This is a genomic window from Natrinema soli (assembly GCF_028618695.1).
This window is the reverse complement of sequence record NZ_JAQIVI010000318.1, coordinates 1-57,671: the sequence shown is the minus strand read 5'-3', so window position 1 is coordinate 57,671 and position 57,671 is coordinate 1. Positions and strand designations below refer to the sequence as shown.

Here is a 57,671-nt window from a genome sequence, read left to right as displayed (position 1 = left end):
ATCGCTACGAGATGTCGTGGGAGGACTACGAGGAGATCCACGACGCCCACAACCACGAGATGGACGTCGACGTCGAGGAGTTCACGACGCCCACCGAGGAGTTCGTCTTCGACGGCTGGGGCCGCATGGGCGAGCGGAAGTACCGATACGTGGAGTAGCGCATTGAACGCACGGCGGTACGCAAGCATCCGCTCGCGACGCGAGCGGTTTTCCGCCGGAGCGGGGTGAAACCCCGCGACGGCGGCCTACTGGCATCAACGGGTTTTGCCGGGGTTCGACCGAGTGAGCGAAGCGAACGAGAGAGGACCCCGGTAAAAGAGGTTGCTAAGCTGCGCATTCGTTAGGAGGCGTGAGGAGGGTCTGTGAGTTGTTCCAGACTTCTTGGAAATCAAATGGTTAGCAAATCGTATCAGTGGACTAATTTATAGGGATATTGCATCTCCAGACATGCCAGACAGTCCCGATCCACCGGACTGGATCGTCGAGCAGCCCGGATTGACCGTGTTCGCACTGCTGAGCGGTCTTCTCGCACTGTTCGTCCTCCTCCCGTATCTCCAGTACGTCCTGTTCGGCGTCGTTCTCGCGTACATTCTGCTGCCCGTCCAGCGACGGCTCGAGCAGTACATCAGACCGACGTTCGCGGCGATCACGGTGGTAATCGCCACGTTGCTTATCGTGTTGATCCCGCTCGTCTACGTTATCTCGGTCGCGGTTCGACAGTCGCTCCGGCTGGTTCGCTCGATCAGGCAGGGCGAAATCAACGTCGAGACGGTCGAGGGAGTGCTCGAGACGAACGGGTACGCCGTCGATCTCGTGGACCTGTACGAATCGAATCAGGGACGCATCGCGACCGCCATCCAGGAAGTCACGTCGGGGGCGATCAATCTCGTCGGTAGTTTGCCGAGTATGTTCATCGGCCTGACCGTCACGCTGTTCGTCCTCTTCGCGCTGTTGCGGGACGGGGAGCGACTCGTCGCGTGGTTCCAGTGGGTGTTGCCGATCGACGACGAGATTCTGGACGAACTCAGCACGGGGCTGGATCGGCTGATGTGGGCCTCGGTCGTCGGGAACGTCGCCGTTGCGGCCATTCAGGCGGTGATGCTCGGGGTCGGGCTGGCGATCGCCGGCGTCCCCGCCGTCGTCTTTCTCACCGTCGCGACGTTCGTCCTGACGCTGCTCCCGCTCGTCGGCGCGTTCGGGATCTGGATCCCGGCGGCGGCCTACTTGGTCGCGATGGGGCGGCCGACCGCCGGCGCGGTAATGGCCATCTACGGACTGCTCGTCACCTTCTCGGATTCGTACCTGCGTCCCGCGCTGATCGGCCGGACCAGCGCCTTCAACTCCGCTATCGTCGTCGTGGGGATCTTCGGCGGCCTCATCGCCTTCGGTGCCGTCGGGCTGTTCATCGGCCCGGTCGTCCTCGGCGGCGCGAAACTCACCCTCGATTGCTTCGCTCGAGCGCGCACGGATCAACCGATCGCCGGGGCCGTCACCGGAGGCGAGGGAGTAGGGGCTGGCCCCACGGAGCCGGCCGGCGAACAAGAGTCCGCAACCGAGTCGGACGAGGGCGTAGGTGTTGAATCACCGACTGATCCAGGCGACGACTCCTGTTCCGATTCGTAATCGCACTGCTGACATCGCTACTCGTTCTTCCACTCGCCGGGTTTTACGCCGTGAATCTCGCCTTTCGCCTCCCGGCCCCCCGGCCACAGCCCGAGTGCGATCACGCTCACGAAGAAGAGGCCGAGGACTGCCGCCACGACCGCACCGTGGATCCCCGGTAATTCGGCGGCTTCCGTCCACTGCTGCTCCGGGGTAAACATCGTGACTTTGAACGCCCAGCCGACCCCTGCCACCGTGAACAGGAGCCCGTACACGCGACGAATACGCCGAGAGAGTGCCTCTCGAGTCGATACCTTGAACGTCGGATTCCGGAGATCGTCGCTTAGTTCCTCGCGCCAGGCCGGATGTTCGACGCCGACGGGCTCGAAGGCGTTCGCGAACACGTTCTCCTGAATGAACCGGACGCGGGCGCGCCAGTGGTCGTAGAACCGGTAGCGGCGAACCTCGTAGAACAGGAAGATCGAGAGGACGAACATCCCGATCAGGAGCAGGAAGGCGGGCATATTCCGACTCGAAAAGACGATCGAGAGCACCGCAGCGAGGAGCGTGATCGCCCAGTCGGTCGTCCGATCGATCCGGTCCTGCGCGCTGTTGGCCTGACTGACCTCCCCCCGATAGAAGTGGGGGAGCACGCCGAGCAGCGAATCGGTGTCGGCCGCGGCCGTCGCACCGATCTCCTGATCGCCGCGATCGAGCGGGCCGTCTCGAGCGTCCCGGTCCTCCCCGCCGTCTCCCTCGAGTCCCCCGTCTCGAGTGTCGTTATCGTCCGCACGTGTCTCGTCGCCTGCGTCGACCATGCGACCCTCCGACACCGGCGTCTGCTATAGTGGTCCGTGTAGCGCCTGCAGGGTAGAGGAGACGGCGACTACCGGCCCGTCAGTCCGAAACGAGTGCGTTCATAACCCCGTGCCCGCTAGAGACGTGTATCGTGTCTCGGATCGAACGACGCAATCGACGCGGGTGGGGGCGAACCGGAGCGATCGATCGGGACCACTGCTAATCATGCACGGATCACACGCTACGGGGAGTCCGTACGCTCCCCACACGAACGAGGACCGCGCGGCGATGCTCGAGGCGGTCGGTGCGGGAAGTGTCGAAGACCTCTTCGACATTCCGGCCGACGTCGCGTTCGAGGGCCGCTTCGACATCGACGCACGCACGGAACGGGAAACGCGACGGCTGGTTCGATCTATTCTGGGTCGCAACGACGACGTGACCGAACTGCTCGGACGCGGCCACTACGGCTACTACGTTCCGTCGCTGGTCGACCACCTCGCGGATCGCTCGGAGTTTCTCACGTCGTACACACAGTACCAGCCGGAGATCTCCCAGGGGTTCTTGCAGGCCCTGTTCGAGTACCAGTCGCTGCTGGTCGAACTGACCGGCCTCGCGATCGCGAACTGCTCGATCTACGACGCGGCGACGGCGCTCGGCGAGGCCGCGACGCTGGCCGACCGCGTCCGCGATACGACGGGTCACCGCGTGCTCGTTCCCGAACTCCTGCGGGAGGAACGGCGGAGCACGCTCGAGAACTACGTGGCCGGTACCGATCTCGCCGTCAATGAGTATCCGATCGACGACGGGAACGTCGACCTCGCGGGGCTCGAGGCGACCGTCGACGAGGAGGTCGTGATGATCTACGCCGAGAATCCGACCGTGCGCGGGACGATCGAGGAGCACCTCGCGGCGGTCGGCGACCTCGCTGACGACAACAACGCGCTCTACACGCTCGGCTCGGATCCGATCGCGCTGTCCCTGCTCGAGCGACCCGCGGACGTCGGTGTCGACGTCGTCGTCGGCGACGCGAGCGTGCTCGGTCTCCCGACGAGCTACGGGATGGGACTCGGCCTCTTTGCGACGCGCGAGGAGTACCTGCGCCAGGTTCCCGGCCGACTGGTCGGTGTCAGCGAGGACGCGACCGACCGCCGGGCGTTCACGCTCACCCTCCAGACTCGCGAACAGCACATCCGCCGGGAACGCGCGACGAGCAATATCTGTACGAACCAGGCCTGGGTCGCGCTCCGAACCGCGATACACGCCGCCGTCCTCGGGCCGACCGGGATGGTCGATCTCGCGAAACGCGACGTCATCCGAGCCAGGGACCTCGCGGAGCGCCTCGACGACATCGTCGGCGTCAAAGCGCCGGTCCACGACCGCCACCACGTTCGAGAGTTCGTCGCCCATGTCGACCAGCCCGCACGGGCCGTCGCCGAGGACCTCGAGCGACTCGGCTTCGCGGTTCACGTCCTCGGTGACCACGAGATTCAGGTCTGCGTCGCCGGCGTTCCCGACGACCGGATCGATCGATTCGTCGAGGCCCTCGAGGAGGCGGCACGATGAGCGACGACAGATCCGACGACGACGCCGCACAGTCGCGCTACGATCAGGCTCGATTCATCGAGAACGGTGAGTACGAACCGCTGCTCTCCGAGAAGGATCAGACGCGGGTCGAGATCGGCGATGGGGACAGTGGTAGTGACGCTGACAGCGATAGTTACAGTCTCGATGCCCGACATGATGCCGACGGATCGCCGCTCCCCGACGACCTGACGCGGGACTCGCTCGAGTTGCCCGAACTCTCCGAACCCGAATTGGCGCGCCACTACACGCGGCTCTCGCAGATGATCTACGGGATCGATAGCGGGCCCTACCCGCTGGGCTCGTGCACGATGAAGTACAACCCGAAGTTCACCGAGGACGTGGCCGCGCTGCCGTCGGCGGCCGTTCACCCGGATCGATCCGAAGAGTCCATCCAGGGGACGCTCGAACTCCTCTCCCGGCTGCAGGACTACCTCGGCCGGATCGGCGGGATGGACGCGGTGACGCTTCAGCCGCCCGCCGGCGCGGCCGGCGAGTTCGTCGGGATTCGCGTCGCCGCGGCGTACCACGAACACAACGACGAGGGGCATCGGGACGAGGTCATCATCCCGGAGAGCGCCCACGGGACTAACTTCGCCAGCGCCGCGCTGGGCGGCTACGACGTCGTCTCCCTGCCCAGCGACGACGAGGGCCGGGCCGACCGCGAGGCGCTCGAGGCCGCCCTCTCCGAGCACACCGCGGCGCTCATGCTGACCAACCCGAATACGCTCGGTCTGTTCGAGCGTGACATCACCGAAATCGCGGCGATGGTCCACGACGTCGGCGGCCTGCTCTACTACGATGGGGCGAACCTGAACGCCCTTCTCGGCCGCGCTCGGCCGGGCGACATGGGCTTCGACGTGATGCACTACAACGTCCACAAGACGTTCGCGACGCCCCACGGCGGCGGCGGGCCGGGTGCCGGTCCGGTCGGCGTCGTCGACGAACTCGCCCCGTTCCTGCCCGCACCGCGCGTCCGCAAGCGTGGCGAGGACTCGAAAGGGGGCGATCCGGTCTACGAGCGGTTCGATCCCGAACACACGATCGGCAAGGTCCACGGGTTCGACGGCAACTGGCTGGTGCTCCTCAAGGCGTTCGCCTACATCGCCCGCCTCGGCGACGAGGGACTCGCGGACGCGAGCGCCTCCGCGGTGCTCAACGCGAACTATCTCGCAGAGCGGATCGAGTACGACATCCCCTACGGCCCGTTCCACCACGAGTTCGTCGCCAGCGCCGGTGAACAGGACGCCGCCGACGTCGCGAAGCGGATGCTCGACTACGGCGTCCACCCGCCGACGACCAAGTGGCCCGAGATCGTCCCCGAGGCCCTGATGACCGAGCCGACCGAAATCGAGAGCAAGGACACCCTCGATCGACTCGCCGCCGCGTTCAACGCGGTCGCCGGCGAGGACGATGCGACGCTCGAGGCCGCGCCGGAACGCACTACCGCCCGTCGAATCGACCAGACGAGCGCCGCGCGGAACCCGCGGCTGTCGTGGCAGGCGCTTTCGGACGACTCGTAAGCGATCGATCGGTTCGTTGTCTTCGTTCGGTCACCGTGCGGTTATTCGATCGAATCCCCGGACCCGTTTGTGGAAGCTCTTCACGGGACTCGCTGGTGTTTCTACTACGGCAGAACCATCAGCAGAGGATTTCGCGCGAAAACGCGGGTCGAGACGCTCGGTTCGGAATCGAGTCTACACCGTTAAACCGTGCTCGAGTCCACGGCGGTTCCGTTGTCGCCGATCCGGACGAACCCGTAGTCGCAGTCCGGGCAGTGCCACTTGACCTTCTCGCCGAGGTGGAGCGTCGTGCTGGCGGCGCGGTAGAACGTCTTCTCGCCCCCGCAATCGGGACACTCGTGTACGAGTTCCAGAGCCATACGTGACCCTAGAGACCGAAGCGAGTTTAACGTACTGATTTCCGCAGTCTCCGAATCGAATCTCCGGAGTGAACGCGAACCGCGGCGCGTCGAGTGACAGGGAAGTTAAGTGCGATCCCTCCGTCGATCCAGCCATGTCGATCTACACCGGTCGCGGCGACGACGGGCAGACGGATCTTCGGGACATGACTCGCGTCTCGAAATCCAGCGCCCGCATCGAGGCCTACGGGACCGTCGACGAACTCAACGCCCTGCTCGGGACGATCCGACCGACCGACCACGACGATATTGACGATCGGCTGGCGGCGATCCAGAACCACCTCCACGTCGTCCAGGCTGATTTCGCGAATCCCGATCCGGACGAGGACGACCCCGCGATCCGTCCCGATCACGTCGAGACCGTCGAGGACTGGATCGACGAGTACGACGGCGAACTCGAGCCCTTAACCTCGTTCATCCTCCCGACCGGCAGCGAACACGGGGCGGCGCTTCACCACGCTCGCACGGTTTGTCGACGAGCGGAGCGGCGGGCGGTCGCGCTCGCCGGCGAGGAGCAGATCAACGAGGATGCGGTCCAGTACCTCAATCGGCTCTCGGACGGGCTGTTCACGTTCGCTCGCGTGGTCAACGCTCGCGAGGGGGAACCGGAGGACGCTCCCGACTACGATAGCGGCCACTGACAGTCACTGCACACCCGATCGAGCGATGCGCGGTTCGGAGTGATGCGCGGTTCGGAGCGAACAGAGTGAGCGAGAACCGCGAGACGGGAACGGCGAGCGAAGCGAGCCGTGAGCGACCGTCGGGAGCGAGAACCGCGGACTGTGCGATCGGTGTGTGAATCGTTTCAGTCGGTACTCTAGCGCAAACCGGTCGGAGAATCGGCTCCATCTCCCGATATATCGGCTCCGGTCGTGTGAAATTCGATTCCCGCGGGAGCGATCGCCGAAACGGCGGCTCTGGTAGTCGATATCGGCCCGAATCGAGATCGTCCCGTCGCTGACGCCTCTGGCCCCGAACGGCGTGGACTACGAGTGCTCGGTTTCGGTCATCGGTGGTAATTCGATAGCGACGAGTTCGTGTCCCGTCTCTCGTCGGTGGTCGGTTCCGATTCGCGTCGCTTCGTCGCGGCCGTCTGCCGATCGCTCGTACCCACAGCCGTTGCATTCCACGAGGAACCGTTTCCGCTCTCGGGAGCCAGCGGCCGTCTCGTTCGTTGCCATATCCGACTAGTCAACGACCGATCGCTTGAACTGCCCTCCAAAACAAATTGGATTTCGTCGCCGATCGACACGGTGCGCCGACTTGGTTCCGGTGAATACGCTCTCTCTACTGGCCGCAGAGACGTCCTCGTTCGTCCGGACGAATCACAGACCGATGTTCAGCGCGTATCCCCACGTTTCGCCGGCGATGACCAGCACGATCAGGGACGCGCCCAGCAGTTCGACGTTCTTGAAAAAGTGGGTCATCTCGCCTTGCTGTTGGTCCTCGGGTACCGCCCAGAAGTCGTGCATGAACGGCGTCACGACGAGGAAAAACACGGCCAGCATCCCCGCGGCGACGACTGGATAGACGCCGAAGACGATGCCGAGCCCGCCGAGGACCAGCACCACGCCCGACGCGACGACGCCGAACCTGGCCGCGGGGACCCCCTTCGACTGCGCGTAGCCGGCCATCATATCCGTCGCCATGAAGTGATTGAGTCCCTGGTACACGAGGAGGCCACCGAACAGGAGCCGCCCGGCGAGCAAGAGCGCCGCGCCGATGCCGCTTTCGAACGCCATCAGCGACTCACCGCCGTCTGCGAGGTCGTCGATGATCGTGAGTGACTCCGCTGCAGTCGGTTCTGCGCCTCGAGTCGCGATAGTAGTTGCATTACGTTATCGGGTTCGTATCCGAACCTGATATAGTCTCGCTAACGGGAGTGTTACCGGGTGAAACGCCCGTTATCGTGGAAATTGGATCGTCGATTGATGCCGTACGACACGGGCTGCTCGAGCCGGGGCCCATCACTTCGAGCGTTCAGACTCGAGCGGACGACCACGATAGCCGTTGGGTCAGATTCGAAACACGCTCCCGGCTCGAGATGCCTGTCACGACCTGCTGCTCCGCACGCTCGAATTCTGTTGGCTACGAAAGAACTATATTCCCGTCAGGCCTCTCTGTGGGAGAGAACCACATGAACAAACACTTCCACGACAGCCTGTACTACCTGCGACGAGCCGCCGAGCACGCTCGACTCGGTGTGACGGAGCAGACGGACTGGGTCACGGATCGGGTCCGATCGTCCCTCGGCCGAGAGCGCGTCCCGGAACCCGGCCGCCTCGACCGGGTCCGCGAGGACGTGACCGCCCTCGAGCGACGAGCCGAAACGAGGGTTTTCGCGGCGCTCGATTCCGCGCGTGATCGCGTGGACCGCTCGAGGGTGGCTGCGGACGACTGCTGAAAGGAAGCCTTAAGTCAAACGCACGGGAATCCCCTCGTGCGGGTTGGTGATCTAGTTGGTTATGATACCTCCTTCACACGGAGGAAGTCGGCGGTTCAAATCCGCCCCAACCCATACGCTCACTTCGTTCGCGTGAACCCGCAGACAGGTAGGGACGGTTATGGGTGACACCAGTATTGGCAAGCTGGATTCCACCAAGTCCCTTGTCGGGGGTCGTCGCCGTTGTGCGATTGTACTATAACGCGTTGATCCGGAACACTGGGTACTCTCAGCGGTGGATGGCCGAGACGTCGTACTCGTCACCCAAGCGCTCGCTCGGCTCCTCCGTGCGAGCGCAGTTCTGGTATCGTGAGTTCCGTGAGATCGTCCTGATATTCGCCGTTTCGAACATCGAACAACTTAGTGAGCCACTGTGATCCCCGACCGTCCCCGGAGCAACACAGCACTTCGAACGGGTTCTCGAGTCGCTGTAACTCGGGTGCGGCTATTCGGGTCGGCCTCGTTCCGTCGCACGTTTCACTTCGGCGCCGCATTCGCTTATGAGACGGGGCGATGTCCGTTGTGCATGGCAGATTCGAACGACGATACGTTCGACCCGACGACGCCCGAACAGCGGGAGATCGGCCGCGAAATGGTCGACGAGAGCACGGGCCTCGGCTCGGTGATGGCCCACGCGTACCGCGGCGAACTCGGCCGAGTGGACACGTGGCGACAGCGCCTCGACCAGACGACGACGTGGGCGGTGACTGTGATGGCGGCGATCCTGACGTGGGCGTTCTCGAGTCCAGACAACCCCCACTACATCCTGTTGATCGGAATCGTGGTCGTCACGGTCTTCCTCGGCATCGAGGCGCGGCGGTACCGGGACTACGACGTCTTCCGGGCGCGCGTTCGGATGCTTCAGGAGAATCTGCTCGCGACTGCTCTGGACCCGTCACGGGACGTCGAACGCTCCGATTGGCGAGTGGAACTGAGTCAGGACTACCGCAAGCCCACGGTGAAAGTATCGATGCAGGAGGCCCTTGCGAATCGCCTGCGACGCGTATATCTCGCGCTACTCGGCGTCCTCCTCGTCGCGTGGCTCTTCAGAGTGACCGCGTTCGCGGCTCGCGAAGACTGGATCAACACCGCCGCGATCGCTCGAATCCAGGGACTGGTCGTGATCGCGGTCGTCGTCGCGTTCTACGTCGCGCTGCTCGCGATTGCGCTGTGGCCGCGAGAACGCCAGGCGAAGGGCGAATTTCGTAACGGAAAGGAAGGTGACTGGAAGGATTCGGACGCGAAAGACGAGTCGCGGAACTGATAATCGATTGACCACACGAAACCGATTCGAGTCCGACCACCCGCAACTAGACTACGAAGTTGTTTGGTCCCACCCGTTATCGCGTTAGCAGATCATTCCGGATCGAACTGGCCTCATTGGGAGAGAAGATCACAGCGAGTAACCCACGAGCGGGGCAACGAGAGTCATGGACCGCTGGCTCTCGGTGCTTGCTTATGAAGTGCTGAAACTGATCCCACCGCGGTCGACGCGAACTCAGGAAGATCGTCTCCGTCTGAGCCGAGCACGTCACGAGTCGCAGTCATGTACTTCAGCCGACTCGGTGTTTCACGGTAGCTGTGGCCGTCTTCGAGTCGGAAACAGTGCAAGACGACGTGTACCTAGCGGGCGAACCCGCCGCTGGCGGGCTCGCCCGCGTGCTTCCCCAACGCTTGTTTGGCTAGGTGGCGACACTGCTCAACGAAGTCGAGGAGATCAGCTTCATAGATCAGAATCGATTTCCTCGGCTTCATCCTTCTAACCCGTGATATCTGGCACGTAGATCACTATTCAACACGGCACAATTTTCTAAGTTGCGTCAGAATGTTCTCTGTCCGGTGGAGTTTCAGGTAGTATCGTAGAAATAGGACCTAAATCTACTTCACCGATTCCTTACGAACTCGTGAAGCATTTATAGGATAGCAACAGACGAGCGTGACGCCACGGCGCTGTCAATACTTCGAGTGAATCACTCGTCATCGTCTGTGAGCGAGAACGTGACGTAAGAGTCGGCGTTCGACGGCGTCGGTTCGTCGGGAACATCGCCCGGGTACAGCAGCCAGACGAGTCGCGACGAATCGTCACTGGGCTCGAGTGAGCTCTCGATCGCCGCGCTCTCGCCGTGCTCGAGTTCGGTTTCGAACCGCTCGAGTTCCCGCTGGTCCTCGACGGAGACGGCGTCGGACGACTCGTTCGTGGCGAGCTCCTGTTCGACGGCGACGACCGTGTAGGAAACCGTTCGCTGTTCGTTGTTTTCGATGCCGACGGTGAACTCGTCGGGGGTCCCGTTGTCGGCCGAGCTATTGGTCAGGAGATCGCCGTCCTCGTCGAGGAGGGAGATCGCCGAGTAGCCGTCGTCGGAGCCGGCGCTGACGTCGTCGCTGAGCCCGGGAGCGACGATGGCGAAGCCGACGGTCGCGACGGCGAGGACGACCGTGACGGCCAACAGTCCGTTCAACATTGCGTCGGAACGGGTGTTCCGGGGAAACAGTGACTGCCGAATCCGTCCTCTCGACTGAGTATCGGGAAGGGAAAATCTGGCGGACGGCGCAACGGCGCGCCGTCTACGGACGGCGACGAGCGTGACGAGTACCGTCACGGCCGAGACGGCGGCGACGACGGGACCGAGTCGGATCCCCCACGGCGTGTAGTTCATCGCGAGTCCGATCGCCGGAACGAAAACGACGCTGAGTATAATCGACAGGGAGAACCGGTCGACGATGTCGATCCCGTTCCCGTTTTCGAACCAGCGCGTCCGATCGATCCCGTCGTCGGGCGTCCCCACGGGATCATCATGGGCGGGGCCGTCGACGGCGTCGACGGATCGGTCGCGTTCCGGAAACAGTGCAGCGACGACCGCGTACCCGGGAACGAAGAGGACGAACGCGATCCCGACCGGAACGCGCAACGGCGTCTCTCGAAGTCCCGGTGTGAACGCCACGACGAGGACGAGGGCCGTCGCGACGAGCACGGCGGTGAGGTCCCTCGGGAGCGACCGGTCGTTCCGAACGGGGCTATCCTGGGTCCCACTGCTGTCAGCCATTTACTCGTCCTTCGATATCCGTCACGTAAATTGGCGGGACGGTTGCACTGACTTTCGCGTATTCATGACCGTCTACCGAAGCCCACTCTCATCGCGTTGATCGTCGGTCCGGTCTCCGAACGGCGAAGGATGGGAGTAACGGCGAGACCCGTGACCAACCGGACGAACGGTGGTGACCCCTCCAAAAATCGGCTATACGGGTCGTCTCGAGTCCCATTGCCGTTGTCTCAGTCGAGTCACGGAGAGTGTAGCACGTCCATTACTTTCAACTGAAGCAGCACTAGATCCGTGACGAATGTTGTCGCTCGAGTCAATTGTCGGCACGTCACTCCTTCTTTGCGAGGGAGCCGACCATCGACCGGAGCGTCCCGCTCCATCCCGTCGAGGCGGACGAGAGCCGCACTTCCAGTCGAACACGGATCGAATTCAGCCATGAAGCCAGACAATCCCGACGAGAACATCAATCGGAGCATCGCCGGCGTCGAACGACCGCGAGACCAGTCCCGGGCCAGGCTCGCCGACCTCGAGAACCGGGCCGAGCGGTTGACGGCTCGAAACGAGCGCCTCCACGACCACGTCGGGTGGTCCGAACGGAGCGGGACGGATCCGTCGACGCTCGGATTCGTCGGACTGAGCGCGCTGTGCGTCGGTGGTGCGTTCGTCGTGCCGAGCGCGCAGAGCGTATTGTTCACCCTCGCCGGGATCGGCGTCGTCGGGGCACTGCTCGTCGCCACGATGACGCGGGGTGAGTTCATCGAACGCGGCGATGCCGAGGAAGTGTACGCGGCGTGCGCCGCCAACTACGACGCGTTGATCGCCGCGTTCGACCACGGCGCGGACCGGTTCTATCTCCCGGACGAGGACGGTCATATCAGACTGTTCGTTCCGCGTCGTTCGGACGATGCCCCGGAATCAGTGACTGCGCCGGTCTCCGGCGACGCCGACCGCCGGGGGCTCTTTCTCGAGCCGATCGGCAGCGGTTTCGTTCGCGAGGTCGAGGGAGCGGTGGCCGATGCGAAGCTGTCGACGCCGGCCGCGATGGTCGAGCAACTAACCGACGCGCTCGAGGACCGGTTCGAGTTCGTCACTGCGACCGATTCAGTCGTCGAAGCGGGACGAGCCGAGATCGCCGTCTCCGGAAGCGCCTTCGGGCCCGTCGATCGGTTCGATCACCCCGTCGCCTCGATCCTCGCCGTCGGTCTCGCGACCCACCTCGAGCGACCGGTTCGACTCGAGGTGACCGACGACACGGACCGCGGGGAGTGGCTCGTTCGCTGCCACTGGGAGACGAACGCCGAGTAGGAGCGGTGACGAGGAGTGAGATGATAGCGGGGTAAGGAGATGACGGAGCGAGAAGATGGTGAAGCGAGAAGCGGGGAGTGAGGAGTATCTGCGTGCCGCAATCTGGCGTCGACTTTTCCGATTCGTTCCGCAAGCGGCCGGTGGTCACGGTGATCCATAGCACCTTCGCCGGTGGTGGCCAGCGTCGTGTGGTTCGCCGCGAGCGATGCCGGCCGGTCGGCCGAACCGCGAGTGGCGCTCAGGGGAGTACGTCCGGCGCGAACAGCTGAACGAGTCTGACGTTCACGGCGACCACGGCGGCGACGAGCGCGACCGTGAGGAGCACGTCGAGGTCATCGCGCCACCGAGTGGGCACGTCGGCCGGCGTCAGCAGTTCGGTGATGGTTACGAACCCGATGACCGCGAGCAGGACGAACAGGGCGTACGAGAACGTGCCCGCTATCGAGAGCGCCAGCACGACCCCGAGCAGCCAGACGAGCTGTGCGCGAACGTATCTGCGGCGGAGCGGCGTCGACATTGCCGGCGACCTATCACGACGACTGATATAAAGCCACGCGATAGTACTCGCCGTAGACGGTCAGTAACCGATTCGTACCGCGTCCATCCCGAAGTAGCCGCCGTCGACAAAATGGCACGTCCGCCGATCGGCCGAGGCGAACCGGCCGATAGACCGCCGAGGCGGACCACTACTCCGGCATCGCCGGATGCTCGGTGTGTCGATTCCAGCGACTCCACTTCCAGAGCGGGGTTCCCGGGAGTTCGAATCTGAACAGGGACATCGTTCCGCAGGGCTCGAACTGCGAGGACTCGATTCCGTATCGGGCGACGTTATCGACGCCGGTATCAGTGTAAATGGTCGCGTCCGGATCGCGCTCGAGGATCCATTCGGTTCGGACGCGGTTGATCTCCTTGAAGAGTCCCTGTCCGCTGTACTCGGGCATCGTCCTCGCGTCGAACAGCCAGTACCAGTCCTCGCCGCAGATAGAGTCTGGCAGCGCCCGCGGGGCGCGCTTCGACTCCGGCGTCAGGATCCAGCCGTAGCTCATCACGTCGTCTCCCTCGTGGAGGACCATGCCGACGTACTCGTCGTTCAGGTACTCGAAGTACCGGTCCCGCCATTCGGAGTCGTCTCCGAAGAATCGACGGACGGAGTCCGTGTCGTCGACCGTGCTCAGTTCGTACTCGGTCGACGCGTATGACTCGCTCGGGAGGTCGCCCGCGAATTCGTAGACGGCGAGATCGAGTTTCGCCTTTTTGGCCTTACCGATGATAGACATCGTGGCAACTAGATGGAATTCGAAGCCATATGAATTGGTGATCGTTTTTCCAGTTTCTGATACGACCCGATCGACAGGGGTGACGGAATCCCGCGCTTACACGTTCGGCCGCGTTTGAAGGCAGTGAATAGCAATGACGGTTATCGTTCCGTATTCATCATGAGAGCGTCAGTTGCACGAATTCGGCTGCGGAGCGATTCGCTCACGTCTCACGTCGTCTTCGCACCAGTAGTCACGGTGTCGAGATGGCGCGGTTCGGAATGACGCGGCGCGAAATGACGCAGTGACGGAGCGGAACGGCGACGAGATGGCGCAGCGAGGAGAGAGCACGGTGACGAGATGACGCAGCCAAGCGCGCTGTGACGAACTGGCGACCGGTCGCCGCAAAAATCGAGACGAATCGTCTCGGAACGAGAACCGGATTCCGAACGACGGCGTTGACTGACCTGCACGAAGCCGATACGATGGCCACACAACCCACATGGCGAACAGACTGATATCGAACATCGTCTCCGATTTCGGCGGTCGCGTCGTTCACGTCGCATCCACCGGACTCCTCTTGCTCGTTCTCACTCGAACGCTCGGGCCGGAGTCGTACGGTCTGCTCGCGCTCGCGCTCTCGATTTTCTCGTTCTCCCGGTTCCTCAGCGAATCCGGACTGCCGTGGGCAGCCGCGAGATACATCGCAGCGGACACTGACGACACGTCCGAGCGAGCCGTCGCAGCAGTCGTCGAGTCGTGGATCCTGGTCGTCGTCGCCTCGATGATCGTCGCGATCTCGCTGGTGATCGGTGCCGAGTTCATCGCGACGCTGGTCGGTGAGGCCGGACTCGGCGGCCTGTTGCTCGTCGGATCCACGTACGTCCTGTTCTACACGCTTTACCGGTACAATCGGGGTATCTTGCAGGGGTACGAGGCGATCTCAGCCACCGCCAAACTCCACGCGATAAAAGGGCTCATGACCCTGCTGTTCGTTACCGTCGCCGTCCTGGTCTGGCGGACGCCGACGGCGGCCGTCGTCGGCTACGTCCTCGCGTTCGCCATCGCGACGCTGCTCGGCCACTGGATGGTCTGGCAGGTCAGCGACCTCGAGCGCTCGAGCATCGCCACGGACGGTGCGGTCCGGATGAACATCCTCCGGTACAACGTCCCGCTCAGCGTCACGCGCTTGTCCGCCGAGGTCGACGGCCACCTCGACGTGATCCTCGTGGGCGCACTCACGAACCCGACGCAGGTCGCGTTCTACACGATCGGCAAGCAGATCAGCCAGTTCACGCGCGTCCCCGCGGCCTCGATCGGATTCGCGCTGTCGCCGTCCTACGGTGCGGAAACGGCGGAGGGCCGAACCGAGGCGGCCACGTCGGTCTATCAGGAGAGCCTCACCAAGACGCTGACGTTGTACATCCCCGCGTGCGTGGGTCTCTTCGTCGTCGCCGACCCGGCCATCGTTACCGTTTTCGGCGAGGGCTACGCCGGCGGCGTCCTCGTCGTGCAGGTCCTCTCGCTGTTCGTCCTCTTCGAGGCCCTCGAGAACATCTCCGGACCCGCGCTCGATTACCTCGGCCGGGCCCGTTCCCGCGCGGTCCTCAAGGCGATCACCTCGGTCGCGAACGTCGCCTTGAACGTCCTCCTGATCCCCGAGTTCGGGGCGGTCGGTGCCGCGATCGCGACCGTAATCACGTACGGGACGTACGCGATCCTGTCGGTGGGTATCGTCTCGACCGAACTGCCGTTCGACGTCCGAGCCGTCGGCCGCTGTGTCGCGACGGCGACCGTCATCTCCGTCGGCATGGCGGCCGTCGTCCTCGTGTTGTTAGGCCTCTTCTCGGGACTCGGCGGGCTGGTGATCGCCATCGGCGCGAGCGGCGTCGTCTGGCTCGTCGCCTGTCAGGCGTTCGATCTCATCAACGTCGAACAGGTCGCGAACCAGCTCAGGGGTTGATCGACGACGTCCCGATCAGCCGTAGAACGCGACCTCGTCCGAATCGTACACTCGATCTCGTGTCGCGAGTTCGTCCTCGGGGATCGACTCCGCTTCGACGTACTCGGAGAACTGCAACGGTCGGCCCCGGTCCTCGAGTTCGCCTTCCCTGATGAGAACGCCGTCGTAGTCGGCGAACAGCGCCTCGTCTTCGCCGGCGTCGACGACCGAACACGACGACGAGTGGAGCGCACCCATATACCGACAGCTGGTCCTGTCGCTTCCGATCTCTCCCTCGTAGCCCGCGTCGATCGTCTCGAACGACGCCTGCTCGTTTTCGGTGAGGTAGAACGTGTAGAACGGCCGTTCGACGACCGGATTGTCCGAGGCGGTGAAGTCGTTCGAGACGGCCGTGACCGCGAACCCGGACGTGAGAACGAGGAGGGCGAGGAACACCGTCATCCCGCCGCGGTCGAGCAGTTCGTACAGCCCGTAGCCGGCGATGAGTGCGATGAACATGAAACTGTAGTGGCCGAACCGACTGATGTTGACGCCGGCCAGCGCATCGAGCAGCAGCGTCGGACCGGGGAAGGCCAGCGGTACGAGCGCGACGGTGAGTATGCCGAGCGACGTGACCAGCGGGACGGTTCGACTCGGCCGGAGCCGTCGATCCGATTCGGCCGTCTGGTCCGCGTCGCTCGCGGCCATTCGCCGCTGCCAGAACAGGAACCCGACGAGGACGAAAAACAGCGCGAACGCGTAGGCCGCGTAGTTGGCGACTTCGGCCCAGGGGCTCGAGAGCACGCCCTGTGGCGTTCCCGAGGACGGTGTGGATCCGAAGAAACTCACGGAGATGGTGTCCACGATCCGATCCACGATGAACTCGGCCTCGTAGAGCCAGTAGACGGCCGTGATCAGCGCCGTCACCGAGAGGACGTAGTTGTCGACGATCCGGACGGGGGTTTCGATCGTCCGCTCGATGAGAGAGAGGACGACGAGAATCGCGAAGACGAACGGGATCGAGACGGGATGATAGACGACGATCGCGCCGACGAAAACGACGGTCAGGGCCCGCATTCCGGTCGTCGGACGGTCTACGAGCGTGAGAACGAGCGCGAGGAACAGAATCGACGTGACGCTACGCGGGATCGAGTACATGCCGTAGAAGAGGTACAGCGGGAACGCGATCAGGACGAGACACGAGAGCAATCCGACGGTCTCGTTCGGATAGACGCGTCGGGCGATTCCGTACATGAGCCCGATAGCCGCGGCGAACACGCCACCTGAGAGGACGTACATCGTCGTGTGGTGGGCGACCCAGTCACCGAACAGCTGGGTCGACACCGCGGCGTAGACGTGCCACAGCTGGAACGCCTCGTACTCGGGAACCAGCGACACCGTTCGCCCCGTCTCGACGATCGCCGACACCAACGCGACGTGGGTCGTCAGGTCACCGTGGCCGACGAAGAACTCGTAGTTCAGCGTCACGCTGTAGATGACGAGCGTCGCGATGGCCATCAGATGATAGAGGGCGATCACGTGTCTGCCTCGAGTGGACGGCGTCGTCGTTATCAGCAAAAAGCAGAGCACGTACGCGAGCGCGACCCCCGCGTAGAAGGCCAGCGGGCGGACGTTGGTGATGACGAGTAACGCGATCAGCCCGCTCAGGAGCAGGTGGAACGCGATCGACCACACTCGCCAGTCGACCCGTGGAACGCGCCAGTCGTTTCGCTCGAGGACCGACCGGTCGGAGCCGAACGCCCGGACCACTATCGGCGCTGCGACCATCGGAACGGCGAAGTAAAGCCCCAGGATCGCCAGGTTCCCCGATCCGAGTAGCAGGGGTATGCTGATGCCGATCACGGCCAGCACCGGCAGCGCGATCGACGAGATGCCGTATAGCTCGTGAGTGATTCGTCTCACGGTGCATCACCGATCGGTATCGGCTCCCGTTGCGGTTCGGCTCGCGGCCGGCGCCGACGCGCAGTCGGCGGAATCCGCCACGCTGTGAGACAGCTCATCTGTCAGCGTCTAATACGACGGGCTTCGTTAAGCGTTTCACACTGTTCACAAATCCTGAGAACGATGAGGTATACTGGCAGATAGCGGCACGGATACGCGGAGATACATTTCAAAATCTATGATTGAAATTCGACACATATGCAATATCTAATACACCAAATAAAAAGAATGGAGCGAATACTGAGAGTCGTGCTGAAGCGAACGGCGGGTAGGGGCCGCGTTCGGGGACACAGCGACACGCGCTGGAGCCTCCCGATATCGGAGTCGCACCGATCAGCGACGGTCGGAACGGCGAACCTGACGATATCACGGTCGACCATTCGTTGCTCGGACGATACGAGCCGGGTCTGGGGGCGTGGTCCATCGTCGGCGGTAGGTCGGGCATATCTCAAAGCGGTGTGCGCATAGTCCGGAATTGCCGTCCGATTCCTGATCGTAACTACGGACGTCTGTGATGGGGAGAGAAACGAATGGTAACGCGACGGTCGTTGTTGAAGTGTCTCGGGGGGGCCACCGCAGCGGGTATTACGGCGGGCGGGATGGCGGTCATCTCACGGAACGTGGGCGACGGTGATATCGACGCGAGCGGGGAGACGTTCGAATCGATCGAAATCGACTACGGAGCGTACGCCGATCCGACCGAGATCTATCGCGTCTGGACGGGCTATCCGAGTCGGTTCTCGTTCGTCGACGACGAGACGTATACGGGGGAGACGGCGTTGCGGTGTACGATTCCGTCGGCTGCGAGCGACGGGAGCAACGCGATGTTCTGGTTTCCCGACAGGGGGTACGAACAACCCCGCGAGGTCTCCCAGCGTTCGATGATCCGGCTGAGCGACGACTGGACGATGGCTGACGGGGACATCTGTCGGTTCTGGTCGGCGGGACTGAACACGGAGGCGGGCGCGCACGGTTCCGGCGGACGCGGCAAGCCGTCGGGCGATGACGGTTGGTCGACGATGCTCGCCGTGACCGACAGAGGGACCGATGGCGACGACCTGTACAATCTCGGCGCGTACACGTACCACATGGACCAGCGGGGCGCAAGCGGCGAGTTCGAAGTCATCGACGCACCGATTCCCGCCGGAAAGTGGTTCCGACTCGAGACGTCCGTCCGGATGAACACGGTCTCCGACGGTGAGGCGGAACCGGACGGCGAGGCTCGCTGCTGGGTGAACGGCGATCTCGTCTACGAGCGGACCGACTTCCGCTGGACGACGACCGAGGCGCAGGCGATCGAGTACGCCGGCCCGCTGGTCCGCTACGGCGGAACCGAGACCGCACCGACCGATCTCGCCATCTATTATGACGATCACGAACTCCGGGGTGCCGACGCGGCGAATAGATCGACGCGCGACCGCGGTCCGTTCGTCGCGGACCCGACCACTACGGACGAGTACGAGGGTCGAATTACCGTCGTGACCGACGCCGAAACGACGTATCGGCTGTATATCGACGGCTACGTCGTTCACAGCCGGTGGAGCGACGTCCGTGGTCGGGAGGCGAGCCCCAACGATGCGGTCGAAATTTCGCTGGCCGACAACACCCGAAACGGCTACGTGACGGTCGACGCGGACGCCGATCCGGCTACCGCCGACGGCTACCTCTTCGACGGCGAACTCGTCGCCGTCGACGCCGATCCCGAACTCGAGGAACTGTGGCTCTCCGGCGACCGGGTCGATCCGGCCGAGTTCCCGTCCGCCCCCGACGAGTGAGCGAGGCTTCCGCGCGACGCGCGGACCGATTCAGACGGACCGCTGTAAGTCATTTCCCGCGCAACCGCGGGACGGTTCGCAGTTGCGCTGGTACATCGGTACAGCAGACCGTGTCAGAGCGACTTTTCGACGTACTTGTCTCGCCCGAACCGGTACGCCGGCCACGCGAGCCGCGAATAGCCCTTTTCGACGTTGAAGACTGGAACGGCCGACCCACCGTACTTGTGTTTGAAGCGGAACACGGAGTTCGAGAAGTGCGAGCCGGTCTTTCCGAAGTTGTACCGATCGTACCCCCGTTCGATCCCCCAGTTGATCGCGCGTTCGTGGAGGAGTTCCGAGGGATAGTACTCGTAGTCGTCCGCGTCCGGGATCGCCGACAACCAGTGGTGCAAGACGCCGCCTTCCTCGTCGAGGAGGTAGACGTACCGGCCGATCTCACGACCTTCGACGATAGCCCTGAATACGCGAATTCGATCCTCGAGATGGTCGACCAGCGCCTCGAAGAACGCCTTCGGGAGTGGCGAGCCGTCGACTCGCTCGAGGTTTTTCACGTACCAGTCGTAGGTCGTCTCGAGGTCGGTTCCGAGCGGGTCGATCTCGATTCGATACTCCTGTTCGTTCCCTTTCCGGATGTCGCGTCGGCGTCCCTTGTCCATCCCGTCGAGGATGGCGTCCCAGCCGTCCCGCAGGTCGAGCAGGAACAGACACGACTCGAACGTCGGCTCGTACCCCCGCGTCTGGAGGTACTGTCCGTACCGGATGTACTCGAGATCGTACGTCTCGATGGCGTGGCTGATGACGGTGCGATCGGTGGTCGTCTCGAGGCTCTCGAACAGCAAGTCGAGCGATTCGGCCTCGTCCGTCTGGACGATCGGACCGCCGAATCCGGTGGGAATCGACACCAGCCGTTTCAGCGGCACCGCAACGGGGAGGCGCTCCCTGATCGAGTCGGGAATCGGGAGATCGACCGCGAAATTCGGCATGAGAGCGACCGGATTGCCGCCCTTTTCGACGACGACGTGGTGGCCGCCGTAGTCGAAGGCCTCTTCGATCGCCCGAATCCAGCCGGCCCGGTGGTAGACGGTTCCCCGGTCGGACTGGGTTACGACGTTGTTCCACTGGTTTTCGTTGATCGATTCGATGCTCCGGTACAGGGTCGGATCGAGTTCTGACACGGGTATGGTAGCTCGAGCGTTCGTCGTTCGACGGCTTGTTCGCGTCGGCGATGCCGGTATTCGCGTGTGCAATGGGACGGAGACGACTCACTTCCCCTTCGGAGCGGACTCGGTCGCCGGGGACAGTCTGGTGAGCAGGGAGCTCTTGTCCCGGAGATTGAGGTACAGGCTCTCGGCGACATCCATGCTCGTCGACGATCGCTTTGCCGAATAGTAGGTCCTGATCTCGGGACTGAACTTCGCCTTCCAGGTGTTGAGTCGCGGCGTGTTCGCTCCGACGAGTTCGTAGGTTTCGATCCCGCGATCGATCGCATCGCGCATCATGTGCCACTCGAGCACCTCGTTCGCGGGGAAGTCAGTGTCGGGGATCGCGCCGCCCTGCCAGCGGTGTGCGGTCCCGTCGTCCTCGAGGATGAGACAACCTGTCACGGGCTCGCCGTCGATCGAAAGGAGGTACGGCCGAACCGCACCGTCCGGAAGGCGTTCGGAGAGCTCGAGCGCGAAGTCGACGGTGAAATGGGGCGTCCGATCCTGCTCTTCGTACCGTTCGGTCACCCGGTCGACGATCCACTCGACGGCGTCGGGACCGCCGACGTCGACGGTGTACTCCTCGTCCAAGTGATCCCGAATGCGCCGGCGGGGACTCGAACTGAACCGACCGATGAGTTCCTCCTCGCTGGGTCGATCATCGAGCGGAAGGACGTACGTGTACGCGGGCGAGACGTCGAAGTCGTTCCAGACGAACGGGCGACTGTCGTCGTAGTTCCAGTCGGTCTCGACGTACGTGTAGTGAGGGTCGATCTCGTCGTCGATCCACTCGAGACAGCTCTCGACGAAGCGGGCGTGGCGTTTCTCCCGCTTTCGCTGCTTCAGTTTTGCCATGTTCAACAACGCGGGACCGAGCGTGGGAATGCCGAGTTCGTACGGCGGGGAGAACGCCAGCGTGACCGGGCCGCTGTTCAGTTCGAAGACGGGGAAGATCCCGACCGGTTCCTGCCCCTTATACCCGATTAGCGGATACAGCGTCCCACCGGAGTGATTCCGCATACATTCGAGCGCACCGTACCGGTGAAAGACCGTTCCTTGGGGGGATCGTTCGACGTATTGATCCCACGTGTCCTGTTCTGACGGATCAGCTGTCGAAACTGTAATACTCATTGTTGGTCAGCATATCGTTGCGACGGATGGTCCGTTCGCCGCAAGCGAGACTCCCGCCGTACTTGGAGTTATATCCGCTTTGTAATGTCAGCCATACGCGGACGTAGTAGCGGAACACGGGCCGAAACAGGTTGGTTCAGCGATCAGCACGGGAATCGGCGACTCGAGACAAGCGATTACTGGGACGGTCGCGGCCGACGTCGTTCATCACCGCCGATCGACTGTCCGTCTCTGTGGGGCGCGATAGCAACCGGGTGAGCAGCGCGGGTTTGATTCGGTAAGCAGCTGCTACCTACACGAAATACAGAAATTAAAAATACCATTCTTATCTCGCCATTTCGAATCCATAGAATACAATTATAAAAAGAATATATTGAAAATGTGGTTAAATATAAACGGAAAGTTTACCCTGGTAAGATCTTATTACCCACCGTATATGGCACGCGAACTTCCGGACCCGGATGACTCGTCATCTGGTGTTGCAGACGATCCCGAAACTGAGACGATCAATCGGCGCTCCTATCTGAAACTCGCCGGCGGAGCAGCGGCGGCGCTCGGCACGTCCGCGGGCGTCTCGAGCGCTGCGCCAGACGATGTTTCCGAGGGGATGGAACTGATCGACCTCGATTACGGGCAGTACAGTACTCCGTCGGACGTGTACGACGTCAACGACAACCGGAGCGGCATCCGGCCGGAGTTCGTTTCCTCGCCGACCAACGGCACCGAGCGGGCGTTGCGAACGGAGTTCTCGAGCGCCCAGAAGACGGCGAACCTCGAGTATCGGTTCGAAGAAAACGGATACGACATGCCCAGCGAGGTGTATACGCGATTCGATATTTACCCTGACGGGATCCAACTCGAGGCGAACGACACCGTCCGCATCTTCTGGCTGCCACTCACGAACGGGACCGGATCGTCCGGCGGCGACGCAACCGACGGCACGAACGGCTGGTCGAACGCGATCGGGTTCGCCAACCGCAACGACTCGCCGGCACCGGACGGCTACAACTTCTTCAGTTACAGCTACCACATGGACCGGAGCGGCTCGGGGGAGTTCCAAATGACGAGCGCCCCCATCTGGATGGACCAGTGGAACGAGGTCGAGGGCTACGTCCGGTGTAACACCGTTTCCAACGGGCGGGCTAACCGGGACGGCGTCATGCGCTACTGGGTCAACGGGGAGCTCGCCTTCGAGCGCACCGGGATGCGCTTTACCACGAGCGACAGCAACCAGATCGAGGGCGTCGGTCCGCTGGGCTACGTCGTCGGGTCGAACCTCTCGGGCGGCGCGCTGGTTTACGACAACCACGAGATCGCGATCGGTGGGGTCCCGGGGGACAGGGACGACTCGCCGTCGTACGACGACGATCCGAATCTGGTCGAACCCGGCGAGCGGGACCAGTACGACGAACTGTTCACCTACAGAAACGTCGATCGAGAGGCCGAGTATCGCGTGTACGTCGACGGCGACATCGTCCAGTCCGACTGGGGCCAGGCGACGTACAACGACACGGTCGAAATTGCCACCGACGAGTACGCCGTCGTCGAGGCCGTCGCGGAACCCGAAACGGTCGACGGCTACTTCTTCGACGGCGAGATCGTCGCCATCTCCGCCGATCCGAGCCCGTCCGAGCTGTGGGTCTCGGGCGAGCGAATCGATCCGGACGACTATCCGGACACGCCCGCAGACGAAGCCGACGCGGGAGACGAACCGCTCGAGAACGTCATCCTCGTCGACGGCCTCGGGACGACCGGAACCAGCGAGTACGAGTTCGAGGTCGGCGGAGCTGTCGAGAAAGCGACGATCGGGGGCGCGTCGATCAGTGACGAGGACGGCATTGAAGCCGGCCACGTCACCGGCTCGGTCGCCGGCTGGCGAGACGCCTTCCGCTTCTCCGGCGACCTCGAGCAACTGACCGTCGACGGAGCGGCTCGCGTGCTGATCGACGGCGAGCCCGTGGATCCGGCGGAGTACGGCGACGAACTCCCCAATCTCCTCACGATCGTCGGCAACGGTACCGAGACGAGCTACGAGGCGACCGTCGACGCGGCGATCGATACCGTGCTCGGCGACGCGTCGGCGTCGGAAGCCGAACTCCTCTCGAGCAGCACCGTTTCGGGAACCATCGACCGAGGCGTCCACCGCTTCCGATTCGCCGGCGACCTCGTCGACTTCTCGTTCGAAGCGGGAGAGACTCACGTGTACGTGGGCGATCAGCGGATCGATCCCGCCGACTACGACAGCGGGACGCTCCGACCCCCGAACGCGATCGTCATCGACGGAACCGAGGCGGACGGCCGCTCCGAGTACTCGTTCGCCGTCGACGGCGACGTGATCAAGTCGACCTACCGCGACGCGACCATCGATCCCACCGACGCCCTCGAGGGAACGTCCGTGGACGGGACCGTCGCCGACGGCGAACTCGACGCCTACTGGTTCGACGGGGATATCGACGACTTCTCGCTGCTGGGCGACGCCAGCGTGAACGTCTACCACGACCTCCGAGACGCCGACGAATAGCGAACCGGGTCCCGCGGCTCTCGTGGCGTAGTGTCCCACCGAAACCGACACGTTCCTCGCTGGTTCCGCGAGTAATCTGTTTTTTCCCACCGCCCAATCAAATATTTACGATTCAGTAAAGAATAGGAGAATGTACCGATAATTATAGAAATATTACTATACAGTCTCCACTTCAGTACGCTAATGAGTAATAAAGGCTTATAATCGTATGTTCTCGTTTCCCAGTTGCATGACGAGCGATCAATCGGAACTCGACCGCGGTCGATCGGCCGACAGTGACGAGCGGCGCAGCGCCGCCACGCTGACGCTCGGGCGCCGATCCTATCTCTCGACGGCCGGATCGGCGGCCGCCGCACTCGGACTCTCCGGACTCGCGAGCGCGACAGCCGATGTGGCTTCCGATGGAGAGTCGATCACCGTCGACTACGACGAGTATCGCGATCCGAGTGCCGTCTACGACGTCAACGACGTTCGGGGAAGTCACACGCCGGAATTCGTGGCGGACCGAGCGGCGACGGGCGACAACTCGCTCCATCTGGCATTCACGGGCGATCAGAAGATCGCCAACTGCGAGTACCGATTCCCGGAGCACATCGGCGACTACCAGGACGAGGTGTACACCCGATTCAAACTCTATCCGGAGAACTTCGACCTCAATCAGGACGACACGATCAGGATCTTCTGGGCCCCGCTGACGAACGGAACCGGTTCCTCGGGCGGCGGCGCAACCGACGGTACCAACGGCTGGTCGAACGCGATCGGCTTCGCCAACCGCAACGACTCGCCCGCGCCCGACGGCTACAAGTTCTTCAGTTACTGCTACCACCTCGATAACTCCGGTTCGGGCGACTTCCAGATGACGGACGCCGTCGTGAATATGGACGAGTGGAACGAGATCGAGGCCCACGTGAAGGTCAACTCCTACGAGAACGGAACGGCGAACCCCGACGGGATCATGCGCTACTGGATCAACGGTGAACTCGCGTTCGAGAACACCGAGATGCGCTTCACCAAGAGCGACGACAACCGGATCGAAGGCGTCGGGCCGATGGGCTACGTCGTCGGCAACGGCACCGGCTCGCTCTACTACGACGACCACGATATCTGTCTCAATATGGGTCGCGAAGAGGCTCGCGCGGCGCTCGAGAACTAACGCAGCAACTACCGCGATACCGTCACTGTGAGACGGCCGGTTGACGGGTAATCGGTTGTTTCCCAGTCGGAACGGTCCGGCCGTCCCTCGGTACTATCCGTCGGGCGGCCCCTCGGCCCGCTACTGCGATTGCTTGACACTGCCCACCACTTCGATTTAGTAACACTGCCCATCACGGCGTCGCCGCCACGAACTGCTCGTAACACTCGCCGGGCGGCCCGACCCAGGCGCCCATCGCCTTCGCTTCTCGAATCGTCCGTTCGTAGAGCGTTCGGTACCCCTCGAACTCGTCGGCGTTGAAGTATCGCGGGTGCCAGAGGACGGTCATGACCGCGTCGTGTTCGCGGGCCACCGAGAGCAGTCGACGACACTCGCGCCACGCCGCATCGAGCGAGGGCGTGTTCGAGCGCAGATCGATCTCCATTATCGTGAGCGGGAACACGACGAAGTCGTCGTCGAACGGGCGGACGACGTCGTACTGGCCGTCGAACCCGTACGTCGGGCTCGCTCTGTAGCTGGCGTCGTAGCGCAACCCGATCGATCGGTGGTGCTCCCACGTGTCGGGCTCGATCGTGTTGAGATAGTGCTGTCTCCCCCCGCGAATCGAATGCCCGAGGACGTCCTCGAGCGCGTCCTTCTCGTCTCGAAGCCGTTCGCGGTCGTCGTACGAGTCGTAGGAGCCGTGCAGGCCGACCTCCCAGCCGCCGTCGTCGAGCGTCCGGATGGCATCGACGATTTCCGGATCCCTCACGTCGTAGCGGCCGGTGTACAGCATCCAGCTGCGGGGATCGAGCCAGTCGGACGGCGGCTGCTCCCAGATACGTTTCTCGTTGAGGAAGTACCACGCCGACCGGACGTCGAGCTCGTCTTCGAGCGCCATGACCTCCTCGAACTGCCAGTACGGTCGCTCGTCGGTCACGAGCGATCGCAAGTGGGACGGATCGCGTTCGGTGACGGCGTAGTACGGCGACTGAAACGTCTTGTACACCCGATCGACGTCGTGGGTCAGACAGAGCGCGAACTCGTAGTCGCCGCTGTCGAACGATTGCGCCGCCATCATCGACCGGTCACCCGCTCGACGGTGTCGACGACGAACGACGTGGTGTCGACGGTCTCCTCGAGGAGTCGCTGTCGGCGGCGCTCCCACGTCGATGCGTCGGTAGCCAGTAGCCCCCGAGCGGCGTCGGCGATCGCGTCCGGGCCGGTTTCCTGCGAGCGTCGCTGCAGCAATCCGTACCGTGTCTCGAGTTCCTCGAGAACGCCCGCATCGAGATCCGACACGTACAGCGAGGGCGTTCCGAGGACGGCGCTCTCGATGGCCATCGTCGCGCTCTCGCCCAGGAACAGATCGGCGTAGGCGAGCAGATCGTGCATCCGTTCCGCCGGCAGGTCGAACCGCCGGTCTGCCACCGCGGGCGGCAGGTCGCCTTCGGCCGACACGAGGACGGTCGCGCCGGCGTCCTCGAGTTCGGTAACGAGGTGCTCGATTCCGCCCATGCCCTGCCGTCCGAAGTCGTGGGCGGCGTTCCACGATACCAGACGGAGGACGACAAGCGAGTCGTCGCCAGCGCCATCAGTTGCGGTCTCCGAACCGGCATCCGGGACGGCCCCGGGGGCGGCCTTCGGGACAGCCGCTGGAGCGTTCGACTGCGCCTCGAGCTCGGTGAGCACCGTCGGGTCGGGCGTGAACCGATCCGGATGGAGGTACGCCAGTTCGTGGTAGCCGTCGTAACGGTACTGAGCGGCCTCGAGGTCGTCTCGAAACGCTCGCGGCGTACAGACGAGATCCGCGAACGGGAACGCGAGCGCGTTCTGCAGGGTCGCGTGTTCGGTGTCGGTAAACAGCACGCTGTGCCCGTCGACGAACGAGGACGCGTGTGCGACTGCCGGTTCGCCGATCGCGAGCAAGACGGCGGGATCCAGTCGCCGGATGCGTTTCAGGATGCGGTACTCGTAGACCGCCTGCACTTTCGCGAGTTCGAGCGGTGAGTCGGCGGTCCCCGCCAGCACCTCGTGCTCGATTCCGTAGGCCTCGAGGAGTTCGCGGGTCACGTCCTTGTCGCGCGCGTAGACGGACACGTCGTAGCCGCGTCCCTCGAGGATGGCCACGGCGTTCCTGAAGAAGTGGACGTGGGCCGGGTGCTGGATCGTGATTACGACGCTGTCGCGATCAGTCATGGAGCTGGACCTCTCGGGACTCGTTGACCTGCATGTCGAACAACATTGCGAACAGCAGGAACAGGCTCCCGGTGATAAACAGGAGGATACTCAACGAGCCGCGAACGAAGAGCGGGTACGCCAGCATCAGCCAGGCGTACAGCGACCACAGGAGACCGGCGACGGCGACGCCACAGATCGACGCGCCGAAGAGGTAGAACAGGGCGAGCGGATGGAAGTCGAGGACGAGATATCGAGTTTTGAGTCGCCAGAAGAAGTTCCGGAGGAGCATTCCCGATACTTTCCGGATATATGTTGGGTACTTGATACTCGATTCCTCGTCACCGTAGACGGCCGGCATCGCGACGTCCGCGACCCGCATCCCGCGGGCGTTGAGCTTCACCAGGAGGTCGTTACAGTAGCCGTAGTACTCGTACATCTCTTCGACCCCGACGTTCTCGAGCGCGTGATAGGAGATGGCCGTATACCCGTTCTGGGGATCCATCGTCTTCCAGTAGCCGGAGGCGATCTTCGTGAGGAAGGTCAGGATCGAGTTTCCGAAGAATCGCCACCGCGACATCCCCTGTCTGTACTCCTGGTGGAGGAGGCGATTGCCCTTCGTGTAATCCGCCTCGCCCTCGACGATCGGATCGAGAAACCGCGGCAGGATGCCGGGGTCCATCTGGCCGTCGCCGCCCATCACCGCCGTGATGTCGATCTTGTCTTCGAGCGCCTCGAGGTAGCCGGTCTTGATCGCGCCGCCGACGCCGCGGTTCGTCTCGTGACGGATCGGAACGACGCGCCGATCGAAAATCGGCCCGCCGTCGGTCGCAGCGGTCGTCGGCTCGTCGCCACGGATCGCCGGCTCCCCGTCGACCGTGGCGGGCGGCGTGTCATCGCCTCGCGCCTCCTCGTTCAGTTTCTCTGCAGTCCGACGGATCTCGTCCCACGTTCCGTCGGACGACGTGTCGTCGACGGCGTAGATCCGATCGACGTAGTCGGGCATCGTCTCGAGGACCTCGCCGACGAACCCTTCCTCGTTGTATGCCGGAACGACGACGCCGATAGTCTGCTGCCTATACATCGATCTCGAACTCCGTTCGAAACGATCGCCCGAAGAGAGTGCTCGGTCGCTGCGACTTCCCCTTCTCCGATCGATCGCGCTCCCCCTGACCCGCCGCCTTCGCGTGTCGCTGACCGGAGAATCGGCCGGTGACTGTGAGTACAGACGAGAAACCTCGATGACCGTCGGTCACCTTCTCCATGATTCGAACACAGCACTATCGTCACAGAGTACAGGTATTCGTTATTTCACTCGTACAGTTTGTTCAGTCTGCGTAACATCGATCCGGAGCGAGACCGACGTTCTCGATATTATATATATAATACACAGATAAAACACCTCATTTCAACATTCGAACTGCTGATTTCGAGCCCGTCGTTCCGTGCCACGCCGCTGAGACGGTGGTACCGTTGCTGACAGCGATCACTGCTAGCTGCGTCCCTTTTCTCGTAGTCGGAATTACGTTCGGTCACGGTACTCTCTTGGTTGCGGATCGATACGGACGAAAAACGCCGGCCGATCAACGGTAACCGTCCCACAACGAGCTACTATTCGTCCCATACAGCAGGTGAAGCTGTCCGGGGCCACGTTGTTTGAGCCGCCAAATCCGTTTCATCACTTGCTCGTTCGAACAGCGGACGGTGACCGACCTATGCCTATATATTCCTCGAGTGACGTTTCAGCATGTAATGGGATGGCAGCACACGATCTACGCCTATCCGATCCTGTTTGCGACCGCCGTCTCGCTCGGTCTGGGGGCGTACGCCATCAGGAGCCGACGCGGGCACGGCCACAACCCGGTGCTTCTCGTATTCGGGACGATGAACGTTGCAGTGGCTATCTGGACCGGCTTTTCGGCGATTAAACTCCTGAGTACGACCCCGGAAGTGAAGTTTCAGCTGTATAGACTGCTGTACGTCGGGAGCGAGTTGATCGCCCCGTTGCTCCTCCTCTTTGCGCTCGCGTACACCGATCGGACGGGCTGGCTGCGTCGCCGCGTCGTCGTCGGATTGTTCGTCGTGCCGATCGCGTTCCTGTTGCTCCTCTTTACGAATCCGTACGATCTCGTTATCGTCGAAACGCGGATCATTGAGATCGACGGGTTAATCGTCTGGCGGGCGGAAAACGGCCCTGCATACGTCGTCCTCAGTTACGTGTACGTGTTGACTCTCGCACTGCTCGCGCTTGGAATTATCGCCCACGAAGCCGTCCGGCTAGGCCGTTCCTATCTCCCACAGGCCGCGCTGCTGGCGATCGCCATCGTCACGCCGATGACCGCGAGTTTCCTCACCTCGGCCGGCGTGCCACCGTTCAACCACGACGGTGTCAACCTCGTGCCCGCCACGGCAGCAGTTTCGTCCATCGCCCTCGGAATCGCGACGTTCAGGTACCAACTCCTGGATCTCCCGCCGATCGCGTACTCGACCGTCGTCGAACGCTCTCCGGACGGCGTCCTCGTTCTCGACTCGGCCGAGCGAATCGTTCACGCGAACGAGACCGCGTACTCGCTGCTCGGACTGTCGGGATCCATCGTCGGCCGACCGGCCGATACTGAACTGTCGGCGCTCGACGTGACTACCCCGTCGAGTCGGACGGTCGAGGTCTCCTCGGACTCCGGCCGAACGGAGTATCTCAACGTGCGGTCCCAACCGCTCCGACGACACGACGATGTCGTCGGATGGGTACTCGTCCTCAGAGACGTCACCGAACGACGGCGGCGGGAACGCGAACTCGAGGCGTTCACCGGGGCGATTTCCCACGATCTTCGGGCACCGCTACGAACGACGGAGGACTACCTTCGCCTGCTCGACGAGTCGCTCGAGGAGACGGCCGACGAGGACTGCGAGGAACTGATCGCGGTCGCACGGCGAAACAATCGACGGATGCAGGAGATGATCTCCGGGTTGTTACAGTACTCTCGGATCGGACCTTCGGCGGCAGCCTTCGACTCGGTCGACTGCGATCGGGTCGTCTCGGAGGTCCATGAGGCGCTCCGGTTCGAGATCGAGGAGCGAAACGCGACCGTCGTCGTCGGGGATCTGCCGACCGTTTCGGGCGCCGAACACCTGCTCCGGCGACTGTTCCAGAATCTACTGGAGAACGCACTGACGCACTCCGATAGCGGGTCGCCAGAGATTCGCGTTACGGCGAGTCGACGAGGCGACGGGTGGCGGTTCCGCGTCCGCGACGACGGCGGCGGGATCGAACCGGAGGAACTCGATCGGGTCTTCGATCTCTTCACGCAGGGGTCCGGCACCGACCCCGAGTCGGGCACCGGGATGGGGCTCGCGATCTGCAGAAAAATCGTCGAACAACACGGCGGGACGATCGACATCGATTCGGAACCCGGGGAGGGTACCGAGATCGCGTTCACGATTCCCGACGGTGAACGGGCGCGAACGCTGGAGTCGTAGTGAGGGTGACTCGCGGACCGCCAGCCCCTGCGACCGGTCGTGCGCGGTCGGCTTCGCTACGATCGGCGGACCCGCTCGAACGTCGTCGTCACCGTCGTTCCGGCGGCGTGAGTGTCTTCGACCGCGATCTCGCCGTCGACGTCCTCGATAACGGTCGTGACGAGATACAGTCCGATCCCCATCCTCGCTCCGTCCTCGTATCGGGAGGACGGGTCGACGAGCAGTTCCCGCTGAGCGTCGGGAATCCGAACCCCGTCGCCGGCGATCGCCACCGATGCCCGGTCGTTCGACGCGTCGACGCGCACGCTCACGGCCGACGACTCCCGGCGTGCGAGATCGACGACCGTCGACAGGAGGTTCGTGAACGCCGACTCGAGCATCGGCGTGCCGTAGACCGTCATCGGGTCGTCGACGGCGTCGGTTCGTTCGATCGAGATCGGGACGTCGGACTCCCGTCGGACTCGCGTGACCGCCGCGTCGAGTACCGCGTTTAGATCGCGGGGCTCGCGTTGCAGATCGTCCGGCGACAGGACGTCCATCAGGCCAGCGGACGTGTCCGTGAGTTCGACGAGGTGCTCGGCCGCGTCGAGCAACGCCTCGAGGGCCGTTTCGTCGCTCGAGTCGATTCGGTCCCGAAGCTGGTCGCCCCGACCGACGATCATACTCACGTCGTTTCGGATGTCCGTTCTGATGATCCGATTCAACAGTGCGAGCCGATGGTTTCGGTCGAGGAGTTCGCGCTGATTCCGCTTTCGTTCGATGGCGTACCGGAGCGTGCGAACCAGCACCGCCGCGGTGATCGATCCCTTGACCAGATACTCCTCAGCGCCTCGCTGGATCGCCTCGACGCCGATTTCGGTCTCGTCGTGCCCGGTCAGCACCACGATCGGCACCGCCGGCGCGTGCTCGACCATCCGATCGACCGTCTCGAGCCCCGAGCTGTCGGGCAGCATGAGATCGAGGAGGATCGCGTCGGGCGTCCGTTGCTGCACTCGCTCGAGCCCGTCGACGAGGCGATCGACGTGATCGAGTTCGTCGATCACGATCGGGCCCGTCGTCTCTCGGGGTTCGGTTTCCGACTGGTAGTTGACCACCAGCCGCTGGACGAACCGGGCGTCGTCCGGGTTATCCTCGACCAGCAGAAGGTCTACGCCACGTTCGTCTCCGGCAGTCATAACCCCGTTCGCGTGACTCGAGTGGGGAGCCTCCGCGAGGCGATCGAAACTCGTGTGCGAAAGCGGGTAACGAATGTCCGACTATGCCGTTGTCGAACCATTATCTGACACCATGTAGATTTTCATGACTGTTTTCTCAGGCAATAATTTTATAGCTAGGGGTGAAACGAGCAGTATGGGCCGACCACGGGTCGATGTCTCGGCCGATGCCCGCGTGGCACTCGACGTCCTGTCGTTGCTCTCGAATAAATGGCATCCGGTCGTCGTCGTCGCGCTGACCCACCACGGCCCAAGCGGGTTCAACGATCTCCTGGACGTGATCCCCGACATCTCGGGGAAGGTCCTCTCCGAGACGCTCGAGACGCTCGTCGAGGCGAATCTGGTCGAGCGGACCGTCATCAGCGAGTCTCCGCTTCGGGTCGAGTACGGGCTCACGAGCGCTGGAGAAGAGATGGAACCGATCTTCGAGGCGCTTTCCGAGTGGGGGACGCGCCACCTCGAGACGAACGCGCCGACGGTCCTGATCGCGGACGGTGACCGGCGGCTTCTGGACATGTACGGCGAGTGGCTGAGCGACCAGTACGAGGTAGTGCGCGCGCCCGACGGACGAGCGCTCGAATCCGCGCTCGAAGACGGTCCGGCCGTCGTCGTCTTCGAACTGGGACTTCCGGGAGCGGCTCCCGACGACGTGATCGAATCGGTCGGCGACCGCCGTCGGACGATCGCGCTCGTCGGTGACCGGCCGACGTTCGATCTCCTCGCGCTCGAGTGCGACGACGTGCTCCGGAAACCGATCGTTCGGGAGACCGCGCTCGAGGCGATCGAGACGCAGTTAGCGCGGATCGATGAACCCGACGAACAGCGTGAACGGGCGTCGCTCACCGCCAAACTGTCGCTGTTTCGGTCCGTGTACTCCCGAGAGACGCTCGAACCGAATCCGCGGTACGTCGAGGCTCGTTCTCGGCTCGAATCCCTCGACGCGGCGGTCGACGAGTGACGCGGGATCGTCCCCTTGGACGAACCGACCGGCGGTTTTCGTGATGGTCGTTTCGCTCGTATCGGTTCGTCTCACCGGTGGCTCTCCACCTGTGCTCGGCCCGGATTCGTCCACTCCGTTTTTCGAGACACTATCGGGGACGATATGTTCGGCGAAGTAACTTACTTCGGACTCACCTTGGAGCTTACGGGCTGGTTAGCTTGCGTTTAGTATGCTTCGGTTCGTGTGACTGTCACGAGGGAATGGGAAAATGGCACGTTCACATCTCGAGCCAGTGACGGAGCGATCTCAGGACGGGGAATCGGGGGGCCGAACCGAGTCGACGACCGACGATCGAAAGACGAGCGGAGACGCGTCGACGGCATCGAGCCATACGGCGGAGCGATCGCCGACACTGCCAGTCGACGACGTGTTCGAAATTCTGTCCAATCGTCGGCGTCGACACACGATCACGTATCTGAACGAAAACGGGACCGAACCGGTTCCGATCCGCGAGCTCGCCGCCTCCGTCGCCGCTCGCGAGAACGACACCTCGGTTCAGGACGTGACGTACAAGGAGCGAAAGCGAGTGTACACGTCTCTCCACCAGTTGCATCTGGAGAAGATGGACGGTCTGGGTATTATCGAGTACGACAGGGACAGAGGACTGATCGAACGGACGGAGACGACCGATCGGTTCGGGACGTATCTCGACTCGGTCGCCGCTGACGGTATCGCGTGGAACAACGTCTCCCTCGCGGTCGCGGCCTGCTGTCTGGTCGGTGTCGGTATCGCCTGGTCCGGGGTGGTACCGAGCGTTTCCCGCGCCGGATTCGCCGTCGCGTTCCTCGTCGCAGCCGTCTTCGCACTCGTCTCGAGCGCCCACGCCGTCGACGCGCATCGAGAGCGGTGACGAACGAAGCTCGCTCGTCTAGTAGCCACTGCAAGTCACTGCACACCCGATCGCCCGGCGGGAGCGCGGTTCGGAGCGAAGCGCGGTTCGGAGCGAAGCGCGGTTCGGAGCGATGCGCGGTTCGGAGCGAACAGTGTGAGCGAGAACCGCGAGACGCGAACGGTGAGTGAAACGAGCCGTGAGCGAACACAGTGAGCGAGAACCGCGGACTGTGCGATCGGATGTGACTCCTTGCAGTTGGTACTCTAACGTCGGAACGGGCTGCGTTGCTCGAGAATCGATGTACCGGTACGTCGGTGAGAGCCGCGCCAGTGTTTCAGCGGGGGCCTACGATCGAAGCACTCGCAGTAGCGACCCGCGTTTCTGCCAGAGTTGATAGCCCGTCGAGAGCCCGAAGAGAACGAGAAACGCGACCCCCCAGAGGAGCGGATCGACGATCGCCACGCCGGGCACCTCCCCCAGGGACGCGACGACGGCGAAGAGACCGACGACGCCGAGCGACCGGTAGTATTCGGCCCAGCTGAGGCCGATCGGGGTCTCGACTTCCATGTACAGCGAGATGTGACGCGCCCCGTCTCGAGCCGTGACGATCTTTCGATCATCGTCGTACTCGACGACCCCGAGCTTGTCCAGCCGTGGGAGGTGCGTTTGATGGAGCGAGTTGTAGACGCTTTCGCGGACGTTTCGTGGGGCCGGAGACGTGCCCGACTCCGCCGACGCGACCCGCTCCGAGAGTTCGCGCACCGTGATCGAACCGCCCGCCCCCCTGAGTTGCTCGAGCGCCTCGCGACGGCGCGCGCTGCTCAACACCTGATGAATCTCCCGTTCCGGAACTGCGAGTGTTCTCGATAACATCTGTCGACATCCCTCCCCGCTATTGGGGAGAGTGAATCCGGGATCCGTATGTATGAGCGATATACCGGATCACAGGACTGTGTTGCCGGTCGTGACTGCGCACCCGCGCTCGAGTATACCGAGTATACTCCATCGAGTCGGTCGGCCGTCGGCGGGCGCGAAAACGGAGCCGTCGCCGTCGGTCGTCGCCCGGTTCGGACCGTCTGAATCGGAATAACGACCGATTCGATCGAGCAAACCGCTCGTTCGCGACGGCGAACCCGGGATAGAACGCCTCGAACCCCTCGTTGAGTGGTATCGAACCGGCTCATAGATAAGGGGTGTACAGATGTGGAATAAATCGCCCCCTCCGGACCGGATCGACGGAATCGATCGCGGACACCGGACGGGGAAACCAACCATGACGGACAAACAGATACACTCGCTGTCCAGGCGGCAACTCCTCGGTAGCGTCGGCGCGATCGGCGTCGCATCCGCGGGGGCCGGCCTCGGCACGACCGCATACTTCAGCGACGAGGAATCGTTCGACGACAACACGCTCACCGCCGGCGAGCTCGACTTGCTCGTCGACTACGAACTGTCCTACGATCAGGGAAGCGCAGGCTCCGGCGGGACGAGCGGAACCATCAACGGCGACGTACAGGTCGTCGACGAAAACGGCGACGACGTCGCGGAGGGCGATGCGGTCTCGCTCACGCTCGACGACGTCAAGCCTGGTGATAGCGGCGGGGCAGAGTTCTGTTTCCGGATCATCGACAACCCCGCGTACCTGTGGCTCAACGGCGAGCTGACCGCCAACGACGAGAACGGGTACACGGAACCGGAACCCGAGACCGAGAGCGACGGGGACGTCAACGATCCCGGCGAATCGGACGGAACCGGCGAACTCGCGGACAGCATCGAAGTCGCACTCTACTACGAGGGCGATGATCCGGCCGATAACGCGATCGTCGAGGGAACGCTCACCGAGGTGCTCGCCGCGGCGTCGAACGGCGTGTTGCTCGACGGCGACGGCTCTTACGGCGTCGAAGCGGGGGAACAAGCACCGTTCGACGGCGGCGAAGATGCGGAGAATCCCTGCCTGTACGTCGACTGGGAGATTCCGGTCGAGGTCGGCAACGAGATCCAGACCGACCTGGTCGAGTTCGAGTTCAGCTTCTACGCGGAGCAGTCGCGTCACAACGACGGCACGAACAACCCGTACAGTAGCTGATCGAACCGCGTCCGAATCACACACCACTTCACCCACGTGACGGACCGAGCGCCTGCTCGGCAGGCTGCTCTGGCCGATGACGGCCGTTGCGGCGGTTCGACTCCGCCGGTGGGCTTCCCCTATCGGGGAGAGACGAACCATGACAGAAGACAAATACGGTCTGTCGCGGCGCCAGCTCCTGGGCGGACTCGGCGCGATCGGAGTCACATCAGCCGGTGTCGGCCTCGGCACGACCGCGTACTTTAGCGACGATGAAATGTTCGGAAACAACAGTCTCGCATCGGGAGAGCTCGATCTCCTGCTCGACTACAAGACCACGTACCACGGCGGCCCAGGCCGTCTGGAGGACGTTCGGGAGATGGGATACGACGATGCGATGGAACTCGAGGGCGAAGCCGGGACGTACCTCCTCGACGAGGTACCCGACACCGGCGATATCGAGAACTGGGACGAGTACGTCCAGGCAAACGGGTTCTGTGACGAAGACGCCCGTGAGATGCTGGTCAACGGTGAGGAGGTCGCACCGATTCATCTCGAGGACGTCAAACCCGGAGACTCCGGCTGCCTGTCGACGAGTCTCCACCTCTGTTCCAGTCCGGGGTACATCTGGATGAACGGCGAACTGGTGGCGGACGACGACAACGGGGTGACCGAACCGAAATCGGCGGTCGACGATACCGGCGGCGAGGGCGAAGGCGACCTCGCCGACGCCGTCGAAACTCGCGTCTGGTACGACGAGAACTGTGACTGCGAACTGGACTGGGAGGGAGCGGACGGCGGCGAGATCGACGTCGTCCTCGTCCTCGACCGGTCCGGATCGATGTCCGGATCGATGAGCGCGATGACGGACGCGGCGAACGGACTCATCGACGAACTGGGCAGCAGTGCGAACGTCGGTCTCATCAGTTACTCGACCAGCGCGTCGCTCGGTCAGGAGTTGACCGGCAGCCACGGCGACGTCCAATCGGCGATCAACGGCCTGTCGTCGAGCGGGCAGACCCATATCGTGGACGGCGTGGAGACGGCCCGAAACGAACTGCTCAACGGCTCGAACGCTCGCAGCGGAGCCGACAAGATCATGGTCGTGATGTCCGACGGAGAACACAACCAGAGCGGCGATCCCGCCGACGCTGCGGACGACGCCAAAAGCGACGGTATCGAACTCTACACCGTCGGGTTCGGGTCGGCGGACGCCTCGACGTTACAGTCCATGGCGAGCGATCCGTGGGACGTCCACTACTTCGACGCTGCGGACGACGACGAACTGATCGACGCCTTCAGTCAGATCGGTCAGGCCATCGCCGGCGAACGAGTCATCTTCGAAGGGACGCTCGCGGAACTCATGGGACTCCTCGAGACGGACCTCGGAATCCCGCTCGATGGCGACCGGGAAACGGAGTACGACGAGATCGAGGCGGGCGCACCCGCGGCCGGCGACGGCGAGGGTCGTGCGTGCTTCGCACCGGGCGTGACGACGTGCGTCAGTCTCGAGTGGGAACTACCGGTCGACGTCGGAAACGAGGTCCAGACCGATTCGGTCGCGTTCGATGTCGGATTCTACGGCGAGCAGTGCCGACACAACGACGGTGCCGGATCGACGGCGGATTGACCGACGGTGAGGTCCGCTCGATGAGCGGCCTTTGGGGTCGGTGTCCCGCCGGTCTGTTTCCGTTATCGACCCGGTCTACTCGGTATACGCACCGGTATAGGAATCATACATATCGGGTAGTGGTACCCAGAGACCCGATGAGAACGACACCGAATCGATGGAAAGTGATCCATGTACGAGACGATCGAACGGCGGAGACGACGTGGTCCGATGAGCGGCGACGAGCTGCTCGTGAGTACCGACGAGGCGACTCTACTGCCGATCGGGACGAAACGGGAACGATCCGAATCGATCTCGAACAACTGTAACGCGGTCGGTAGTCGCCGCGACGGACGGGGGACGGAGAACCATGACCGATAAGCGAGCGTCCGATTCCGATACCGACGGAGCCGACGATCGGGGGAATGACGGGGACACCGATCGAGAAAACGACGATCCCGGAAATCGAGGATTCGTTTCCCGCAGACGACTTCTTTCCGCACTCGGCGCTGCCGGAGCGACCGGAATCGGAACCGGAGTCGCCGCGGAGCAGTTCCTGGGCGATACCGAGCGGGCCGGGATCGACCTCGAGGCCGGAGCGTTCGACTTGCAGGTCCACTGGGATGTCCTCGAGGGGCCCAGGCCGGGGCGCAGTGGTAACAGCGACGGAGCGGTCCGGATTCCGATCGAGTACGACGCCGATCACCGGAGCGGTGTCGTCCGACTCCGCGTGGCTCACACCGCAGTCGAGGGGAACAACCCGGCGGCGATCTGGCTCCGGGGGTCGTGTCCCGAATCGCTCGGAACGCTCGGAGAAGTCGCGACGGTCACGCTTTCGTTCGCCGACTGCGACACCGGTGAGCCGACTCGGCTCCTGACGAGCGGATCCATGCGCGACGTCTTCGAGGATCTCACGACGGGGCTCGCCCTCGACGGGGCTCCAGAATCCGACGATACGGACTGCTTGCAGCCGGACGCGCCGGTGTGCCTCCGCCTCGAGTGGGACTTCGAGGGCTACGTCGGCGGTGAGTCGGCGACCGTCTCGCTCGCGGCGATCGGTAGTCAATGTCGCCACGACGGGCAGACCTCCCCGCCGTTTTCGCCGGGATCCGGCTGCCCGCCAGCCGATTCGTGTCCGTGCTGTCTCGACATCGGGAAACTCGAACTCGAGGCGGGCGGCCCATCCGGGATCGGGAAGAATGCGATCGAACCGGGCACCTACTCGTTTACCGAGGGGACCGCCGAGTACGAGCTGCGAGTGACGGACACCGAATCGAAGGGGAGCAGCGAGACGGTCGCGATGGCGTTCGAACTCGTCTCCGACGACGGCGTGTCGGCTCCGAACCTCTGTCGCGTCGACGTCGCCGGCGGTCCTGGATCGGGTCCGGGTCCCGGGACGAAAACGTACAGACTCTGGAGCGATGGTCCGTCCGGCGCCTCGACGAGTGTCCTGACGGATGCGTCAGGCGGACTGTTGTTCGCCCAACACCGGACCGGAGCGAGTAGCGACCCGAACGACTATCATGCGATCAGTCACGCGACGGTCGCGATCTGCGCGGCCGACGGGAGGTGCGACTGAAATGAACGACCACGACACGACCGATGGACCGACTCGAGACGAGAGCCGATCCACGGTGAACGGAGCGGGATCGACCGACGAACCGCCCGACACCGGCGAGGCGGATATCGATCCGCCCGAGAGGTCGAACGATGAACCGCAGCCGTCCGATGTCGACGGGTCGGCCGAGATCGAGACTGAGACCGAGACCAGTGAGCCAACCGAGAACGACGAATCAGCCGACCCGACCACGCCTCGAGGACTCGGGGAGCTTCGACCGATGGTCTGGCCGGCAGTGCGAATCGCCGGGCTGATTCTCCTCGTCGCGCTCGTTCTGCCGTTCGTCGCGTACGCCGTCCCGCAGGTCGCCGGTGCGGAGCACAGCTTCGTCGTGCTCTCCGGCAGTATGGAGCCCTCGATCTCACCCGGAGACGTCGTCCTCGTCGCCGGCGTCGAACCGGACGCGGTCGAATCGGGGGACGTGATCACCTACCAGCGCACCGAGGGCGAAAGTCCCACGACCCATCGAGTGATCAAGGTCGACGACTCCGGTACCGACGTGCGGTTCCGAACGAAAGGGGACGCGAACGAGGATCCGGACCAGACTGCGATTGCCGCCGACCAGCTCATCGGTCGAGTGACTGTTACGATTCCGGCGATCGGTCACGTGATTACCTTCGTCAACACGCCGGTCGGGTTCGGATTGCTCGTCGCGCTTCCGCTCGTCTCGTTCGTCCTCTCTGAGGCCTGGGAACTCCGTTCGAAGCGTCGGAGCGACGACTCGGACGACCCAGAAGCGCCGGCCGATCCCCGGTCGGACGGCAGGGTCGAACCCGCCGAAACCGGGATCGACGGATCTCGAGACGGCGGAGCGACCGCGACTGAAGGTGGCGGTCTGACTCAGTCGACAGATCCGGAACCGCCGTCGCAGTCGACGGACCGATACGTCGTCACGAAATCGGACCTGCTGTATTCGATCGGTGTCCTGGCGGTTCTCGTGGGTTACAGCGGGTGGACGACCTATACGAGTTTCCTTCGAACCGGAGCACCGGAGGTCGTCTCGATGACGGTGTTCACCGGTTCGACGACGACGCTCGTCCTCGCACTCGCCGCGCGCTCGAGGCTCCCCGACGGGTCGGAACTGGACGGGACGGAATCGAACGACTCGGGACCATCGACCTCGGCTGATTCGAACGCGTCCGATTCGGACGATGCGGTCGAACCGGATGCGACTCGTGGCGAATCCGACAATCACGATGCCGCCACGCCAGAGGAGGTCTCACGGAACGGACCGTCCCCGTCGCCGTTCGAGTGGCCCGATCCGGACGAACCGTCGGAAGTCACACGAGCCGATTCTCCGGAACGAACGGTGGCTGACGGACCAAGTCCCGGAACGGGGACGGCCGTCCGCGGCGATGCGATCGACGACGGAGGACCCACCGGTGAGACCGATGACGAGTAAGCCGCTCGTTGCGACGCTCGTTACGATCGTGTTCGTCGGCAGCGCTCTGAGCGTCGGCTACACCACGGGCGCGTTCACGGACACCGAAGAACTCGAGGTCACCGTCGCCGGCAACGTTCCGGTCGACGAGTACGAGGGTGGCCCGCCCAACGGTGACGTTCGTGATCCCCCTGGCGATCGCGGTCCTCACGACGCTGACACGGATAGCGCGGCCGGCTCGGCAGCGACAGCAAGATGCGATGGCGACGGACGCCTCGAGAACGGAACGACGGACGGTGCGGCGGATACCGCGCTGAACCCCTGTGACGGATCCCTCGCCGAAACCGACCCGAAGCCCGGATCCGACGAGAGCAGCGGTGCCGACGAGAACGAGACTGGCATGAACGGTATCAAAACGGACGGTGGAGCGGGTGAACCGGATGGTAGCGCTGTCGGATCGGACGAGAGCGATGGTGACGCTACAGACGTGGCGGAAAATGAGTCGGTCGGACTGACCGAAGCAACCGACAGCACCCCGACGAACGACACCGTCTCGGATACCTCGAATCGAACCGAAGCTACCGATACTGCGAACTCGACCGCCGATGATAGCGACGGAAACGGGGAGAACACTCTCGAAAACGCAACTGACGACGGAAACGATGCTCATTCCGTCGGAGAAAACGAGTCCAGCGATGGAACCGAATCCAGTACCGGAAACGCATCCAATGACGAAAACGGGTTCAGTGACGGAACTACGTCCACCAGTGAAACTGAGACCAGTAGCGGCAGCGAAGACGAGACCGGTGATTCTGGGACCGATTCGAGCGGACCCACCATCGCGGGAGAAGCCGTTGATGGGTGAGTTGTTGTAGCCACCGACAGTCCGACAGCAATCACGAGGCCGAATACGTCGGCCACTGGATGACCATCGTGGACCGGCGGGACCGATGCATCGACCGGTTCCACAGTTCCGGTGGCTCCGGGAATCAGGGGCCCTCGAGTGCTGATTCCCGCGAGAGAAACGTCGAGAGGATCGCGGTGTGGACCGTCCGGAGGTCCGTCTCTCGGATCGTGGCGGCCGCCTGAAAGCGTTCGCGAGCGGTTGCGATCGTTTGGGGCTCGGCCGCGAGATGAGCGAGGACGAACGCGTCGGAATCGACACCTCGAGGGGCCTCGAAATCCGCCTCGTCGTACAGTTCCGCGAAGTCCGCCACGACCGCCGAGACGAGCCTGTCGGTGGCATCGGCACCCGGATCGCCCGCGGGGACCGTCGAGGCGGTCGGATCGAAGTACTCCTCGTAGTCGACGACGCCGGCGTCTTCGTACAGGAATTCGTCGAGTGCGTCGAAGACGTCCTCCGAGAGGTAGACACCGAACAGTTTGTATCCATCGGCGGCCATCACGCTGTGATTCCGTGTCGAACCCCATCAAAGGTTGCCCTCGAAAACCGTGACGGTCGTCGCACGGTCGTTCGTTGGGTCGTCGTGTCGCGGCGACACGAGCGACCAGTTCCGACGGAAAGCCGTCGCGACGCGCTCGAATCCGTGCGGATCGCGACGCCCTCGAGTCCGACGAGATGCCGATCGGTGGCTGGACTGAATCGCGGTATGTGGCTCTGGCAGTCGATCGATGCGGGCGCGACTGACCGACATACTCAAACGGCTGTGTTGCCTGTAGTACGACATAATGATGCTGCCAACGCACGCGCTCGTCGGGCTGGCCCTCGCCCTCCCGCTTGCCGCCATCGCCCCCGAATTCGCCGACGTCGCGCTCACTGCCGGCCTGCTCGGTGGGATTCTCCCCGATCTGGATATGTACATCGGTCATCGGAAGACGCTGCACTATCCCGTCTATTATTCGGTACTCGCCCTCGCGGTCGCCCCGTTCGCGATGCTCGTCCCGACGACGGCGACGATCGCCGCGACGGTCCTGTTGCTCGGTGCGGCCGTCCACAGCGTCATGGATATCTTCGGCGGCGGGTTGGAACTGCGACCGTGGGAGGCGACCTCGAGCCGCGCCGTCTACGACCACCATCGTGGGCGGTGGCTCGCGCCGCGTCGCTGGGTCCGGTACGACGGCGCGCCCGAGGACTTGCTGCTCTCGCTCGGTATCGCCGTCCCGCTCCTGATCGCTCTCGACGGCGTCCTCCGATCGATCGTGGGAGCCGCGCTGGTCGTCGCAGTCGTTTACACGGCCGTTCGACGGCTGCTCCCGACGATCGCGGAAGTCCTCGTCGCGGGATACCTGGTCCGGACGCTCCCGGATCGCCTCCTGACACTACTCCCCGCTCGGTACGGACCCGAACGCGGGAAGTGACCGACTCCCGCGCTGGTAGCGACCGCCGACCGGCGGCAATCGCGGACTCGTCTCCTTTCAGTATCGTTATGCGCCTCGACTGCAATCTGGCACCAAACCAATGCAGACATCGGTAGCCAGAGAGGCCGATCGCGGTGTCCGGTACGCGATTCTCGCCGTCCTCGTCGTCGGTTTCCGTCGGCGTGATCCGGGGGCGGTTTTCAACGCCGTCGTCTCGATCGCGGCGACGTCCCTCCCCGGAGCCGTCGAACGCCGATACGACGTGACGTTCAGGCCGTGGCAACGTGCGTATCTGAGTACGGCGATGCTCACGCATACAGTCGGAATGCTGGGTCCGTACGATGACGTCTGGTGGTGGGACCACGTGACCCACGCGCACTCGGCGACGATTCTCGGTGGACTAACCTTCGCCGCGGCCCGTCGCCGCGGGCGCGACCCGCGTCCCTGGGTCGTCGCCATCGTCGCCTTCGCCGGGGTGGTGTGGGAGTTCGCCGAGTACGGTATTCACGCGACCGCCACTCGCCTCGGACTCGACCCCGTACTCGTTTCCTACGGGGCGGCCGACACGTTCTTCGACCTCGTCTTCGATATCGTCGGCGCTCTCGTCGTGGTCGTACTCGGTGACTCCCTCCTCGAGAACCTGACTTCGACTGACGAGAACCTGCCGTCGGCCCCCGATTCACGGCCCTGACGACGGACGGTTCGTCCGCGTTCCGGTCGGCCGTCTCTGGCCGCGACCGCCGATCGTCGATCGGGGCGAACTCACGCGTTGCACGCAGCGGATGGTTCGTCCCGCCGGTACCGTGCGTTCACACGACGCCGAGACCGTGCGTTCACACGACGCCGAGACCGTGCGTTCACACGAGATCGCCGCTTCCGCGTGCGGACGGATTGGCCTCGATCGTCGGGATCTCGCCCGTTTCGGCGAGACTCTTGAACCGGCGCAGCGCCGTTTCCGCGATCGTCTTCGGGACGATTCCCAGTCGCTGTACCCCCGCGGCCCCCAGTTTGCCGCCGGGCGGATCGAACTGCAACTGAAGCGTCACTTGCGTCCCTCGATCCCCCGGGGCCGGCCGAAAGCGAACGTCGCCGTCGGTCGGAATCATCGCTCCCTCGAGCGACTCCCACCGCAGGAGTTCTCCGGGTCGGTCGTCCACGATTTCCGTCTCCCAGGTCAGGGTCGGTCCCCGTGGCGGTCGTACTTCCCAGTGATGTCGGTCCTCGCCGGCCCCCGTTACCTCGGCGACGGGACCCATGATTCGCGTCAACTGCTCCGGATCGCGCCAATACGCTGTGAGTTCGTCTGCAGGGACGCCCACCGTGATCGTCCGATCGACCGTCATCGGTCCCACAGCACTGCCGAGGATCGGTCCATCGCGCTCTTCGGCCGCTACTGAGAGCGTCCTGAGGGGGCGGCTCGTACCGCTGAGTCCTCGAGCGACGAGCCAGCCGCCACCCAGAGCCATCGCCCCGCCGACGAGTGACCGTCGCCTGAGTCCGGCGACGAACAGCGCGCCGCCGAAAGCCGTGGCGGCCAGTCGTCCGCCACGACCGATGGAGCGGTCGCCGCGAGCGCGTTCCGGTTCGGTCGTCTCGCCGTCAGAGTCGCCAGGGATCGGCTCCGTCACGTGATCGCTCATGCTGTCTCGAGTGCGTCGGTTAGTTCGAACGAGCGAACGGTCGCTCGTCGGGGCAGTAGCGGCTCATCGGTCGGTGAACGCGCCGTCTCCCTCGATCGCACCGGTACCATCATCGAACGGGGGCGCATAGGCACCACCGTCGAGTGGGACCGTGTCGGTCTCGTCTCGGAATAGTTCACACGGCAAACAGGACGGCGGTGCTATTGTAGCTTCCAACTGCAAATGCAACGCGCACCGGTGTTCGGTCGCCGGCGATCAGTAATCGGACCGTTCGAGTCGCGTCAGACCCGTGTCCCGTACACGACAACCCGTTGTCATCAGTTGTTCGTTTCGTGAATTTCCCTCGATCCAATAGACGATTTAGGACGCCGACTACTTCCTCCTCTCGTACATCTAGTAACTATGATTGCTATCTTCCTCTACTATCATTCTTATTTTACAAGAAAAACTCTCACGGGGGATTCTTTCAGACGGTTCGCGGGAATACGAGTCCGTCGAGACGAATCGGTTCGACGACGAATGACATCGACAGGGGAGGGTATCTTTAACGAGTTCCGCCGGGCGGACGTCCATCGACCACCGAGTCGAAGTAAAGATCTCTGAACTGTCTCCGCTTGTAGTATTGCTATAAATATACCATGTACGGGATACTGTCGGCAGCTTCGAACGAATTGCACGAACCGATTCAGTCGGTCTGGATCGGCATCGCTCAGCGGTCTATATCTCCCGAACGTAGGCGTACTCGTCCGAGAGCGCTTCGGCGTCCTCGCGGAGCAGAGCGACGACGAGACAGTCGACGTGCTCCTCGAAGTACTCGACGAGATCGGCGATCCGAGTCGAGTCGATCGCCTCGAGCGAATCCAGCAGCATGAACGGAACGATTTCGTAGACGTCGTGAACCAGATAGCCCGCGAGTGCGAAGACCAGTCCAGTGACTTCGCGTTCGCTCTCCGAGAGGTGATCGACGGTATCCTCGTACGTCGCTCCGTCGTCGGTCGACCGGACGATGTGCAGGTCGAACGCGGTCCGCGTGACCTTCCGCCGCCCCTCCCGGACCGTCTTCTCGCGACGATCGATCCAGATGCGGTCGATATTTCGGTATTCGAGGATCGACAGGATCGACTCCATGTGCTCGTTGAACGCGTCGACGGCGTTTTCTTCGATCCGGTCGACGCGCGTCCTGAGGTCGGTCAGCTCTGTTTCGACGCTCTCGCGGCGCTCCTCGAGTTCGCTGCGCTCCTCGCTCTTGCCCTCGATCTCCTCGATTCGAGCCTGCACGTCGTCGCGGTCGTCCTCGAGTCCCTCGAGTTCGAGCTCGAGACGGTTCAGTTCGCGGTGGGTGTCGATAACGTCGCCGTACTCCGCGTTTTCGAACGCTTCGGCCTCGGATTCGAGGTCGTCGATACGCGCCTGTTGCTGTTCGACTTCGGTCTCGAGTTCCTCGATGCGCTGTTCGCGGCGTTCGAGTTCGTCGTCGATCGCCGACAGCCGCGTTTCGATTTCCCCTCGTCGCTGTGTCCGCTCGCGAAGCTCCTTCCGACGCGAGGAGAGTTCGTCGATCTGTGCTTGCAGCTCGCTTCGTTCCTCGAGCTGTTCCTGGCGGAGCGATCGCAATCGCTCCAGCGTCGATTCGATCCGGTCGCGGCCGACCTGCGAGCCACACGTCCAGCAGACGACGTCGTCGTCCGCGAGGAGTTGTTCGGTAATGTCGCCGTCGTCTTCGTCCCCCGACTCGACGTGGTCCTCGAGATCCAGCTCGAACCCGTCGTCTGCGAGCCGTTCCTCGTTGAATCGGATCACGCTCTGCAGTTCGCTCACGGTCGTATCGAGCGACCGCTTCCGGGCGCGGAGCTCCTGGATCCGCCCTTCGAGCCGATCCGGCGACTCGTGATCGTCGTCGAAGGCCTCGAGTTCCGCCTCCAGCTCGTCGCGTTCCCGCTCGAGTTCAGCGTAGCTCTCGCGTTCGGTCTCGAGATCGTACTCGATGGACTCGAGTTCGGTCCGCGCCGTCTGGAGGTCGGCAAACGCCGATTCGATCTCTTCTTTCCGGTCGCGGCTCGCCTCGACGTCGAGATCGAACGCCTCGAGTTCGTCCTCGAGGTCGGCGATTCGCTCGGTCGTCGTTTCGATCTCGTTCTCGAGTTCCCGTTTCTTCGATTCGAGCCCCGGGAGTTCGGAATCGAGTTGTTCGAGCCGCTCGAGGCGATCGTCGAGGTCGCGTTTTTCGGCCTCGAGGGTGGAAATTTCGGCTTCGATCTCGTCCGTATCGATCGGACGCATGATAAGTTCGCGAAGCTCGTCGCCGCGTCTCACTGCCCGGCGTGCTTCGTTGGATTCGAGCAGGAAGGCAAAGAGATCCGCGAGTTCCGGATCGTCGAGATAGGGATCACCGTCGAAGACCACTTCGCCGTTGCGTCGCTCGAGGTATCGCTCGTACTGTTCACCGTCGAATTCCAATTCGGCGCGACCGGCGTCCGCATCGCCTTTCAGCGAGGAGCGCCGACTGCCCAGCGCGGCCATGATCGTCTGGAGGAACGACGTTCGGTTCGTCGCGTTCCGTCCAGTTAGGACGTTGACGCCGGGTTGAAGCGTTACCTCGCTACTATCGATACCGCCGATATTCTCCGCGAGAACGGTAATCGACGAGGTGACTGGCTTTGGAGATGACACGATGGTTATTTCACGCCGCGGGATATAAATGCTATGCGGTAACAGCCGCTTTTCCGACGTGTGGCGTTACGACGTTTCCGCGGTCTCACAGTCGCAGCCGCCCTGATCGAGTAACTCGGCGACGGAATAGTCGGTTCCGCAGTTCGAGCAAATGGTCCGGACATCGACGAAGACGTCGTACTTCCGGTCCGTAATCTCCCCGGCGTTTCTCAGTTCCTCGAGCGTGGATTCCGTGACGACTTGCGTTCGGCCGGCGAGTCGCTGAACGGTCTCTTTCTTTCGTTCCAGCCGGTCCTCGGTGTCCTCCTCGGGAAGAGACGCGTCGCGAACGTTCGTGAGATACGTATAAATCGTCTGGTGAGTGACGAAATCGGAGCGGACGGCGTCGATGTCGATCCCCGACCGTTCCAGTTCGCGTCGCTTTCTGACCGCGTCCGAGCGCGACACGTCGTCGTCCGTTAGCGTTCGATAGAGCGTTTCGATATCGGAATCGAGCACCGATCCGCCCGCGTCGCGGAGGGCCGCTCGGAGGACGGCCTTGTTGAACTCGGTCGCGAGGTCGCGGAGACTCGTTCGGTCCGTTCCGTCACCGATCCACTCGGTCTCGAGGCGATCCCCCCACGACTCGAGGTCATACTCGTCTATCACTCGCTCGACCTTGGTCCGACGACCGCCGCTCGAGTCGTCCGTCATACCGATAGTCACTGACGCCTATCGTACAAATGTTGCGGTTATCGAACTGGACTCCCGGCCAGTCACGTGTTCGATTAATATATAAATATTAAAATAACACTATATAGAATATATATTATGGATGTTATGATAGAAAGGGGAGATTAGTAGTGTATGAATACAATTGTACGCTGATGTACTACGGTAAAATAACCTATAAAGGCTCTATTACGCCGCTATTGAACCTAGCCCGACTCAGTAATAATTCTATCAATTATCATACTCAACTGCGCGACCGCTGACTTCTCCGGCTGGCATTTGGGTTGTCGGAGGAATTAGACGAGTCCCCTGATAGAGTATCTCGAGAGCGGGTCCAGTCTGTGGCGGCCTGGCGGCTACCGGCGGTTACAGAGATAGGGGTGTAATTCTGTTCGTTCTGCGCTGGTCCGGTTCGCGAGATGGTTCCGCCGCGGTCGACGGACGAACCGCGGTTTGTTGCCGTTCGAACGCAAACCCCCGGCGCGATTTCGAACCGAATCCGGTAGACTGGTAGCCTCGACGAACGGTGCGTTCACGGTGGCCGAACGGGACGTCATATTCGTTTGCCGTCCACTCCGAACGCCCAGTCTCGATGTCGAACACTGATCGGTCGGCCGTCGAACGATCTGGCGGCGAAGATCCCGTCGCAGGTCGACGGTTCGGCCGCCGCGAGTCGGACGCCCACTCTCGACAGACAGCGTCCGCTTCCACCGACCGTTTCGCGAGTGAACTCGGCGAGGCCAACACGGTCGTTTTCCATTACCGAACGGAACACGATCCCGCAGGCTCGAGCCGTTCGCGTCGATTCGACGGGCTAGCCCGTGGTGACTATCAGATAACCGGCGACGGCGGACCCGCAGTGCGATATCGATCGCCAATTTCCGTTCGTCGTCGTGGCGATTTCGTTCCAAACTCGTCGTAGCGGCCGGGGAATAAGTTTAACACGACCCTCCGCAAAGGGAGAGTCATGACAGCTCCTGAAGAGCTAGTGGGACAAACGTATCGATGTCCCGATTGCGAAGGGGTACTCTCGTTCGACCGATGTTCGTGGCAGTGTGTGGACTGCGGTCACGTTCCGCATCACGCCGCGGATTAATCACGTATTTTCGGCACAGATCGGCTCTCTGCCGGCACATATCGGCCGGTCGGAAGCGTACACTTTTGTCGGTACGCTGGCGATACACGAACACAACAATGGATGAAGACGCGCTCGAGTATCACCGTGCCGATCCGCCGGGCAAGATCGAGATTTCGACGACGAAACCGACGAACACGCAACGCGACCTCTCGCTGGCGTACTCGCCGGGCGTCGCCGCACCGTGTCGAGAGATAGCCGGACACGCGGACGACGCCTATCAGTACACGACGAAGGGGAACCTCGTCGGCGTCGTCTCGAACGGCTCGGCCGTGCTCGGACTCGGCGACATCGGTGCACAGGCGTCGAAACCGGTCATGGAGGGCAAAGGTGTCCTGTTCAAGCGCTTCGCCGACATCGACGTCTTCGACATCGAACTCGATCTCGATGAGCCGGACGCGTTCGTCGAATCGGTCGCCGCGATGGAGCCGACGTTCGGCGGGATCAATCTCGAGGATATCGCGGCTCCCCACTGCTTCGAAATCGAGGAACGCCTCCGAGACCGGCTGTCGATCCCGGTCTTTCACGACGACCAGCACGGCACCGCGATCATCAGCGGGGCCGCGCTGCTCAACGCCGTCGAAATCTCCGGCAAGGACCTCGAGTCGCTCGAGGTCACGTTCGCCGGCGCGGGTGCGGCCGCGGTCGCGACGGCCAAGTTCTACGTCTCGCTGGGCGTCGAACGAGAGAACATCACGATGTGCGATATCGACGGGATTCTGACCACTGGACGGGCCGAGTCCGGCGACTTGAACGAGTACAACCGGCAGTTCGCCAGCGACGTGCCCGAAGGCGGCATCGCGGACGCGATGGCGGGCGCGGACGTCTTCGTCGGCCTTTCGGCCGGCGGCATCGTCAGTCAGGAGATGGTCCGCTCGATGGCCGACGACCCGATCATCTTCGCGATGGCCAACCCCGATCCGGAGATCGGCTACGAGGACGCCAAAGAAGCCCGCGACGACACCGTCATCATGGCGACCGGCCGCTCTGACTACCCGAATCAGGTCAACAACGTCCTCGGGTTCCCCTTCATCTTCCGCGGCGCGCTGGACGTCCGCGCCACCGAGATCAACGAGGAGATGAAGGTCGCGGCGGCGTCGGCGCTGGCCGAACTGGCCAAACAGGACGTGCCGGACTCGGTGGTGAAGGCGTACGGCGATCGGGCGCTCCAGTTCGGACCGGACTATATCATTCCAAAGCCCCTGGATGCGCGCGTCCTCTTCGAAGTCGCCCCCGCAGTCGCGCGGGCAGCGATCGAGTCGGGCGCGGCCCGCGTCGAGATCGATACTGATGCGTACGTCGAAGCGCTCGAGGCGCGACTCGGCAAGTCCCGCGAAATGATGCGGGTGGTGCTCAACAAGGCGAAATCCGATCCGAAGCGCATCGCGCTGGCCGAGGGGACCGACGAGACGATCGTGCGAGCGGCCTCCCAGATCGTCGAACGAGGCATCGCTGAGCCGGTTCTGATCGGCGACGAGGACGAGGTTCGACGGACGGTCGCGGACCTCGGTCTCGAGTTCGAACCGGACGTCGTCGACCCCGAGAGCGGCGAGTACGAGGCGTACACCGAACACCTCTACGAGCGACGGAAGCGAAACGGCGTCACTCGCCGCGAGGCAGCGTCGATGATCCGCGACGACACCAACTACTTCGGGAGCGTCATGGTCGACCGCGGCGACGCCGACGCGATGCTCACGGGACTGACGAACCACTATCCGTCGGCGCTCCGGCCGCCCCTGCAGGTGATCGGCACGGCCGACGACGCCGACTACGCCGCCGGCGTCTACATGCTGACGTTCAAGAATCGCGTCATCTTCGTGGCCGACGCGACGGTCAATCAGGCTCCCGACGAGGACGTCCTCGAGGAAGTCACTCGCCACACCGCAGCGCTGGCTCGCCGATTCGACGTCGAGCCCCGCGCCGCCCTCCTCTCGTACTCGGACTTCGGCAGCGTCGACAACGAGGGAACGCGGAAACCTCGCGAAGCGGCCCGTCGGCTCCGCGCCGATCCAGCCGTCGACTTTCCCGTCGACGGGGAGATGCAGGCCGACACCGCCGTCGTCGAGGAGATGTTGACCGGCACCTACGAGTTCAGCGATCTCGAGAAACCGGCGAACGTGCTGGTCTTCCCGAACCTCGAGGCCGGCAACATCGGCTACAAGCTGCTCCAGCGACTCGGCGGGGCCGACGCGATCGGACCGATGCTCGTCGGCATGGACGAGCCGGTTCACGTTCTCCAGCGCGGCGACGAGGTCACGGACATCGTCAACCTCGCGGCTGTGGCGTCGGTCGACGCGCAGGACGACGAGTCCTGATCGGCGGACTGGCTCCCGTCGTCAGTCTACTCGAGCGCGACCGGCTCACCTCGTTCCGCGGAGTCGTGGAGCGCTTCGATGATACGCATGTCCCGCAGGCCGTGTCGGCCGTCCGGATAGAGGTCGCCGTCGCCGAGGAGGCGGTCCGCGAAGTAGTCGAACTCCGCTTCCATCTCGCGCTCCGCGTCGAAGCTTCCGTGCTCGACCGTGACCGAGATGTCGCCGCGCGAGAGGTGCAGCGAACACTCCCCGTGGAACGCCGGCCGGAGCTCGATCCGTCCCTCGGTTCCAGTGATCTTGAGATGGGTGTCTTCGTGGGCGTGCTGGCTCGAGGTCGAGACCATCTGCACGTCGTCTTCGAAGACCAGCAGCGACGAGGACCGCTCGTCCGGGACGTCGGCGAACGCCTCGTGGTTCGAGACCATCTCGGCCTGCACGCTGACGGGGTCGCGTCGGAGCAGGAATCGGGTCGTGTTGATCGAATAGATTCCCAGGTCCATCACCGAGGTGCCGTACCCGCTCAGATCGGCGTCGAGTCGCCACTGGTCGGGGTCGGGGATCATCTCGAGCAGGTGCTGACTGTTGTGGCCGTAGACCGACACCGGCTCCCCGAGGAAGCCGTCGGCGATCAGTTCGCGCGCTCGCTGGACCGCCGGGTCGGTGTGCATGCGATAGGCGATCATCAGCGGCACGTCCGCGGCGTCGCAGGTCGCGACCATCCGTTCGGCGCGCTCGACGGTCGCCTCCATCGGCTTCTCGCAGAGGACCGCCTTGTCCAGTTCGGCCGCGGTCTCGGCGTACTCGAGGTGATAGCCGTTCGGCGTACCGACGTAGACGGCGTCGTAGGCGTCGCTCGCCGCGCCGTCGTGGAACTCGTCGTAGCTTATCCCGTGTGCGACGTCGTTTTCGTCGGCGAGTCGGGTCGCTTTGTCGGTCGAACTGCTGACGAGAACCGAGACCTCGCCGAGATCCGACGATTCGATCGCCGGGAGGGCGACGTCGGTCGTCCACCAGCCCAGGCCGATCAGGGCGTATCTGACGGTCCCGCTTTCGATCGTTTGCCATGTCCGTTCCTCGTACCTGTCGAGCCAATCGATCATGCTCCTCTCTATATCTCGATCTGATAAAAAATGACCGATGACTGTGTGTGACGATGGCAATGCCAGCGTTCGGTATCCGCGCTACGAATCGGCTCCCGGCGTCCCGCCCGCTTCGTCGAGCGAGACCGTCACGAGGCCATCGAAGTTGAGCAGCACCCGCTGGACCCAGTTGCCGAAGATTGCCTTGCCGGCCGGCGAGCGCCTGCGACCGGCGATGAAGACGTGATCGCAGTCGTACGCTTCGGCGGCGTTGAGCGTCGCCATCCCGTACCCCTCCGAGAGAACGTCGACGCCGACGCTGTAGTCGATATCGGTCTCGCCGAGCGTCTCCCGGACGAAGGTCTCGAGTTCGGCCGCCGCCGCCTCGATAATGGCGTCTTCGCCGTCGTCTTCCGAGACGCCCTCGATCTCGCCGATCGATTCGATTTTTCGAACGCCGGGACCGATCTCTTCGGCGGTGGCAAAGGCCAAGACGGTCAGTTTCGCGTCCCCGCCGCCTGCGTACTGTGCCGCTTCTCGGAGGAGCGTCGCGTGGCGATCCGTGTCCTCGACGATGACGAGTCCGTTCTTCATACACGATCGTTGCGAGGAACCAGATTAAATATTCCGTTTGGTACCGGTTCGAGATAACCGAAAGAATCGCTCCGAGCCATCTCGAGGCCCGAATCGGCCGTGCGGACGGCCGACTCAGTCGCACTGGGTCGTCATTAGACGAGCGGGAAGAGCGTCGAGTAGATGAGCAACACGACGAGACTCGAGATCGAGAGCACGACGGTGAGTGCGGTCCACGTCTTCAGCGTTTCCGCCTTTGTGAGTCCGCCGATCTCCTTGACGATCCAGAAGCCGGAGTCGTTGAACCACGAGCAGATGACGGCACCGGAGCCGATCGCCATCACGAGATAGGCCGGGTGGACGGCGAGTTCGGGGACCTGCGGGGCCATGATCCCGCCCGTAGTCAGCATGGCGACGGTGACCGAGCCCTGTGCGACGCGGATAATCGCGGCGATGAGCCACGCCGTAATCAGCAGGCCGATTCCGAGGCCGTCGAGCGTCGACGCGACGAGTTCGCCGATACCCGCCTGGGCGAGCATCGCCCCGAACGCGCCGCCGGCCGCGGTGATCGCGGCGATGTTTCCGCCGTTGCGTAACGCGTCGGTGATCTCGTCTTCCCACACCGAGCGGGGGAAGTCGTCCATCCTGAGGTAGGTGAGCGAGGCGATGACCGCGGCGAAGGTCAGCGAGAAGTTGACGTTCCCGACGTAGTCGGTCGCCGGCTGAACGGACTCGAGGACGGGGTACGTATCGCTGAACGTGTTGACGGCCGTACTGGCGGCGATGAAGGCGACGGCGACGACGACGGGGAGCACCGACTCGGCGAACGACGGCAGGTTCGAGACCGGCTTCGAGGCCTGTTCCTCGAGGTCTTCGACTGTCGTCCCCATGGTGTCTCGGAGCGGGATGTCGATGTACTGATTGATGAACCGACCGAAGAGGACGCCGCTGATGAGCGCCGCGGGGAGGGCGACCGCCAGCCCGACGACGATAGTCGTACCGAGGATGGCTCGATCGGGATCGAGTTCTTGCGCGACCGCGAGCGGTCCCGGCGTCGGAGGCACGAACGCGTGCATCGCGACGCCGCCGCCGCCGACGACGACGATGTACAGCGCGTAGTTCTTCCCGATTCGAGCGCGCATGGCGCGGGCCAGCGGCGCCATCAGGTAGAAGACGTTGTCGAAGAACACCGGAATCGAGAGGATCGAGCTACTGACCCACAGGGAGAGATCGGCGTTGCCGTCGCTGACGAACGACTGGAAGGACCGAACGATGCGATTCGCCGCACCGGAGTCCGTCATCGACTTTCCGATCACCGCCGCCATCAGGATCGGAATACCGACGCCAGCCATGTTCTCGCCGAAGGCCGCCGCGACGCCTTCGGGAATGCTGCCGAAGGCGACGCCGTCTAAAAAGAACGCGTTGGTCGTCCCGACGAGCAACGCCGAAATGATCAACCCGATAAACGTCGGAACGTCCCAGACGACGAGAAGCAGAATCACGGAGACGATTCCGATACCAAAGGCTAACAGTGGGGCAGTGGCTGCCATGTGTCCGTTTCGGGAATGTGCGTATGCCCATAAAAAACCGTGCATTTTCCTGTCGGCGCGGTCGAGCAAGCTGCTTCGTCCGACATCCGCATCGGCCACCGGCAGGGCCTAGCGAACCGGAAAGCGGCGTTTCAGAAGTCGAGGCCTCGAGCCGACCGGGACGGTTCGATCGACTATTCGTAGACGTGGACGCTGCCGGTCGTGTGCGCCTCGATGTACTCCCAGTCGTACTCGACGCCGAGTCCCGGCCCGTCGGGAACCGGGACGGTGCCATCGTCGTCGACCGCGTCCATCAGATCGGAGTAGCCGCCCTGATAGACCGGCGGCTGGGTGTTCTGGCAGTCGGGGTGGACCAGCGCCAGTTCGTAGTAGTTCGAGTTCCGGCAGGCGGCGATACAGTGCCGTTGGGCCGGTCCGGGCGCGTGAAACTCCACATCGAGCCCGAACGCCTCGGCCATCCGCGCCACCTTGATCGCGCCGGTGATCCCGGCGTCGTACTCCGGATCGGCCCGCAGGAAGTCCGTCGCGTCGTTAGCGGCGAAGTCGGACTTGCTCTCGAGTCCCCGGACGTGTTCGGTCTGGAGAATCGGCGTCTCGAGTTTCCGGGCGAGCTTTCGGTGGGCGTGCTGGGAGATACCGCCGTCGCGGAACGGGTCTTCGTACCAGAAGAAGCCCTCCTCGTCGAGGGCGCGCCCGAGCTCGAGCGCGTCGGCGAAGGTCTCCAGTTCGCAAGCGGGGTCGTGCATGAGGTCCATGTCGTCGCCGACGGCGTCGCCGACCGCGCGAACGGCCTCGATCTCTCGAGTCAGGTCGCGAGCGTCGTCGCCGCCGCCCCAGCCGTGGATCTTGAATCCGCCGAAGCCACGGTTGCGACAGTCCTCGGCGAAGTCGGCGAACGCTTCGGGCGAGTCGAGCCCGCCCGCGTTGTCGCCGTGGTACGTCGACGCGTAGGCGGGGATGCGCTCGCGATAGGTGCCAAGCAGCTCGTGAATGGGCGCGTCGTAGTACGTGCCAGCGAAGTCCCACAGCGCGATGTCGATCGGGCCGATCCCCATCCGATCGTACTTCCGTAGCGCGCGTTTTACTTCCGACCAGTGTTTCTCCCGCTGCAGCGGGTCCTTGCCGATGAGGTACTTCGCGATGATGTTGTACTGGGCGGCCGCGGGCGAGTTCCCGCCGACGTACTCGCCGGTGATTCCCTCGTCCGTGTGAATTTTGATCCCGAAGAGCTTCCGTATCGTCGTCTCACCGGGCTCGTAGACGAGGTTGAACCCGTGCTCGTCGGTCCCCACGTCCTGGAGGGGATACTCGAACTCTCGGCTTTCGATTTTCGTGATCGTCGGTGTCACGTTCGTGTCGTGCACCGGAGCGCTAATAAACGTGAGCAGTGCCGGCCACTCCTCGCTTCCTGCCGGGGAAGTGATCGCTTCCAGGGTGGATCACCAGTTCATCAATGAGGAACGTCCGTTCACGATGTCCGAGGAGCGTTTACTAATTACTTGCGCCAACTGAATCCACATGCGTTCCAGTCGGCTGTTTCTGTTACGTTCCCACACCCGAGGCCCCGAAACGCTGGGTGGTTTGTTCGTGATTGATGAATATTGTCCGTCAGGACCGTTCACCGGCAGTCTCTCCCAGTCTCGTTTACATCCCCGTATAGATCGCCCGTAGTTCCCGACAGGCGCTCATTCCATTGGGGCTTTCAGCAGTACGTTTTTGGTTACAAACATATGGCCGTAACTCTTCCGCGTGTATTTGTGAGTTTTCCCCACTTTGTTCGGTATCGCATAACGAATGGCTTTTCCCGAGAAACGCGAGTCGATCCCGTTCGCGGAAACTGCAAATCTGATCCCGTCGAGCCGGCGGTCTAGTTCGAGGATCACTTCCAGTCGTAGATCGGTGATCTGTGTCGGAACATGCTCGAGTGCTGCACGGCGCTGAGCACGGTCGCCGAGGCGTTCGTCAGTCGACGCCGCTAACGGTTGTCAGCTCGGTCCGATCGGCGACGTGGAACCGGTACTCGCCCGCGTCGAGGACGTGTCCCCGATCGGGGTCGTAGTAGCCGAGCGCGGAGGCGGTGACCTCGATGTCGACCATCGCCGACTCGCCGGCGTCCAGTTCGACCCGTTCGAATCCGACCAGTGCGCGTTCGGGTCTGACGCGCGAGGCGTGCATCTGCGTCGCGTACACTTGCACGGTCTCCGTGCCGGAGCGATCCCCGACGTTCGAGAGCGTGACGCTGACAGTCGCCGCCGGTCCGTCGTCGTCGGATGCCGTCGCCGGTCCGTCCGCGACCGCCATCTCGTCGACATCGAACTCGGTGTAACTCAGTCCGTGGCCGAACGGGTACAGCGGCTCGTAGGAGTCGGGATGCTCGTGGTCGCCGATCGGCGTCGGATGAGCGAGCGCGTCGTGGTGTTGCGGGAGATCACCGTGAGATTTCGGCATCGTAATCGGGAGCCGGCCGCTCGGGTCGTTCTCGCCAAACAGCGTCTCGGAGACGGCGACACCGCCCTCCGTTCCCGGAAAGTACGCCACGAGGATCGCCGGGACGTGCTCGGCCATCCAGTCGACGATCAGCGGTCGGCCGGTCACGAGCACGCCGACGACGGGCGTTCCGGTCCCGTGAACCCGCCGGACGAGTTCGCGCTGGGCGTCCGACAGCCGAAGGTCGCTCCGCGTCGGCCACTCCC

48 protein-coding genes, 1 tRNA gene and 2 pseudogenes (1 of these 51 running past the window's edge) are annotated in these 57,671 nt (G+C 63.2%); 26 read left to right on the top strand and 25 right to left on the bottom strand.

The genetic code is table 11. The features are described 5' to 3' along the window. Together hmgB and PGX04_RS19215 are read left to right on the top strand one after the other, a co-directional pair. Positions 1 to 158 carry the 3' portion of a hydroxymethylglutaryl-CoA synthase gene (hmgB, locus tag PGX04_RS19220; RefSeq protein ID WP_273739984.1) on the top strand. It extends 1,180 nt beyond the left edge of the window, so only the last 158 of its 1,338 coding nucleotides appear in the window; its start codon lies beyond the left edge, outside the window; it ends in the stop codon at positions 156 to 158. Positions 159 to 447: 289 nt separating this feature from the next. Beyond that, on the top strand, positions 448 to 1,623 hold the full coding sequence (locus PGX04_RS19215) for an AI-2E family transporter (RefSeq protein ID WP_273739983.1): 1,176 nt from the start codon (positions 448 to 450) through the stop codon (positions 1,621 to 1,623). A gap of 17 nt (positions 1,624 to 1,640) precedes the next feature. Here the strand turns inward: PGX04_RS19215 and PGX04_RS19210 are convergent, their stop codons facing one another. After that, on the bottom strand, positions 1,641 to 2,420 hold the full coding sequence (locus PGX04_RS19210; RefSeq protein ID WP_273739982.1) for a DUF2270 domain-containing protein: 780 nt from the start codon (positions 2,418 to 2,420) through the stop codon (positions 1,641 to 1,643). Between the two features lie 205 nt (positions 2,421 to 2,625). On the opposite strand from PGX04_RS19210, the gene gcvPA reads away from it, so the two are divergent. Beyond that, complete coding sequence (gene gcvPA, locus PGX04_RS19205; RefSeq protein ID WP_273739981.1) at positions 2,626 to 3,963, top strand: aminomethyl-transferring glycine dehydrogenase subunit GcvPA; 1,338 nt, start codon at positions 2,626 to 2,628, stop codon at positions 3,961 to 3,963. Next, positions 3,960 to 5,504, top strand: a complete 1,545-nt coding sequence (gene gcvPB / locus PGX04_RS19200; RefSeq protein ID WP_273739980.1) for an aminomethyl-transferring glycine dehydrogenase subunit GcvPB — start codon at positions 3,960 to 3,962, stop codon at positions 5,502 to 5,504. Before gcvPA ends, gcvPB begins: the two co-directional genes overlap by 4 nt. Positions 5,505 to 5,686: 182 nt before the next feature. Here the strand turns inward: gcvPB and PGX04_RS19195 are convergent, their stop codons facing one another. After that, entirely contained in the window at positions 5,687 to 5,863 is a 177-nt protein-coding gene (locus PGX04_RS19195) for a DUF7838 family putative zinc beta-ribbon protein (protein WP_273739979.1), read from the bottom strand. A gap of 134 nt (positions 5,864 to 5,997) precedes the next feature. Between PGX04_RS19195 and PGX04_RS19190 the strand changes: the two genes are divergently transcribed. Then, entirely contained in the window at positions 5,998 to 6,543 is a 546-nt protein-coding gene (locus tag PGX04_RS19190; RefSeq protein ID WP_273739978.1) for a cob(I)yrinic acid a,c-diamide adenosyltransferase, read from the top strand. A gap of 345 nt (positions 6,544 to 6,888) precedes the next feature. Here PGX04_RS19190 and PGX04_RS19185 read toward each other — a convergent pair whose 3' ends face one another. Further along, complete coding sequence (locus PGX04_RS19185; RefSeq protein ID WP_273739977.1) at positions 6,889 to 7,083, bottom strand: hypothetical protein; 195 nt, start codon at positions 7,081 to 7,083, stop codon at positions 6,889 to 6,891. 144 nt (positions 7,084 to 7,227) lie between these two features. Beyond that, the gene (locus PGX04_RS19180; RefSeq protein ID WP_273739976.1) at positions 7,228 to 7,644 is read right to left on the bottom strand and encodes a DoxX family membrane protein; all 417 of its coding nucleotides are present in this window, start codon (positions 7,642 to 7,644) and stop codon (positions 7,228 to 7,230) included. A gap of 395 nt (positions 7,645 to 8,039) precedes the next feature. On the opposite strand from PGX04_RS19180, the gene PGX04_RS19175 reads away from it, so the two are divergent. From PGX04_RS19175 to PGX04_RS19160, 4 genes and pseudogenes are all read left to right on the top strand, one after another. Then, positions 8,040 to 8,306, top strand: coding sequence for a DUF7553 family protein (locus tag PGX04_RS19175; protein ID WP_273739975.1), 267 nt, complete (start codon positions 8,040 to 8,042; stop codon positions 8,304 to 8,306). Positions 8,307 to 8,346: 40 nt separating this feature from the next. Beyond that, positions 8,347 to 8,420: transfer RNA gene (locus PGX04_RS19170), tRNA-Val, on the top strand. A gap of 125 nt (positions 8,421 to 8,545) precedes the next feature. After that, positions 8,546 to 8,722 (top strand): annotated as a pseudogene (locus PGX04_RS19165) (IS5/IS1182 family transposase); the annotation flags it as partial. A 149-nt stretch (positions 8,723 to 8,871) separates the two neighbouring features. Further along, on the top strand, positions 8,872 to 9,609 hold the full coding sequence (locus PGX04_RS19160) for a DUF2270 domain-containing protein (protein ID WP_273739974.1): 738 nt from the start codon (positions 8,872 to 8,874) through the stop codon (positions 9,607 to 9,609). A 224-nt stretch (positions 9,610 to 9,833) separates the two neighbouring features. Here PGX04_RS19160 and PGX04_RS19155 read toward each other — a convergent pair. Together PGX04_RS19155 and PGX04_RS19150 are read right to left on the bottom strand one after the other, a co-directional pair. Beyond that, a pseudogene (locus PGX04_RS19155) lies at positions 9,834 to 10,100 on the bottom strand (hypothetical protein); the annotation flags it as partial. 215 nt (positions 10,101 to 10,315) lie between these two features. Continuing rightward, a complete protein-coding gene (locus PGX04_RS19150; protein WP_273739973.1) occupies positions 10,316 to 11,389 on the bottom strand; it encodes a DUF1616 domain-containing protein in 1,074 nt (357 codons plus the stop codon). Between the two features lie 432 nt (positions 11,390 to 11,821). Here PGX04_RS19150 and PGX04_RS19145 point away from each other — a divergent pair, with 432 nt between their 5' ends. Further along, positions 11,822 to 12,691 carry a DUF7982 domain-containing protein gene (locus PGX04_RS19145; protein WP_273739972.1) on the top strand — a complete coding sequence of 290 codons (870 nt, stop codon included), beginning with the start codon at positions 11,822 to 11,824 and terminating at the stop codon, positions 12,689 to 12,691. A 238-nt stretch (positions 12,692 to 12,929) separates the two neighbouring features. Here PGX04_RS19145 and PGX04_RS19140 read toward each other — a convergent pair whose 3' ends face one another. Together PGX04_RS19140 and PGX04_RS19135 are read right to left on the bottom strand one after the other, a co-directional pair. Then, on the bottom strand, positions 12,930 to 13,208 hold the full coding sequence (locus tag PGX04_RS19140) for a DUF8044 family membrane protein (RefSeq protein ID WP_273739971.1): 279 nt from the start codon (positions 13,206 to 13,208) through the stop codon (positions 12,930 to 12,932). A gap of 169 nt (positions 13,209 to 13,377) precedes the next feature. After that, positions 13,378 to 13,968, bottom strand: coding sequence for a hypothetical protein (locus PGX04_RS19135; RefSeq protein ID WP_273739970.1), 591 nt, complete (start codon positions 13,966 to 13,968; stop codon positions 13,378 to 13,380). A 481-nt stretch (positions 13,969 to 14,449) separates the two neighbouring features. Between PGX04_RS19135 and PGX04_RS19130 the strand changes: the two genes are divergently transcribed. After that, entirely contained in the window at positions 14,450 to 15,910 is a 1,461-nt protein-coding gene (locus tag PGX04_RS19130) for a flippase (protein WP_273739969.1), read from the top strand. Positions 15,911 to 15,925: 15 nt separating this feature from the next. Here the strand turns inward: PGX04_RS19130 and PGX04_RS19125 are convergent, their stop codons facing one another. Beyond that, positions 15,926 to 17,812, bottom strand: coding sequence for a hypothetical protein (locus PGX04_RS19125; protein ID WP_273739968.1), 1,887 nt, complete (start codon positions 17,810 to 17,812; stop codon positions 15,926 to 15,928). A 569-nt stretch (positions 17,813 to 18,381) separates the two neighbouring features. On the opposite strand from PGX04_RS19125, the gene PGX04_RS19120 reads away from it, so the two are divergent. Further along, positions 18,382 to 19,626 carry a heparin lyase I family protein gene (locus PGX04_RS19120; protein WP_273739967.1) on the top strand — a complete coding sequence of 415 codons (1,245 nt, stop codon included), beginning with the start codon at positions 18,382 to 18,384 and terminating at the stop codon, positions 19,624 to 19,626. A gap of 113 nt (positions 19,627 to 19,739) precedes the next feature. On the opposite strand, the gene PGX04_RS19115 is transcribed toward PGX04_RS19120, so the two are convergent. Then, on the bottom strand, positions 19,740 to 20,801 hold the full coding sequence (locus PGX04_RS19115; RefSeq protein ID WP_273739966.1) for a GNAT family N-acetyltransferase: 1,062 nt from the start codon (positions 20,799 to 20,801) through the stop codon (positions 19,740 to 19,742). 87 nt (positions 20,802 to 20,888) lie between these two features. Beyond that, entirely contained in the window at positions 20,889 to 21,848 is a 960-nt protein-coding gene (locus tag PGX04_RS19110) for a GNAT family N-acetyltransferase (protein ID WP_337959480.1), read from the bottom strand. Between the two features lie 547 nt (positions 21,849 to 22,395). Between PGX04_RS19110 and PGX04_RS19105 the strand changes: the two genes are divergently transcribed. Together PGX04_RS19105 and PGX04_RS19100 are read left to right on the top strand one after the other, a co-directional pair. Further along, the gene (locus tag PGX04_RS19105; protein ID WP_273739963.1) at positions 22,396 to 24,480 is read left to right on the top strand and encodes a hypothetical protein; all 2,085 of its coding nucleotides are present in this window, start codon (positions 22,396 to 22,398) and stop codon (positions 24,478 to 24,480) included. A gap of 229 nt (positions 24,481 to 24,709) precedes the next feature. Then, on the top strand, positions 24,710 to 25,633 hold the full coding sequence (locus PGX04_RS19100) for a hypothetical protein (protein WP_273739962.1): 924 nt from the start codon (positions 24,710 to 24,712) through the stop codon (positions 25,631 to 25,633). 172 nt (positions 25,634 to 25,805) lie between these two features. Here PGX04_RS19100 and PGX04_RS19095 read toward each other — a convergent pair whose 3' ends face one another. From PGX04_RS19095 to PGX04_RS19085, 3 genes are read right to left on the bottom strand one after another with little or no spacing between them, the layout of a single operon-like run. After that, positions 25,806 to 26,690 (bottom strand): polysaccharide deacetylase family protein, encoded by an 885-nt coding sequence (locus PGX04_RS19095; RefSeq protein WP_273739961.1) that lies wholly within the window; start codon positions 26,688 to 26,690, stop codon positions 25,806 to 25,808. Further along, the gene (locus PGX04_RS19090; RefSeq protein WP_273739959.1) at positions 26,690 to 27,811 is read right to left on the bottom strand and encodes a DUF354 domain-containing protein; all 1,122 of its coding nucleotides are present in this window, start codon (positions 27,809 to 27,811) and stop codon (positions 26,690 to 26,692) included. The genes PGX04_RS19095 and PGX04_RS19090 overlap by 1 nt, the downstream gene beginning before the upstream one ends. Then, positions 27,804 to 28,874 carry a glycosyltransferase family 2 protein gene (locus PGX04_RS19085; protein WP_273739958.1) on the bottom strand — a complete coding sequence of 357 codons (1,071 nt, stop codon included), beginning with the start codon at positions 28,872 to 28,874 and terminating at the stop codon, positions 27,804 to 27,806. The genes PGX04_RS19090 and PGX04_RS19085 overlap by 8 nt, the downstream gene beginning before the upstream one ends. Positions 28,875 to 29,542: 668 nt before the next feature. Between PGX04_RS19085 and PGX04_RS19080 the strand changes: the two genes are divergently transcribed. After that, a complete protein-coding gene (locus PGX04_RS19080) occupies positions 29,543 to 31,267 on the top strand; it encodes a histidine kinase N-terminal 7TM domain-containing protein (RefSeq protein WP_273739957.1) in 1,725 nt (574 codons plus the stop codon). A 56-nt stretch (positions 31,268 to 31,323) separates the two neighbouring features. Here the strand turns inward: PGX04_RS19080 and PGX04_RS19075 are convergent, their stop codons facing one another. Then, complete coding sequence (locus PGX04_RS19075) at positions 31,324 to 32,442, bottom strand: hybrid sensor histidine kinase/response regulator (RefSeq protein WP_273739956.1); 1,119 nt, start codon at positions 32,440 to 32,442, stop codon at positions 31,324 to 31,326. A 175-nt stretch (positions 32,443 to 32,617) separates the two neighbouring features. Here PGX04_RS19075 and PGX04_RS19070 point away from each other — a divergent pair, with 175 nt between their 5' ends. Next, complete coding sequence (locus tag PGX04_RS19070) at positions 32,618 to 33,439, top strand: winged helix-turn-helix transcriptional regulator (protein ID WP_273739955.1); 822 nt, start codon at positions 32,618 to 32,620, stop codon at positions 33,437 to 33,439. Positions 33,440 to 33,689: 250 nt separating this feature from the next. Continuing rightward, on the top strand, positions 33,690 to 34,331 hold the full coding sequence (locus PGX04_RS19065; protein WP_273739954.1) for a DUF7344 domain-containing protein: 642 nt from the start codon (positions 33,690 to 33,692) through the stop codon (positions 34,329 to 34,331). 327 nt (positions 34,332 to 34,658) lie between these two features. Here the strand turns inward: PGX04_RS19065 and PGX04_RS19060 are convergent, their stop codons facing one another. Then, positions 34,659 to 35,186, bottom strand: coding sequence for a DUF7344 domain-containing protein (locus tag PGX04_RS19060; protein ID WP_273739953.1), 528 nt, complete (start codon positions 35,184 to 35,186; stop codon positions 34,659 to 34,661). A gap of 400 nt (positions 35,187 to 35,586) precedes the next feature. Between PGX04_RS19060 and PGX04_RS19055 the strand changes: the two genes are divergently transcribed. From PGX04_RS19055 to PGX04_RS19030, 6 genes are all read left to right on the top strand, one after another. After that, positions 35,587 to 36,399: a SipW-dependent-type signal peptide-containing protein gene (locus tag PGX04_RS19055; protein ID WP_273739952.1), complete on the top strand. Its 813-nt coding sequence runs from the start codon at positions 35,587 to 35,589 to the stop codon at positions 36,397 to 36,399. 139 nt (positions 36,400 to 36,538) lie between these two features. Then, positions 36,539 to 38,008 carry a vWA domain-containing protein gene (locus PGX04_RS19050; protein WP_273739951.1) on the top strand — a complete coding sequence of 490 codons (1,470 nt, stop codon included), beginning with the start codon at positions 36,539 to 36,541 and terminating at the stop codon, positions 38,006 to 38,008. Between the two features lie 210 nt (positions 38,009 to 38,218). Next, positions 38,219 to 38,368, top strand: coding sequence for a hypothetical protein (locus PGX04_RS19045; RefSeq protein ID WP_273739950.1), 150 nt, complete (start codon positions 38,219 to 38,221; stop codon positions 38,366 to 38,368). Then, complete coding sequence (locus PGX04_RS19040) at positions 38,358 to 39,566, top strand: hypothetical protein (RefSeq protein WP_273739949.1); 1,209 nt, start codon at positions 38,358 to 38,360, stop codon at positions 39,564 to 39,566. Before PGX04_RS19045 ends, PGX04_RS19040 begins: the two co-directional genes overlap by 11 nt. 1 nt (position 39,567) lies before the next feature. After that, on the top strand, positions 39,568 to 41,007 hold the full coding sequence (locus PGX04_RS19035) for a signal peptidase I (protein WP_273739948.1): 1,440 nt from the start codon (positions 39,568 to 39,570) through the stop codon (positions 41,005 to 41,007). Next, positions 40,961 to 41,851, top strand: coding sequence for a midas domain-containing protein (locus PGX04_RS19030; protein WP_273739947.1), 891 nt, complete (start codon positions 40,961 to 40,963; stop codon positions 41,849 to 41,851). The genes PGX04_RS19035 and PGX04_RS19030 overlap by 47 nt, the downstream gene beginning before the upstream one ends. A gap of 124 nt (positions 41,852 to 41,975) precedes the next feature. Here PGX04_RS19030 and PGX04_RS19025 read toward each other — a convergent pair whose 3' ends face one another. Next, entirely contained in the window at positions 41,976 to 42,389 is a 414-nt protein-coding gene (locus PGX04_RS19025; RefSeq protein WP_377043057.1) for a hypothetical protein, read from the bottom strand. 286 nt (positions 42,390 to 42,675) lie between these two features. On the opposite strand from PGX04_RS19025, the gene PGX04_RS19020 reads away from it, so the two are divergent. Next, positions 42,676 to 43,305, top strand: a complete 630-nt coding sequence (locus PGX04_RS19020; protein ID WP_273739945.1) for a metal-dependent hydrolase — start codon at positions 42,676 to 42,678, stop codon at positions 43,303 to 43,305. A gap of 100 nt (positions 43,306 to 43,405) precedes the next feature. Beyond that, positions 43,406 to 43,996 (top strand): DUF2238 domain-containing protein, encoded by a 591-nt coding sequence (locus PGX04_RS19015; RefSeq protein ID WP_273739944.1) that lies wholly within the window; start codon positions 43,406 to 43,408, stop codon positions 43,994 to 43,996. Positions 43,997 to 44,162: 166 nt separating this feature from the next. On the opposite strand, the gene PGX04_RS19010 is transcribed toward PGX04_RS19015, so the two are convergent. From PGX04_RS19010 to rdfA, 3 genes are all read right to left on the bottom strand, one after another. Beyond that, positions 44,163 to 44,945 carry an SRPBCC family protein gene (locus PGX04_RS19010; RefSeq protein WP_273739943.1) on the bottom strand — a complete coding sequence of 261 codons (783 nt, stop codon included), beginning with the start codon at positions 44,943 to 44,945 and terminating at the stop codon, positions 44,163 to 44,165. Positions 44,946 to 45,662: 717 nt separating this feature from the next. Then, positions 45,663 to 47,615, bottom strand: a complete 1,953-nt coding sequence (locus PGX04_RS19005) for an archaea-specific SMC-related protein (protein WP_273739942.1) — start codon at positions 47,613 to 47,615, stop codon at positions 45,663 to 45,665. A 66-nt stretch (positions 47,616 to 47,681) separates the two neighbouring features. Then, entirely contained in the window at positions 47,682 to 48,308 is a 627-nt protein-coding gene (gene rdfA, locus PGX04_RS19000; protein ID WP_273739941.1) for a rod-determining factor RdfA, read from the bottom strand. Between the two features lie 1,212 nt (positions 48,309 to 49,520). Here rdfA and PGX04_RS18995 point away from each other — a divergent pair. Beyond that, the gene (locus tag PGX04_RS18995; protein ID WP_273739940.1) at positions 49,521 to 51,776 is read left to right on the top strand and encodes an NADP-dependent malic enzyme; all 2,256 of its coding nucleotides are present in this window, start codon (positions 49,521 to 49,523) and stop codon (positions 51,774 to 51,776) included. 26 nt (positions 51,777 to 51,802) lie between these two features. Here PGX04_RS18995 and gfo6 read toward each other — a convergent pair whose 3' ends face one another. From gfo6 to PGX04_RS18970, 5 genes are all read right to left on the bottom strand, one after another. Beyond that, positions 51,803 to 52,876 carry a D-xylose 1-dehydrogenase Gfo6 gene (gene gfo6 / locus PGX04_RS18990; RefSeq protein ID WP_273739939.1) on the bottom strand — a complete coding sequence of 358 codons (1,074 nt, stop codon included), beginning with the start codon at positions 52,874 to 52,876 and terminating at the stop codon, positions 51,803 to 51,805. Positions 52,877 to 52,957: 81 nt separating this feature from the next. Then, positions 52,958 to 53,449, bottom strand: a complete 492-nt coding sequence (locus PGX04_RS18985; RefSeq protein WP_273739938.1) for a universal stress protein — start codon at positions 53,447 to 53,449, stop codon at positions 52,958 to 52,960. A gap of 134 nt (positions 53,450 to 53,583) precedes the next feature. Further along, positions 53,584 to 54,978 carry a GntP family permease gene (locus PGX04_RS18980; RefSeq protein WP_273739937.1) on the bottom strand — a complete coding sequence of 465 codons (1,395 nt, stop codon included), beginning with the start codon at positions 54,976 to 54,978 and terminating at the stop codon, positions 53,584 to 53,586. Between the two features lie 173 nt (positions 54,979 to 55,151). Continuing rightward, on the bottom strand, positions 55,152 to 56,327 hold the full coding sequence (locus PGX04_RS18975) for a mandelate racemase family protein (protein ID WP_273739936.1): 1,176 nt from the start codon (positions 56,325 to 56,327) through the stop codon (positions 55,152 to 55,154). 613 nt (positions 56,328 to 56,940) lie between these two features. Continuing rightward, positions 56,941 to 57,671: glycoside hydrolase family 3 C-terminal domain-containing protein (locus PGX04_RS18970; protein WP_273739935.1), on the bottom strand; the 731-nt coding region annotated here is incomplete at its 5' end.

Coding starts and splice junctions, on each gene's coding strand:
- PGX04_RS19145 (WP_273739972.1), top strand. CDS start 11,822: ATGAAGCCAGACAATCCCGACGAGAACATCAATCGGAGCATCGCCGGC.
- PGX04_RS19035 (WP_273739948.1), top strand. CDS start 39,568: ATGAACGACCACGACACGACCGATGGACCGACTCGAGACGAGAGCCGA.
- PGX04_RS19060 (WP_273739953.1), bottom strand. CDS start 35,186: ATGTTATCGAGAACACTCGCAGTTCCGGAACGGGAGATTCATCAGGTG.
- PGX04_RS19120 (WP_273739967.1), top strand. CDS start 18,382: ATGGTAACGCGACGGTCGTTGTTGAAGTGTCTCGGGGGGGCCACCGCA.
- PGX04_RS19085 (WP_273739958.1), bottom strand. CDS start 28,874: ATGTATAGGCAGCAGACTATCGGCGTCGTCGTTCCGGCATACAACGAG.
- gcvPA (WP_273739981.1), top strand. CDS start 2,626: ATGCACGGATCACACGCTACGGGGAGTCCGTACGCTCCCCACACGAAC.
- PGX04_RS19065 (WP_273739954.1), top strand. CDS start 33,690: ATGGCACGTTCACATCTCGAGCCAGTGACGGAGCGATCTCAGGACGGG.
- PGX04_RS19100 (WP_273739962.1), top strand. CDS start 24,710: ATGACGAGCGATCAATCGGAACTCGACCGCGGTCGATCGGCCGACAGT.
- PGX04_RS19210 (WP_273739982.1), bottom strand. CDS start 2,420: ATGGTCGACGCAGGCGACGAGACACGTGCGGACGATAACGACACTCGA.
- PGX04_RS19175 (WP_273739975.1), top strand. CDS start 8,040: ATGAACAAACACTTCCACGACAGCCTGTACTACCTGCGACGAGCCGCC.
- PGX04_RS19140 (WP_273739971.1), bottom strand. CDS start 13,208: ATGTCGACGCCGCTCCGCCGCAGATACGTTCGCGCACAGCTCGTCTGG.
- PGX04_RS19050 (WP_273739951.1), top strand. CDS start 36,539: ATGACAGAAGACAAATACGGTCTGTCGCGGCGCCAGCTCCTGGGCGGA.
- PGX04_RS19195 (WP_273739979.1), bottom strand. CDS start 5,863: ATGGCTCTGGAACTCGTACACGAGTGTCCCGATTGCGGGGGCGAGAAG.
- PGX04_RS18985 (WP_273739938.1), bottom strand. CDS start 53,449: ATGAAGAACGGACTCGTCATCGTCGAGGACACGGATCGCCACGCGACG.
- PGX04_RS19030 (WP_273739947.1), top strand. CDS start 40,961: ATGCGATCGACGACGGAGGACCCACCGGTGAGACCGATGACGAGTAAG.
- PGX04_RS19020 (WP_273739945.1), top strand. CDS start 42,676: ATGATGCTGCCAACGCACGCGCTCGTCGGGCTGGCCCTCGCCCTCCCG.
- PGX04_RS19075 (WP_273739956.1), bottom strand. CDS start 32,442: ATGACTGCCGGAGACGAACGTGGCGTAGACCTTCTGCTGGTCGAGGAT.
- PGX04_RS19185 (WP_273739977.1), bottom strand. CDS start 7,083: ATGGCAACGAACGAGACGGCCGCTGGCTCCCGAGAGCGGAAACGGTTC.
- PGX04_RS19055 (WP_273739952.1), top strand. CDS start 35,587: ATGACGGACAAACAGATACACTCGCTGTCCAGGCGGCAACTCCTCGGT.
- PGX04_RS19025 (WP_377043057.1), bottom strand. CDS start 42,389: ATGGCCGCCGATGGATACAAACTGTTCGGTGTCTACCTCTCGGAGGAC.
- PGX04_RS19135 (WP_273739970.1), bottom strand. CDS start 13,968: ATGTCTATCATCGGTAAGGCCAAAAAGGCGAAACTCGATCTCGCCGTC.
- rdfA (WP_273739941.1), bottom strand. CDS start 48,308: ATGACGGACGACTCGAGCGGCGGTCGTCGGACCAAGGTCGAGCGAGTG.
- PGX04_RS18980 (WP_273739937.1), bottom strand. CDS start 54,978: ATGGCAGCCACTGCCCCACTGTTAGCCTTTGGTATCGGAATCGTCTCC.
- PGX04_RS19010 (WP_273739943.1), bottom strand. CDS start 44,945: ATGAGCGATCACGTGACGGAGCCGATCCCTGGCGACTCTGACGGCGAG.
- PGX04_RS19015 (WP_273739944.1), top strand. CDS start 43,406: ATGCAGACATCGGTAGCCAGAGAGGCCGATCGCGGTGTCCGGTACGCG.
- PGX04_RS18995 (WP_273739940.1), top strand. CDS start 49,521: ATGGATGAAGACGCGCTCGAGTATCACCGTGCCGATCCGCCGGGCAAG.
- PGX04_RS19180 (WP_273739976.1), bottom strand. CDS start 7,644: ATGGCGTTCGAAAGCGGCATCGGCGCGGCGCTCTTGCTCGCCGGGCGG.
- PGX04_RS19040 (WP_273739949.1), top strand. CDS start 38,358: ATGACCGATAAGCGAGCGTCCGATTCCGATACCGACGGAGCCGACGAT.
- PGX04_RS19080 (WP_273739957.1), top strand. CDS start 29,543: ATGGGATGGCAGCACACGATCTACGCCTATCCGATCCTGTTTGCGACC.
- gcvPB (WP_273739980.1), top strand. CDS start 3,960: ATGAGCGACGACAGATCCGACGACGACGCCGCACAGTCGCGCTACGAT.
- PGX04_RS19150 (WP_273739973.1), bottom strand. CDS start 11,389: ATGGCTGACAGCAGTGGGACCCAGGATAGCCCCGTTCGGAACGACCGG.
- PGX04_RS19160 (WP_273739974.1), top strand. CDS start 8,872: ATGGCAGATTCGAACGACGATACGTTCGACCCGACGACGCCCGAACAG.
- PGX04_RS19110 (WP_337959480.1), bottom strand. CDS start 21,848: ATGCGGAATCACTCCGGTGGGACGCTGTATCCGCTAATCGGGTATAAG.
- PGX04_RS19105 (WP_273739963.1), top strand. CDS start 22,396: ATGGCACGCGAACTTCCGGACCCGGATGACTCGTCATCTGGTGTTGCA.
- PGX04_RS19095 (WP_273739961.1), bottom strand. CDS start 26,690: ATGGCGGCGCAATCGTTCGACAGCGGCGACTACGAGTTCGCGCTCTGT.
- PGX04_RS19045 (WP_273739950.1), top strand. CDS start 38,219: ATGAGCGGCGACGAGCTGCTCGTGAGTACCGACGAGGCGACTCTACTG.
- PGX04_RS19070 (WP_273739955.1), top strand. CDS start 32,618: ATGGGCCGACCACGGGTCGATGTCTCGGCCGATGCCCGCGTGGCACTC.
- PGX04_RS19190 (WP_273739978.1), top strand. CDS start 5,998: ATGTCGATCTACACCGGTCGCGGCGACGACGGGCAGACGGATCTTCGG.
- PGX04_RS19090 (WP_273739959.1), bottom strand. CDS start 27,811: ATGACTGATCGCGACAGCGTCGTAATCACGATCCAGCACCCGGCCCAC.
- PGX04_RS19130 (WP_273739969.1), top strand. CDS start 14,450: ATGGCGAACAGACTGATATCGAACATCGTCTCCGATTTCGGCGGTCGC.
- PGX04_RS19215 (WP_273739983.1), top strand. CDS start 448: ATGCCAGACAGTCCCGATCCACCGGACTGGATCGTCGAGCAGCCCGGA.
- gfo6 (WP_273739939.1), bottom strand. CDS start 52,876: ATGATCGATTGGCTCGACAGGTACGAGGAACGGACATGGCAAACGATC.